This window comes from Brevundimonas sp. M1A4_2e, from assembly GCF_053345555.1.
In genome coordinates this window covers 110,033-164,677 of sequence record NZ_JBKFAI010000005.1, presented here as the reverse complement: position 1 = coordinate 164,677, position 54,645 = coordinate 110,033, and the positions used below count along the sequence as shown (strand labels likewise).

At 67.5% G+C, this 54,645-nt stretch carries 55 protein-coding genes (2 of these 55 only partly in view); 27 read left to right on the top strand and 28 right to left on the bottom strand.

The features are described from left to right. On the bottom strand, positions 1–83 hold the 5' end (the start) of the coding sequence (gene flgK, locus ACLBV5_RS12320; RefSeq protein ID WP_447605849.1) for a flagellar hook-associated protein FlgK. Its footprint begins 2,008 nt before the window's first position; only the first 83 of its 2,091 coding nucleotides appear in the window; the start codon lies at positions 81–83; the stop codon falls past the left edge of the window. Positions 84–489: 406 nt separating this feature from the next. On the opposite strand from flgK, the gene ACLBV5_RS12315 reads away from it, so the two are divergent. The 5 genes from ACLBV5_RS12315 (at position 490) to mnmA (ending at position 5,936) form a co-directional block, all read left to right on the top strand. Next, positions 490–1,917, top strand: coding sequence for a flagellar hook-length control protein FliK (locus ACLBV5_RS12315; RefSeq protein WP_447605848.1), 1,428 nt, complete (start codon positions 490–492; stop codon positions 1,915–1,917). 2 nt (positions 1,918–1,919) lie between these two features. Further along, positions 1,920–2,666, top strand: coding sequence for a flagellar hook assembly protein FlgD (locus ACLBV5_RS12310; protein WP_025978212.1), 747 nt, complete (start codon positions 1,920–1,922; stop codon positions 2,664–2,666). Between the two features lie 12 nt (positions 2,667–2,678). Further along, positions 2,679–4,121, top strand: coding sequence for a flagellar hook protein FlgE (flgE, locus tag ACLBV5_RS12305; RefSeq protein WP_447605847.1), 1,443 nt, complete (start codon positions 2,679–2,681; stop codon positions 4,119–4,121). 186 nt (positions 4,122–4,307) lie between these two features. After that, a complete protein-coding gene (gene sciP / locus ACLBV5_RS12300; protein WP_025978210.1) occupies positions 4,308–4,592 on the top strand; it encodes a CtrA inhibitor SciP in 285 nt (94 codons plus the stop codon). A gap of 111 nt (positions 4,593–4,703) precedes the next feature. Next, a complete protein-coding gene (gene mnmA / locus ACLBV5_RS12295; RefSeq protein WP_447605846.1) occupies positions 4,704–5,936 on the top strand; it encodes a tRNA 2-thiouridine(34) synthase MnmA in 1,233 nt (410 codons plus the stop codon). Between the two features lie 3 nt (positions 5,937–5,939). Here the strand turns inward: mnmA and ACLBV5_RS12290 are convergent, their stop codons facing one another. After that, positions 5,940–6,434, bottom strand: coding sequence for a winged helix-turn-helix transcriptional regulator (locus ACLBV5_RS12290; protein ID WP_025978208.1), 495 nt, complete (start codon positions 6,432–6,434; stop codon positions 5,940–5,942). A 165-nt stretch (positions 6,435–6,599) separates the two neighbouring features. Here ACLBV5_RS12290 and ACLBV5_RS12285 point away from each other — a divergent pair, with 165 nt between their 5' ends. From ACLBV5_RS12285 to ACLBV5_RS12270, 4 genes are all read left to right on the top strand, one after another. Then, positions 6,600–7,436: an acyl-CoA thioesterase gene (locus tag ACLBV5_RS12285; RefSeq protein WP_447605845.1), complete on the top strand. Its 837-nt coding sequence runs from the start codon at positions 6,600–6,602 to the stop codon at positions 7,434–7,436. Positions 7,437–7,510: 74 nt separating this feature from the next. After that, complete coding sequence (locus tag ACLBV5_RS12280; protein ID WP_447605844.1) at positions 7,511–8,701, top strand: thiolase family protein; 1,191 nt, start codon at positions 7,511–7,513, stop codon at positions 8,699–8,701. 46 nt (positions 8,702–8,747) lie between these two features. Further along, positions 8,748–9,260, top strand: coding sequence for a serine protease inhibitor ecotin (gene eco, locus ACLBV5_RS12275; protein WP_447605843.1), 513 nt, complete (start codon positions 8,748–8,750; stop codon positions 9,258–9,260). A gap of 232 nt (positions 9,261–9,492) precedes the next feature. Beyond that, a complete protein-coding gene (locus ACLBV5_RS12270; protein ID WP_278070658.1) occupies positions 9,493–9,828 on the top strand; it encodes a VOC family protein in 336 nt (111 codons plus the stop codon). A 3-nt stretch (positions 9,829–9,831) separates the two neighbouring features. On the opposite strand, the gene ACLBV5_RS12265 is transcribed toward ACLBV5_RS12270, so the two are convergent. From ACLBV5_RS12265 to thiE, 3 genes are all read right to left on the bottom strand, one after another. Then, positions 9,832–10,740 (bottom strand): hypothetical protein, encoded by a 909-nt coding sequence (locus ACLBV5_RS12265; RefSeq protein WP_447605842.1) that lies wholly within the window; start codon positions 10,738–10,740, stop codon positions 9,832–9,834. A 60-nt stretch (positions 10,741–10,800) separates the two neighbouring features. Then, complete coding sequence (locus tag ACLBV5_RS12260) at positions 10,801–12,477, bottom strand: sensor histidine kinase (protein ID WP_244093312.1); 1,677 nt, start codon at positions 12,475–12,477, stop codon at positions 10,801–10,803. 85 nt (positions 12,478–12,562) lie between these two features. Beyond that, positions 12,563–13,222: a thiamine phosphate synthase gene (gene thiE, locus ACLBV5_RS12255; protein WP_447605841.1), complete on the bottom strand. Its 660-nt coding sequence runs from the start codon at positions 13,220–13,222 to the stop codon at positions 12,563–12,565. Between the two features lie 117 nt (positions 13,223–13,339). Here thiE and ACLBV5_RS12250 point away from each other — a divergent pair, with 117 nt between their 5' ends. The 6 genes from ACLBV5_RS12250 to ACLBV5_RS12225 all read left to right on the top strand — a co-directional run bounded on the left by ACLBV5_RS12250 (position 13,340) and on the right by ACLBV5_RS12225 (position 17,674). Beyond that, the gene (locus tag ACLBV5_RS12250) at positions 13,340–13,525 is read left to right on the top strand and encodes a (2Fe-2S)-binding protein (RefSeq protein WP_025978200.1); all 186 of its coding nucleotides are present in this window, start codon (positions 13,340–13,342) and stop codon (positions 13,523–13,525) included. A gap of 160 nt (positions 13,526–13,685) precedes the next feature. Beyond that, positions 13,686–14,186 (top strand): bacterioferritin, encoded by a 501-nt coding sequence (gene bfr, locus ACLBV5_RS12245; protein WP_025978199.1) that lies wholly within the window; start codon positions 13,686–13,688, stop codon positions 14,184–14,186. Positions 14,187–14,258: 72 nt separating this feature from the next. After that, entirely contained in the window at positions 14,259–14,795 is a 537-nt protein-coding gene (locus tag ACLBV5_RS12240) for a tryptophan-rich sensory protein (protein WP_447605840.1), read from the top strand. A 128-nt stretch (positions 14,796–14,923) separates the two neighbouring features. Then, a complete protein-coding gene (efp, locus tag ACLBV5_RS12235) occupies positions 14,924–15,490 on the top strand; it encodes an elongation factor P (RefSeq protein WP_025978197.1) in 567 nt (188 codons plus the stop codon). Between the two features lie 131 nt (positions 15,491–15,621). After that, on the top strand, positions 15,622–16,428 hold the full coding sequence (locus tag ACLBV5_RS12230; RefSeq protein WP_025978196.1) for an inositol monophosphatase family protein: 807 nt from the start codon (positions 15,622–15,624) through the stop codon (positions 16,426–16,428). Between the two features lie 205 nt (positions 16,429–16,633). After that, positions 16,634–17,674, top strand: coding sequence for a glycerophosphodiester phosphodiesterase (locus tag ACLBV5_RS12225; protein WP_447605839.1), 1,041 nt, complete (start codon positions 16,634–16,636; stop codon positions 17,672–17,674). Between the two features lie 134 nt (positions 17,675–17,808). On the opposite strand, the gene ACLBV5_RS12220 is transcribed toward ACLBV5_RS12225, so the two are convergent. Continuing rightward, entirely contained in the window at positions 17,809–19,653 is a 1,845-nt protein-coding gene (locus tag ACLBV5_RS12220; protein WP_447605838.1) for an ABC transporter transmembrane domain-containing protein, read from the bottom strand. 132 nt (positions 19,654–19,785) lie between these two features. Between ACLBV5_RS12220 and rpmE the strand changes: the two genes are divergently transcribed. Both rpmE and ACLBV5_RS12210 read left to right on the top strand, forming a co-directional pair. Further along, positions 19,786–20,010, top strand: coding sequence for a 50S ribosomal protein L31 (gene rpmE, locus ACLBV5_RS12215; protein WP_025978193.1), 225 nt, complete (start codon positions 19,786–19,788; stop codon positions 20,008–20,010). A 153-nt stretch (positions 20,011–20,163) separates the two neighbouring features. Next, a complete protein-coding gene (locus ACLBV5_RS12210) occupies positions 20,164–21,720 on the top strand; it encodes a L,D-transpeptidase family protein (RefSeq protein ID WP_025978192.1) in 1,557 nt (518 codons plus the stop codon). Positions 21,721–21,732: 12 nt separating this feature from the next. On the opposite strand, the gene rcdA is transcribed toward ACLBV5_RS12210, so the two are convergent. Both rcdA and ACLBV5_RS12200 read right to left on the bottom strand, forming a co-directional pair. Beyond that, complete coding sequence (rcdA, locus tag ACLBV5_RS12205; RefSeq protein WP_051582127.1) at positions 21,733–22,266, bottom strand: protease adaptor protein RcdA; 534 nt, start codon at positions 22,264–22,266, stop codon at positions 21,733–21,735. A 78-nt stretch (positions 22,267–22,344) separates the two neighbouring features. Beyond that, the gene (locus tag ACLBV5_RS12200) at positions 22,345–22,548 is read right to left on the bottom strand and encodes a DUF1192 domain-containing protein (protein ID WP_447605837.1); all 204 of its coding nucleotides are present in this window, start codon (positions 22,546–22,548) and stop codon (positions 22,345–22,347) included. Between the two features lie 82 nt (positions 22,549–22,630). Between ACLBV5_RS12200 and ACLBV5_RS12195 the strand changes: the two genes are divergently transcribed. After that, positions 22,631–23,602: an NAD(P)H-quinone oxidoreductase gene (locus ACLBV5_RS12195; protein ID WP_447605836.1), complete on the top strand. Its 972-nt coding sequence runs from the start codon at positions 22,631–22,633 to the stop codon at positions 23,600–23,602. Between the two features lie 60 nt (positions 23,603–23,662). On the opposite strand, the gene ACLBV5_RS12190 is transcribed toward ACLBV5_RS12195, so the two are convergent. Next, on the bottom strand, positions 23,663–24,307 hold the full coding sequence (locus ACLBV5_RS12190) for a beta/gamma crystallin-related protein (protein ID WP_029972663.1): 645 nt from the start codon (positions 24,305–24,307) through the stop codon (positions 23,663–23,665). A 217-nt stretch (positions 24,308–24,524) separates the two neighbouring features. Here ACLBV5_RS12190 and ACLBV5_RS12185 point away from each other — a divergent pair, with 217 nt between their 5' ends. Further along, on the top strand, positions 24,525–25,190 hold the full coding sequence (locus tag ACLBV5_RS12185) for a DUF1013 domain-containing protein (RefSeq protein WP_025978187.1): 666 nt from the start codon (positions 24,525–24,527) through the stop codon (positions 25,188–25,190). Positions 25,191–25,274: 84 nt separating this feature from the next. On the opposite strand, the gene ACLBV5_RS12180 is transcribed toward ACLBV5_RS12185, so the two are convergent. Beyond that, positions 25,275–25,448 carry a YdcH family protein gene (locus ACLBV5_RS12180; RefSeq protein ID WP_003168889.1) on the bottom strand — a complete coding sequence of 58 codons (174 nt, stop codon included), beginning with the start codon at positions 25,446–25,448 and terminating at the stop codon, positions 25,275–25,277. Between the two features lie 126 nt (positions 25,449–25,574). Here ACLBV5_RS12180 and ACLBV5_RS12175 point away from each other — a divergent pair, with 126 nt between their 5' ends. Genes ACLBV5_RS12175 through ACLBV5_RS12165 form a run of 3 tightly spaced genes read left to right on the top strand, consistent with a single transcriptional unit; the run spans position 25,575 to position 26,911 of the window. Then, positions 25,575–26,180, top strand: coding sequence for a UbiX family flavin prenyltransferase (locus ACLBV5_RS12175; protein WP_025978186.1), 606 nt, complete (start codon positions 25,575–25,577; stop codon positions 26,178–26,180). Further along, on the top strand, positions 26,177–26,647 hold the full coding sequence (locus ACLBV5_RS12170) for a TIGR02444 family protein (RefSeq protein WP_303683964.1): 471 nt from the start codon (positions 26,177–26,179) through the stop codon (positions 26,645–26,647). Before ACLBV5_RS12175 ends, ACLBV5_RS12170 begins: the two co-directional genes overlap by 4 nt. Before the next feature lie 39 nt (positions 26,648–26,686). Continuing rightward, a complete protein-coding gene (locus ACLBV5_RS12165) occupies positions 26,687–26,911 on the top strand; it encodes a YdcH family protein (RefSeq protein ID WP_025978184.1) in 225 nt (74 codons plus the stop codon). On the opposite strand, the gene ACLBV5_RS12160 is transcribed toward ACLBV5_RS12165, so the two are convergent. The 4 genes from ACLBV5_RS12160 to ACLBV5_RS12145 form a co-directional block, all read right to left on the bottom strand. Beyond that, on the bottom strand, positions 26,908–27,381 hold the full coding sequence (locus ACLBV5_RS12160; protein WP_024353296.1) for an Lrp/AsnC ligand binding domain-containing protein: 474 nt from the start codon (positions 27,379–27,381) through the stop codon (positions 26,908–26,910). The two genes, ACLBV5_RS12165 and ACLBV5_RS12160, sit on opposite strands and share 4 nt — an antisense overlap. 142 nt (positions 27,382–27,523) lie before the next feature. Continuing rightward, on the bottom strand, positions 27,524–29,323 hold the full coding sequence (locus ACLBV5_RS12155) for a DUF885 domain-containing protein (protein WP_447605835.1): 1,800 nt from the start codon (positions 29,321–29,323) through the stop codon (positions 27,524–27,526). An 89-nt stretch (positions 29,324–29,412) separates the two neighbouring features. Further along, positions 29,413–32,358: a TonB-dependent receptor domain-containing protein gene (locus ACLBV5_RS12150; RefSeq protein ID WP_447605834.1), complete on the bottom strand. Its 2,946-nt coding sequence runs from the start codon at positions 32,356–32,358 to the stop codon at positions 29,413–29,415. 80 nt (positions 32,359–32,438) lie between these two features. Then, positions 32,439–34,109 (bottom strand): amidohydrolase family protein, encoded by a 1,671-nt coding sequence (locus ACLBV5_RS12145; protein ID WP_447605833.1) that lies wholly within the window; start codon positions 34,107–34,109, stop codon positions 32,439–32,441. A gap of 393 nt (positions 34,110–34,502) precedes the next feature. Between ACLBV5_RS12145 and ACLBV5_RS12140 the strand changes: the two genes are divergently transcribed. Further along, entirely contained in the window at positions 34,503–35,906 is a 1,404-nt protein-coding gene (locus tag ACLBV5_RS12140; RefSeq protein ID WP_447605832.1) for an amino acid permease, read from the top strand. 44 nt (positions 35,907–35,950) lie between these two features. Here the strand turns inward: ACLBV5_RS12140 and ACLBV5_RS12135 are convergent, their stop codons facing one another. Next, positions 35,951–36,553, bottom strand: a complete 603-nt coding sequence (locus ACLBV5_RS12135) for a GGDEF domain-containing protein (RefSeq protein ID WP_312445655.1) — start codon at positions 36,551–36,553, stop codon at positions 35,951–35,953. A 127-nt stretch (positions 36,554–36,680) separates the two neighbouring features. Here ACLBV5_RS12135 and purE point away from each other — a divergent pair, with 127 nt between their 5' ends. Together purE and ACLBV5_RS12125 are read left to right on the top strand one after the other, a co-directional pair. After that, complete coding sequence (gene purE / locus ACLBV5_RS12130) at positions 36,681–37,187, top strand: 5-(carboxyamino)imidazole ribonucleotide mutase (protein WP_313632053.1); 507 nt, start codon at positions 36,681–36,683, stop codon at positions 37,185–37,187. Further along, positions 37,187–38,260 (top strand): 5-(carboxyamino)imidazole ribonucleotide synthase, encoded by a 1,074-nt coding sequence (locus tag ACLBV5_RS12125; RefSeq protein WP_303705895.1) that lies wholly within the window; start codon positions 37,187–37,189, stop codon positions 38,258–38,260. Before purE ends, ACLBV5_RS12125 begins: the two co-directional genes overlap by 1 nt. Positions 38,261–38,299: 39 nt before the next feature. On the opposite strand, the gene ACLBV5_RS12120 is transcribed toward ACLBV5_RS12125, so the two are convergent. Continuing rightward, positions 38,300–38,965, bottom strand: coding sequence for a COQ9 family protein (locus tag ACLBV5_RS12120; RefSeq protein ID WP_253119425.1), 666 nt, complete (start codon positions 38,963–38,965; stop codon positions 38,300–38,302). 190 nt (positions 38,966–39,155) lie between these two features. On the opposite strand from ACLBV5_RS12120, the gene rpsU reads away from it, so the two are divergent. Further along, entirely contained in the window at positions 39,156–39,389 is a 234-nt protein-coding gene (gene rpsU, locus ACLBV5_RS12115; protein ID WP_087139870.1) for a 30S ribosomal protein S21, read from the top strand. Between the two features lie 343 nt (positions 39,390–39,732). On the opposite strand, the gene ACLBV5_RS12110 is transcribed toward rpsU, so the two are convergent. From ACLBV5_RS12110 to ACLBV5_RS12085, 6 genes are all read right to left on the bottom strand, one after another. After that, positions 39,733–41,175 (bottom strand): ABC transporter permease, encoded by a 1,443-nt coding sequence (locus ACLBV5_RS12110; protein WP_025978175.1) that lies wholly within the window; start codon positions 41,173–41,175, stop codon positions 39,733–39,735. After that, a complete protein-coding gene (locus tag ACLBV5_RS12105; protein WP_447605831.1) occupies positions 41,172–42,137 on the bottom strand; it encodes an ABC transporter ATP-binding protein in 966 nt (321 codons plus the stop codon). Before ACLBV5_RS12105 ends, ACLBV5_RS12110 begins: the two co-directional genes overlap by 4 nt. A 108-nt stretch (positions 42,138–42,245) precedes the next feature. Continuing rightward, positions 42,246–42,872 (bottom strand): M23 family metallopeptidase, encoded by a 627-nt coding sequence (locus ACLBV5_RS12100; protein ID WP_025978173.1) that lies wholly within the window; start codon positions 42,870–42,872, stop codon positions 42,246–42,248. Positions 42,873–43,066: 194 nt separating this feature from the next. Continuing rightward, positions 43,067–44,869 carry an autotransporter domain-containing protein gene (locus ACLBV5_RS12095; protein ID WP_447605830.1) on the bottom strand — a complete coding sequence of 601 codons (1,803 nt, stop codon included), beginning with the start codon at positions 44,867–44,869 and terminating at the stop codon, positions 43,067–43,069. A 99-nt stretch (positions 44,870–44,968) separates the two neighbouring features. Then, positions 44,969–46,858, bottom strand: coding sequence for a phosphoglycerate dehydrogenase (gene serA, locus ACLBV5_RS12090; protein WP_447605829.1), 1,890 nt, complete (start codon positions 46,856–46,858; stop codon positions 44,969–44,971). 112 nt (positions 46,859–46,970) lie between these two features. Beyond that, positions 46,971–47,486 (bottom strand): hypothetical protein, encoded by a 516-nt coding sequence (locus ACLBV5_RS12085; protein WP_312445639.1) that lies wholly within the window; start codon positions 47,484–47,486, stop codon positions 46,971–46,973. 199 nt (positions 47,487–47,685) lie between these two features. On the opposite strand from ACLBV5_RS12085, the gene ACLBV5_RS12080 reads away from it, so the two are divergent. Beyond that, positions 47,686–48,609, top strand: coding sequence for an Hsp33 family molecular chaperone (locus tag ACLBV5_RS12080; RefSeq protein WP_134580142.1), 924 nt, complete (start codon positions 47,686–47,688; stop codon positions 48,607–48,609). Between the two features lie 51 nt (positions 48,610–48,660). Here ACLBV5_RS12080 and phoB read toward each other — a convergent pair whose 3' ends face one another. The 6 genes from phoB to ACLBV5_RS12050 form a co-directional block, all read right to left on the bottom strand. After that, on the bottom strand, positions 48,661–49,350 hold the full coding sequence (gene phoB / locus ACLBV5_RS12075) for a phosphate regulon transcriptional regulator PhoB (RefSeq protein WP_025978168.1): 690 nt from the start codon (positions 49,348–49,350) through the stop codon (positions 48,661–48,663). A gap of 45 nt (positions 49,351–49,395) precedes the next feature. Then, complete coding sequence (gene phoU, locus ACLBV5_RS12070) at positions 49,396–50,142, bottom strand: phosphate signaling complex protein PhoU (RefSeq protein WP_025978167.1); 747 nt, start codon at positions 50,140–50,142, stop codon at positions 49,396–49,398. Positions 50,143–50,152: 10 nt separating this feature from the next. Further along, the gene (pstB, locus tag ACLBV5_RS12065; RefSeq protein WP_447605828.1) at positions 50,153–51,022 is read right to left on the bottom strand and encodes a phosphate ABC transporter ATP-binding protein PstB; all 870 of its coding nucleotides are present in this window, start codon (positions 51,020–51,022) and stop codon (positions 50,153–50,155) included. Between the two features lie 5 nt (positions 51,023–51,027). Then, positions 51,028–52,323, bottom strand: coding sequence for a phosphate ABC transporter permease PstA (pstA, locus tag ACLBV5_RS12060; RefSeq protein ID WP_447605827.1), 1,296 nt, complete (start codon positions 52,321–52,323; stop codon positions 51,028–51,030). After that, positions 52,316–53,746, bottom strand: coding sequence for a phosphate ABC transporter permease subunit PstC (gene pstC, locus ACLBV5_RS12055; RefSeq protein WP_447605826.1), 1,431 nt, complete (start codon positions 53,744–53,746; stop codon positions 52,316–52,318). Before pstC ends, pstA begins: the two co-directional genes overlap by 8 nt. Positions 53,747–53,927: 181 nt before the next feature. Further along, positions 53,928–54,645, bottom strand: the 3' portion of a protein-coding gene (locus ACLBV5_RS12050; protein ID WP_447605825.1) for a sensor histidine kinase. The gene runs 602 nt beyond the window's last position; 718 of the gene's 1,320 nt are visible here — the last part of the coding sequence; its start codon lies off the right edge, out of view; it ends in the stop codon at positions 53,928–53,930.

The window sequence follows — 54,645 nt, the reverse complement described above, 5'->3', positions numbered from 1 at the left end:
ACGTTGTCCGAAACCACCCGCAGCTGCGTCTGGGCCGCATTCATGCCCGAGGTGGCGATGTTCATGATCGAGTTGAGGGACATCAGACGGCTCCTGCGCCCAGGCTGATCGATGGGCGGATCGACGGGCGCGCGCTCGGCAAGCCTTGCAGGCAAGCGTGCAGATCTTGCCCGGCGAATTGAGCGGGCCTTCTGACCATCTCTTTGATTTTCCTCGACATCGGCATTCGGCCCCTGTGCGTTCCCAGGTGAGGGAGGCAAGGCGCGGGCCAAGTCGCGTGACGCCTTGCTCGCCCGGCAAAAAGCGACAGGCGCGGCAAGAAGCGCCCGGCGGCGGCAAGTGCGGGCAACGTGTCGTCGAGACAGAACCTACAGTTATATCAACGAGTTGGCACCTAAACCCGCATCTGGCCCGGGGCTTGCGGAGGCTTTGCCGAATGACCCAGGCGCAGCAGGCGCCGCCCTACCGACCGAAAGCGCCTGCCTCCGCATGTCCGCCCTCAGCATCCTGTCTGTTCTGACGCCCGCCGCCCCCGACGGCGCGGGCCCGGACGCCTCAATCGAGGCGGCGGCGGACAGCGCCATGTTCGCGGACCTGATGCTCAAGGAAGAGACGGGCGAGGCCCCAGCCGCCGCTCCCTCGCCCGTCAGGGCGCCCGCCGCGCAAACTGAGCCCGAGGACATGGGCGCGGCCATCGCCATGATTCCGATCTGGTTCGCTCCGGCGCCTGAGCCTCAACAGCTTGCCAGCAGCGGACCGGCGCTGGCAGGTGAAAGCGACAGCGCGCCGCTGCACACGCCCCCCGCGCCCGAACAGCCCGTGCTAGAACAAATTGCCGATGCGTCTCCCGAAGCGGAGACGCCGAACGCAGACGCGTCCCTCGTCGCCGCGCCTGTCGTTCAGGCCGCTCTCGCTCTATCCGCATTCCCCGCCCCCGCCGGTCCGACAGTCCCTGAGACGCCCGCTGCGACCGAGCCCGCAGCCCTGTCCGTTCCCGGCGTTGTTTCAGTCTCCAAGGCGTCGCCTGCCGTCGGCGCCGAGGAGTCAGACGCCCCAGCCGATGGCCCGCCTGCCGAAGGCGAGGAGCCGACCGAGGCTGTCGCGCCCGCCCGTCCCGCCTCGCCTGCGTCGTCCAGCCCGATCCCCACCCTGCCGGGCGTGACCGGATTCCGCTCGGGCGCCGGAGAGCGACTGGCCTCAGCGCGCGAAGCCATCCAAGCATCAGAGTGGGCGGAGGGCGGCTCGGAGCGGTCATCGGCCGAGCGCCTCACGTCAACCGATAATCCGGCGGCCGCCACAGCGCCCGCCGCTCGGCCCTCCCCCGCAGCATCGCCCGCCGCGCCAACCGCGCCCCCGCCCGCGCTCGCCCCGCCTTCGGCTGACGCGGACGCGCCGGTTCCGCCCCCGGCCTTCGCCGAAACGGTCGGGCCCGAGGCGTCTGCCGCGTCGCGCGACCTGGGCCTGTCGCAGCTATCGCGCGCCACGGTCGAGACCACAGCCCAGATCGCCGCCCAGATCATCAAGAAGCTGGACGGCCGCTCGACCCGCTTCGACATGGCGCTGACGCCCGAGGGTCTGGGCCGGGTCGATGTCAGCCTTGAGATCGAGTCCGATGGTCAGGTCACGGCCCGTCTGGCCTTCGACACCCCGGCGGCGGCGGCCGATCTGCGCGCCCGCGCCGATGAACTGCGTCGCCAGCTGATGGAGGCGGGGCTGCACCTGTCGAGCGACGACCTGGAGTTCGCCGAGCGCGACCCCTCGTCCGGCTTCGGCGGCGGGGCCTTCGAGCGCCAGCCCGACCGCCGCGCCTTCACCGGCGCCGCCCGCCTGGCTGCAGAGGCCGATTCTCTCGTTCCGCCGCCCAGCGCCTGGACATCCCTTTCCCTGACGCCTGACCGCGTCGATCTGAAGGTCTGACGATGGTTGACGCCGTCTCCACCAACAACGCCGCAGGCCGGGTGAACGCCGGGGGCCAGATGCTGGCCTCCAACTTCCAGACCTTTCTGTCGCTGCTGACCACCCAGCTCAGGAATCAGGACCCGCTGTCGCCGGTCGATTCCAACGAGTTCACCGCCCAGCTGACGCAGATGGCGGGCGTCGAGCAGCAACTGCTGACCAACGACCTGCTGACCGGTCTGCTGAAGGCCCAGCAGGGCGACGGCCTGACCGGCGCCGCGCCCTATATCGGCAAGGACGCCACCGCCGTCTGGTCCGCCACCCGCTTCGAGGACGGCGAAGCCAGCTGGAGCTATGAATTGGCGTCCGATGCGACCGACGCCACGCTTCAGGTGCTGGACGCCTCGGGCAAGGTGGTCTGGAGCGGCCCGGCGCCGGACAAGACCAACGGCCTGCATGACTTCAAGTGGGACGGAAAGACCACCGGCGGCGGCCAGGTGGACGATGGCGGCGTCTATACGCTGAAGGTCGTCGCCAAGGACGGCGCGGGCAAGGATGTCGGCAGCCAGGTGCTGATCCGCGGCCGCGTCACCGGGGTCGAGATGTACGACAACACCCCCTTCGTCGTCATCGGCAAGTCGATCATGCCGGTGTCCAGCCTGATTGCGCTGGAGGAGCAGAAGGCCGCCGCCAAACCCGATTCCAACGAGGACGCAGGCGCGCTCAGCGCCCTGGCTTCGAAACTCAACCCCTTCAATCTTCTCTCGTAAGGAACCCCAGCCATGAGCATCAACGGCGCCATGCTGGCCGGCGTGTCCGGCCTGACCGCGAACGCCGCGGCCCTTTCGACGATCTCGCAGAACATCGCGAATGTGAACACGGTCGGCTACAAGCGTGCGGCGACGGAGTTCTCCACCGTCGTCAACGCCCAGACCCAGGGCGTCGGCTATTCCGCCGGCGGGGTTCAGGCGACCGCCCGTCACTTCATCAGCCAGGCGGGCCAACTTCAGCGCACCACCTCGGGCACCGACCTGGCCATCGCCGGTCAGGGCTTCTTCGTCGTCACCGAAAAGTCCGAAAACCTGGCCCCGTCCGACACGCGTCTGTTCACTCGCGCGGGTGCCTTCAAGATCGACGATCTGGGCTATCTGCAGAACACCTCGGGCCTGTATCTGCAGGGCTGGCCAGTAGCCGCCGATGGCACGGTCAATGTCGACCCGTCCGACATGACGCGTCTGCGCACCATCAACGTCGGCTCGGTCGGCGGCGCCGCCGAACCGACGACCCGCGTCGGTCTGAACGCCAACCTGAAATCCAGTCAGAGACCGTCAGAGGCTGCCGAGCAGGCCGCGCTCACCCCTCCGGGTCTGCTCGCTTATGATCCAACCTCAGCCACTCGCTCCATGGCCTCTTATGACCCGGCCGCGCCCAATCAGGGAACCAGGGCGGACTTTCAGATCAGCGTGCCGGTGTCCGACTCCAAGGGCGGAGCGCGAATGATGACGATCTCCTTCCTAAAGAAGGCCGATGAGCCCAATACTTGGTTCGCGGAAATTCATGCCCCGGACGGCTCAGTCGAAAACGCGGACTTGCCGCTGAAAAGCGGTCTGGTGAAGTTCTTACCGGACGGCCGTCTGGACACCGGCTTTGCCGGCCCCAACGCGCTTTTTCCTGATACGACCAAGGCTACCATCACCCTCGCCGCCTCTGGCGCTGCGCCAGGCCCCGACGATAACGGCGTCTGGTCTGGCTCGGAAGGTCTAGCGGCCCAGACCATCACTTTCGACCTGGCCGCTTCCACTGGCGGCCTGACGCAGTACGACAGCACCTCCATCGTCCAGGCCACCTATACGAACGGCACCGCCTTCGGGAACCTGACCGAGGTGAAGATCGACGAGGCCGGCTTCGTCACCGCCATCTTCGACAATGGCGTCATGCGCAAGATCGCCCAGGTCGCCCTGGCCACCTTCCCCAGCGCCGACAGCCTGACCGAAGTCGCGGGCAACGCCTTCCGGGTCAGCCAGAACTCAGGCACCTTCAACCTGAAGGCCCCCGGCACGGGCGGCGCAGGCCTGTTGGGCGCGCAACAGCTGGAAGCCTCGACCGTCGACCTGTCGACGGAGTTCACCGGCCTGATCACCACCCAGCGCGCCTATTCGGCCTCGTCCAAGATCATCACCACCGCCGACGAGATGCTGGCGGAGCTGATCAACATCAAGCGATGATCGGCCAACAGGAATCCATGAGCAAGGTCTCGTTAGACTCGATGAATCCTTCCTTTAGGCGGCGCAGAAGGCGCCCGGCCGGACGGATGCGTCTTAGCCATTCCTTCACCACGACGCTTAAACGCCCTTTAGCGGGCGGGGGCCTAGCCTGCGCGTCTATGGTGGTGGTGAAAGAGGCTTAAGCCCATGCTGCAAGAGCGACGCCTTAACAGTAACGGCGAACAGTACGTGGTCGGGCCGACGGGCACGCCCCTGACCCTGCGCGACCTTCCGCCCTCGGACACGAACCGCTGGGTCATCCGGCGCAAGGCCGAGGTGGTGGCCGCGGTGCGCGGCGGGCTGATCAGCCTGGAAGACGCCCTGGAGAAGTATCGCCTGACGGCCGAGGAGTTCCTGGCCTGGCAGAAGGCCATCGACAAATGGGGCATGCAGGGCCTGCGCACCACGCGTATCCAGAGCTATCGCGACTAGGCTGTTTCGCCTGACCGCATGATCACGGCCGCTCCAGAAACGGGGCGGTCTTTTTCATTGGCGCGCCATCGTTTTAAGCCAGGCCTCGAAATCGCGCGCCTTAAGGCCTAAATGGCGGCGATGACTATGGACGCCCTGACCGACGACATCCTCTGCTCCGTTCCCGACATCGCCCCCATGTCGCAAGCCGACATGGACGCCGCGATCGAGAGCGTGCGATTGGCCGTGGGCCTGCCGCAGGGCGCGCGCGTGGTCGCCGCGATGTCGGGCGGCGTGGATTCCACCGTCGTCGCCGCCCTTCTGCACAAGGCGGGCTATGACGTGGTGGGCGTGACCCTTCAGCTCTACGACCACGGCGAGGCGCTGAAGAAGAAGGGCGCCTGCTGCGCCGGTCAGGACATTCACGACGCCCGTCTGGCCGCCGATCTGATCGGCATTCCACACTATGTCCTCGACTACGAGAGCCGGTTCAAGGACGCGGTGATCGACCAATTCGCCGACTCCTATCTGAAGGGCCAAACGCCGGTCCCCTGCATCCGCTGCAATCAGACGGTGAAGTTCCGCGATCTGCTGGACGTCGCGCGCGATCTGGGCGCCGAGGCCATGGCGACCGGCCACTACGTCCGCCGCGCGACCCACGGCAACCGCTCGCAGATGCGCAAGGCGGTCGATCATTCGCGCGACCAGTCCTACTTCCTGTTCGCCACGACGCAGGATCAGCTCGACTATCTGCGCTTCCCCCTGGCCGATCTGGAAAAGCCCCAGGTGCGCGGCGTCGCCGCGTCGCTGGGCCTGCGCATCGCGTCCAAGCCGGACAGCCAGGACATCTGCTTCGTGCCGACCGGCGACTACCGCACCCTGATCGACCGGCTGCGGCCGCAGGGACGCGAGGCGGGCGACATCGTCCACATGGACGGCCGGGTGCTGGGCCGCCATTCGGGCATCACCGACTACACCATCGGCCAGCGCCGGGGACTGAACGTCGCCGTGGGCGAGCCCCTGTTCGTGGTCAAGCTGGACCCTGACAACCGCCGCGTCATCGTCGGCCCGCGCGATGCCCTGCTGACCGCCAGCCTGACGCTGGAGGAAACCAACTGGCTGGGCGACCAGGCCACCATCGAGGAGGCCGCCCGCGACGGCGCCCCGGTGCTGGCCCGCGTTCGCTCGACGCGCCAGCCCTCCTCAGCCCGGCTCATGTTCGTGGAGGACGCCGTTCAGGTGGTGTTCGATCAGGGCGAGGAAGGCGTCGCCCCTGGCCAGGCCTGCGTCCTCTACGACCCGGCCGACGATGAGCGCGTGCTGGGCGGCGGATTTATCGCGTCCACCACGGCGGTTGCTGTCTGACGCCTACGCCGCCTTGTCATCGGCCGGCATGACCTCGCCTACGGTCGCGCGGTTCTCGGCGAAGACGACTTCGACGTCGCGCGGTCGGACCATCTCATTGCAGCAGCCGCAGGCGATGCGGGGCTGCAGGTCATGGCCGCAGGTCTTGTGACGCAGGATGATGCCCGAAGGCTCCTCGCCGTAGACATGCTTGGCGCCCCAGGCGTTCAGGGTGACCAGGACGCCATACAGATCCTTGCCCTTGGCTGTCAGCACGTACTCGTTGCGGGGGGGACGCTCGGAATAGGGGCGCGGCTCCAGCACGCCATGACGCACCAGCGACTTCAGTCGGGCGGCCAGGACATTGCGCGCCACGCCCAGCCGGTCCTGCCATTGCTCGAAGCGGGTGACGCCGTTGAAGGCGTCGCGGATGACCAGCATGGTCCACGGGTCGCCGATCACCTCGAGGGTGGCGGCGACCGAGCAGCTCTGGCGCGAATAATCGGCGGTGCGTCCCATTTCCCGGAAAGTGACCCCGCGTCAGCCGTTTGACAAGGGTTGCCAATCGCGACGGAGTCAGTCAGTTTCTATTTGCAACGGACATGGCCGCCCCGGGGCCATATCCTTCCTCGACTCGGGGGCGGCGCTGTCGCAGTTTCCGCCTCCGCTTTTCGATGTTGTGTGATGACCGAAGCCGACTTGATCCACGCTGCCTTCCGCCTGACGCCCGAGGATGAAGGGGTTCTGGCCGCCACCCTGTCCGGCGAGTTCTCCAACGGCCCGATCAGCGCCCCGCCCGAAGCGGGCTTTCCCTTCGGCGGCCTGCTGGCGGCCTTGTGCGCCGGGGCCATGCGTCAGGGACTGGGGATTGAGGCGCCGCTGCGCAGTTTGACGGTCCAGTATCTGGCCGCCGCCCGTTACGGCCAGTCCCTGCACTTCCGGCCCCGGATGCTGCGCGGCGGCCGCAACGTCGCCTATGCCGCGGTCGAGGGCGGGCAGGGATCAAGGCTGACCCATCACGCCAGCGCCACCTATGGCGCCGACGGGCCGACGCCCGCGCCTCTGACGCCGCTGCTGGCGACGCCGCCCTCGCTGGACAGCCTGAAGGACGCGCCGGGCATCAGCGGCCCGATGGCGCCGCGCTTCGCCCAGCACGTCGACTATCGCTTTGACGGCGGCCCCAACATCCTGGGCGGCAATGAAGCCAAGCCCGTCGTCGAGCGGGTCTGGATGCGGGTGAAGGACGGGGCGCCGCTGGACGAGCTGCGGATGTGCTACCTGCTGGACGCCCTCTATCCGCCCGCCTGGACCGCGTTCAAGGCGCCGCCGATGATGACGACGGTGGACCTGCGCTGCGACTTTCTGAACGATCCGACGCCCGACAATGCGCCGGATGGCTGGGCCTTCTTCGAATACCGCCTGCTGGACCACGGCCTGGGCTGGTCGGTGGACGAGGCCATCGCCTGGGGCGCAGACGGCCGCCCGCTGGCCCTGGCCCGCCAGCGACGCAAGCTGCTGTAAGCCGCCCCGCTTGCCAGCGGGCCTTCGCCTCCCCTAATCCCCCGCGAAACGATTCACTTACGGAAACGCCCCTCATGACCGCCGCCGCTGATCCCGTCGTCATCTGCTCCTTCGCCCGCACGCCGATGGGCGGCTTCCAGGGCGCGCTGTCGCCGGTCAAGGCCACCGATCTGGGCGCTGTCGCGGTCAAGGCCGCTGTCGAGCGCGCAGGCGTCGCGCCTGAAAAGGTCGAGCAGATCTTCATGGGCTGCGTCCTGCCCGCCGGCCTGGGTCAGGCCCCGGCGCGTCAGGCCGCCATCGGCGCAGGCCTCGGCAAGCACGTCGAGGCGACGACGGTGAACAAGATGTGCGGCTCAGGGCTCCAGGCGGCCATGATGGCGCACGACGCCCTGCTGGCCGGCACGGCCGAAGTCATCGTCGCGGGCGGCATGGAGTCGATGACCGGCGCCCCCTACCTGATGAATAAGCACCGCGGCGGCGCCCGCATCGGCCACGATGTCATCGTCGATTCCATGATGATGGACGGCCTGGAGGACGCCTATTCGCCCGGCAAGGCCATGGGCGTCTTCGCCGAGGATGCGGCGGCCCAGTATCAGTTCACCCGCGAGCAGATGGACGAATACGCCATCGAGAGCCTGACCCGCGCCAAGGCCGCCATCGCCTCGGGCGCCTTCAAGGCCGAGATCGTCCCGGTCGAGGTCGCCACCCGCAAGGGCCCGGTGACGGTCAGCGAGGACGAGCAGCCCGGCAAGGCCGACCCGGCCAAGATCCCCACCCTGCGCCCCGCCTTCACCAAGGACGGCGCCATCACCGCCGCTAACGCCTCTTCGATCTCGGACGGCGCCGCCGCCCTGGTCATGACGCGCGAGAGCACAGCCAAGGCCCTGGGCCTGCCCATCGTCGCCCGCGTCGTCAGCCACGCCGCCCACGCCCATGAGCCGGGCCTGTTCACCACCGCCCCGGTCCCCGCCATGCAGAAGGCGCTGAAGAAGGCCGGCTGGTCGGTCGAGGACGTAGATCTGTGGGAGATCAACGAGGCCTTCGCTGTCGTCGCCATGATCGCCCAACAGGAACTGGGCATCGACCGCGCCAAACTGAACGTCAACGGCGGCGCGACCGCCCTGGGTCACCCTATCGGCGCGTCCGGCGCACGCATCCTGTCCACCCTGCTGGCGGCGCTTCAGGCGCGCGGCGGCAAGAAGGGCGTGGCCTCGCTGTGCATCGGCGGCGGCGAAGCTGTGGCCATGGCCGTGGAACTGCCCTGATCCTGTGGCGTTGTCCGCGGTCAAGCTAACTGTGGAGACCTCCCCCTTGAAACTCCCTGCCCTGCTCGCCGCCGGCGTCGCCGTTCTCAGCCTCGCCGCCTGCGCCACGGCCCAGGCGGAAGGCGCCATGCCCCAGAACGACACTGTCGCCGGCCAGGCCGGTTCCGCTGACCTCAAGGCCTTCCCGGCCGCAACGGCGGGTCAGACCCGCCACGTCATCAACCTGCCGGCCCAGTCGGACGAGGACGCGCTGAAGGTCGAACTGATCCTGGGCAAGACCCAGACGGTCGACTGCAACCGTCAGTTCTTCGGCGGCCGCCTTGAAACCCGCACCGCCGAGGGCTGGGGCTACAACTACTATGTCCTGCCTGCCCTGGGGAACGCGGCCAGCACCCTGATGGGCTGCCCTCCGGGTTCTGAGCGCCAAGCCTTCGTGACGACGCAGGAACAGCCGCTGATCCGCTATAACTCGCGCCTGCCCGTGGTGGTCTACGCCCCGTCGGACGTCGAGGTGCGTTATCGCGTGTGGCGCGCAGGCGAGACCCAGATGGCGCGCTGATCGCCGCCGTTCTTTGAAATCAGACGCGGGCGTCGGTCGGGTTCGATCGGCGCCCGTTCTGTATCAGGCCCGCGTCTTCCGTTCGCATCCCGCTGCATCAGCGAGGCCAGGCAGGCGCATCCGGCGCTCAGAACGATCATGGGCCAACTCCTGCATTTGCGAACCATTTGCAGGTTTGCGCAGAGTCGGCCGTCGTGCAAGCGTCCGTCTCCATTTCTCTCGGAGAGTCGCCATGCGCGAAGACGGCAAGCTGGATTATCTCGAACTGCCCGCGACGGATCTGGCGGCGCACAAGGCGTTTTACGCCGAGGCGTTCGGCTGGCGCTTCCAGGACTATGGCCCGGACTATGCGGCGTTCAGCGAGGGGCTGGACGGCGGCTTCACCCCCGACGCCATGACGCCCAAGCCCCTGCCCATCCTCTATGCCCATGATCTGGAGGCCATGCAGGCCAAGGTCGAGGCGGCTGGCGGCGCGATCACCCACGCCATCTTCGCCTTCCCCGGCGGGCGTCGTTTCCATTTCCGCGACCCGTCCGGCAACGAACTGGCCGTCTGGTCTGAAAACTAGACCCTATTTCGGGTCCACCGTCTGGGCGATTCGCTCGGCCTCGTCGCGATCGGCGCCGTCCTGGGCCATCACCCAGACGTGAATCTCGGCGGGCTGCGCCGAGCGCTGGAAGAGGTGTTCCATCGCGATGCGACGCGGCCCTTCGGTCGTCACCACGGAGATGCGGCCGCCGGCCGTCACCTGCTCGCCGTCATAGATGGGAAACTGCGACGACGGCCCGGCGTAGACCATCAGATAGGTCTTGCCCGCCTTGCGCGCCGAATAGACGTGAGCGTTGGGGCCCGACCGGCCTTCGACCAGTTGGAAGCCCGGCGGCAGGTCGATGCGGAACGGAAGAGCCGCCCGCTCTGCGGCGCTCAGACCTTGCGGCGCGGGCGCAGAGGGTGCGGGCCTCGGCGTCGCCGGCGGGGCCGAGGCGGGCGGCGCCTGGGTCGTCGTCGATCGTCGAACCGGCGTCTCCTGGGCGGGTTGCGCCGGGCGGGGCTGAGTTTGGGGCTGGACGGCGGCCGGTGCGGGCGCAGAGGCGGGCGGACGACGGATCGGCTCGACGCGCTGGGGCGCAGGCGCCGGGGTCGGGCGCGGCGGAGAAACAGCTCCCGGCTCAGCCCTTGGCGGAGCGCCGTTCAGGCGACGGGTCAGTTCTTCGATCCGGGCGCGTTCTTCCGGGTCCTGGCGGGCGGCAGGCCCGGCCGGGGGCTGGGCCACAGATGTCTGGGTCGCAGATGTGTGGGTCGCAGGCGCCGAGGCGGGGCGTGACGGCGCCGTCGATTGCGGAGCGGGCGGGGCGCCGTTCAGGCGACGCGTCAGTTCTTCGATGCGAGCGCGCTCGTCCGGGTCCGGCTGGGCGGCGGCGGGGGTCGCAACGACCGCCAGCGGGGCGATAAGCGACAGGGCGACGAGAGCGGCTTTCATGGCTCTGACATTGGCGGCCCGGGCCGCGCCGGGTCAAGCGGCCATATCAGCGGAGCTGTTTCAGACGCCCGGGATCTCCACCCAGAACGTCGCCCCTTGCCCGACCACGGAATGCACGCCGATATCGCCGCCCTGCAGTTCGACCAGCCGCTTGGCCAGCGTCAGGCCGACGCCGTGCCCTTCGATGCTGGAGCGATCCAGGCCCAGGCGGTTGAACGGCTCGAAAAGCTGAGCCTGCTTGTCTTCCGACAGGCCCGGCCCCCGATCGATCACCTCAATGCGGATGCGGTCGCCGCTCCATGCCGCCCGCAGAACGACCACCCCGCCCGACGCGCCGTATTTCATGGCGTTGCTGGCCAGGTTGCCGACCACCTGCGTCAGTCGCTGGGAGTCGGCCATCGCCACCAGGGCGTCGCCATCGGCGATCACGTCGATCCGCAGGCCTTCCGCCTCTGGCAACAGCGCCATGGACCGGCGCACGTCTTCCAGTACGCCGCTGACCTCGGTCGGCCGCAGGTCGACCTTGACCGCCCCGGCTTCGGCGCGCGCCACATCCAGCAGATCATGCGTCAGCGCCTCGATCTGGCGCGCCGTCTTGACCAGCATCTGCGCCATTTCGACCTGGCTGTCCGTCACCTGGCCCAGATGGCCGCCCGCCCACAGTTCGCCGATGCCGATGACGCCGCCGACGGGGCTCTTGATCTCATGAGCCACATTAGCCAGCAGCCGAGACTTGGCGGCCGATGCCCGTTCGGCGCGCAATCGTCCCTCCTTGGCGCGCTGCATCAACTGGTCGCGCTCCTCGAGCAGGGCGGCGACCACGAGGATCGGCATATAGCCCAGCAGCACCAGAAGCTGCGCCAACAAGGCGCGATCCTCGGCTGCGAACTGATGATAGGGCCCGTGCCCCGCCATCGTGCCGCCGATGGCGACCACCGACACCATTAACAGAGCCCATGCGGCTCCGATGACGCGGAACCTTACCGCTGCGAGCAGGATCAAGGGCAGCAGCAAGAAGCCGAACGGCAGGCTAAGATGGGAAAAGAGCGCATAGCAGGCTCCCCCGAGCAGGGCGCCGAGGCCGAGACCTTCGGCCAGTCGCGCCGGTTGCTTCAACACTTGCCAATGCGCCTTGCGCAGGCTCAGCCCGACGACGCCGATCACGGCGAATCCAAGGGCGTGGCCGCTCCACCAAATGCGGAAGGCGTCGAGGGAATCCTGTCCGCCGACGTTCGCCACAGCCACACAGGCCAGCAACGCCGCCGGAAGAGGGGCGATGGCGCATATGGTCCAAAACCGGGCTAGCCCCTGGACGCTATCGACGTGCAGGCCCGTCACCATTCGGCGCGTCAGCACGACCGCAAGCACGATTTCCAGCACATTGCTCAGGGTGAACAGGGCCGAAAGCCACAAAGGGTTTCCGGCCAGTATCTCGCCCGCGAACACCCCCGCCGCCACAACGGCGCCGAAACCCAAATCGTATTGAAGACCGCGGCCGCTGCGCAGCCAGGCGGCCATCGCCAGCCCGCCTGCGCCCCACAAGCCGGCGATCAGTCCGTTGGTGCGAGCGAAGCTGATCGCCAACACCACCAGGATCGCGACGCCCAGGGCCGTCAGGATGGGCGCCAGCGGCTGGCGGAAGAAATCAGCGTTGGGCGGGACCTGGGTTTCAACCCCGATCGCCCCCTTCGCTGTCGCTTCCAGTGCGACCTCACTCCTGTGGAGCGCGCGGCTCATGCTCATCAATCCGGCCCAGAATTAGAGTCTCGGGACCTGATCTTGATCGATGTTCCTAAACATCCCCTGAAATCGACGCGGGACTTCAGGACGCGGCGCTCAGCACCTCGTTGAAGGCGCGCACGGCCGCTGCGGCGCCATCGGGATGGCGCCACACGCCAGCGCTGACCGCCACGAAGTCCGCGCCCGCCGCCGCCAGCCCGCCGGCGTTCTCGACCGTCACCCCGCCGATGGCGACGCAGGGCGTCTCCATGGTTTCCTGCCAGATAGTCAGGATACCCGGCTCGGCGTGGTGCACGACGTCCTTGGTCTGCGTGGGGTAGAAGGCGCCGAAGGCGACGTAGTCGGCGCCCCCCTCGGCCGCCTCCATCGCCAGGTGGCGGCTGTCATGGCAGGTGACGCCGATCATGGCGTCCTCGCCCATAATCCGGCGCGCGTCGGCAAGCGACGCGTCGTCCTGGCCGACGTGAACGCCGTCGCAGCCCGTGGCGCGGGCCAGATCGGGGCGGTCGTTCAGGATCAGAGCCACGTCGTGCGCCTGGCAGATCGGCCTCAGCCGGGCGACGGCGGCGCGGATCTCATCGTCGGAGGCCTCCCTCAGCCGCAGTTGCACGGCGGCGCAGTCGCCGGCGGACAGGGCGGCCTCCAGCTGGACGGCGAAGGCTTCCAGGTCCGGCAGGGCCGAGGGCGTGATCAGATACAGCCGGCAGGGCGGACGGGCGGGAATTTGCGGTTGACGAGCCATGACACCGCCCTGCCCTCCGACGCCGACGGCGTCAATGTCGCAGAGCGCATGAGAATGATTTGCACCCGCCTTAATAGATGCTATAGCGAGCCATTCTCAAGTTCCGGGTGCCTCGCCTTGTACGTTTGCAACTGTAACGGTCTCCGCCAGCGTGACGTCGCCCTCGCCATCGAGGCGGGCGCTAGCCGCCCGAAGGACATCTTCGCCAGCCACCAGTGCGCGCCGCAATGCGCCAAATGCGTGTGCGAGATGCGCCAGATGATCCAGGAGCAGCAGTCCGCCTTCGCCATGGCGGCGGAATAATCCGTTTTGAAAGCGGATTTCACTCGCATTATCAATGCAGTGATAAAAACTCGCAAATAAGCTGCGACGGCAAAGCCGTGGTATGTAGTCGTCACGGGCGGTCCCGAGGCTCGGTCTTGCGTCAAGACCGACTCGCCGCTGCTTTTAAAGGACGACGACCATGAAGGGCGATCCCGCGATCATCCGCACCCTCAATGCGGTGCTGACCAACGAACTGACGGCGGTGAACCAGTACTTCCTGCACGCCCGCATGTTCGAAAGCTGGGGCCTCAGCCACCTCGGCAACGTCATCTACGAAGAATCGATCGGCGAGATGAAGCACGCCGACATGCTGATCAAACGCATCCTCTTCCTGGACGGCCTGCCGAACCTGCAGGACCTGCACAAGCTGAAGGTCGGCGAAGATCCGATCGAGTGCCTGGGCGCCGACCTGCAACTGGAGATCGACAGCCGCGCGACGACGCGCGACGCCGTCACCCAGTGCGAGCAAGCCCGCGACTACGTCAGCCGCGACCTGCTGATGAAGATCCTGGCCGACACCGAAGAGCACGTGGACTTCCTGGAGAACCAGCACAGCCTGATCCAGCTGATGGGCGCGCAGAACTATCTGCAGTCCGCCATGAAGGAAATCGTCACCGACGGCGCCGCCACCGGCAATTGATCCAAAGGCCGGGCGCGGCTTCAGCGAGCGGGAACGTCCGCCGCGCCCGGTTGTTTTGGCTGCATGAGCAGCATGGATGACGCCCTCGACGCCGCCCGCGATCACGCAGCGGATTTCCTCAATGCTGAAGGCCGCGACTGGCGGCACGTCGCCCTGGGCGCGGCGGTGACCGTCGGCTTCGCCCTGGCGGCTACCGTGGTCGCCACCCGCGCCGTGCCCCCGCAAACTCGTAGCCTGTCCGGCGCCCGAAAGCGCGAAGGCCCGATCACCGAGCGCCCGCGCGGGCCGTTCAGCCTGATCCTGCCCGCCGTCTTTTCGGCCACCACCCTGTCGGCTCTGCGCGTGTGGAACGCGCCGGCGCGGCCCGGCCGCAACGCCGCCATGGGCCTGTGGGCCGTCGCCCAGGCGGTCAACGCCGTCTGGCTGGCCGCCCGCCCGACCGGGCGCTGGACCCAAATTCTGGCCGCCATGTCCTCAGCCGGCCTGGCCGCCGCCTTCGCCCATGAGGCGCGCAAGCTCGACCCCGGCGCAGCCAAGCTGGCGGCGCCGACCGGCATCGGCGTGCGTCTGGCCAATCGGGCTGAGGGCAGCCTGGACGGCCCGACCTGAAACAACGCGCGGCGGCGCCCGCGCCATTGCCCTTTTTCGCCTTATCCTCTAGGGCTCGCGGCGATTTGGCGCGCCACGCTCTGGCGGTCGGCGCCAGCCGCCCCCCAGCAACGAGCCCTACGGTTCTCATGAAAATCAACGCCAACACCATCAAGCCCGGCATGGTCCTGCAACACAACGGCGGCCTGTGGGTCGTCACCAAGGCCAGCCACGTCAAGCCCGGCAAGGGCGGCGCCTTCGCCAACGTCGAGGCCAAGAACCTCGAGACCGGCAACAAGCTCAACGAACGCTTCCGCTCGGAAGACAAGGTCGAGCGCGTCACGCTGGAACAGCGCGACTACTCCTACCTGTTCGACAACGGCGAAACGCTCGTCTTCATGGACGACGAATCCTACGAGCAAATCGAACTGCAAAAGGGCTGGGTCGGCGAAGACCGCATCCCCTACCTGCAGGAAGGCATGAAGGTCGTCATCGAGTCGCACGAAGAGCGTCCGATCGGTCTGGAACTGCCGGAACAGGTCGTTCTGGAAGTCGTCGAGACCGAGCCCACCGTGAAGGGCCAGACCGCCTCGTCGTCCTATAAGCCCGCCAAGGCTTCGAACGGCATCCGCGTCATGATCCCGCCCTTCATGTCGACCGGCGAGAAGATCGTCGTCGACACCTCGACCGGCGAATACGTCCGCCGCGCGGACTAAAAAACACCGCCTTTCCCGGCCAAGGTCGGGCAAGTTAAGACTACAGGGGCGCGGATGGTCCGCGCCCCTTTTGCTTCTCCGTCCATCCGGGCTGCGGCCTTTTGAGGATCGACGGATCAGGAGAACCGCCTATGGCCCTCGCTTCCGCCCTACTCCAGGTCATGATGGACGCCGTCCGCAAGACCGCCCGCCCGATGCTTAGGGATTTTGGCGAGGTGTCCCAGCTGCAGGTGTCCCGCAAGGGCCCCGGCGACTTCGTCACCGCCGCCGACATCAAGGCGGAACAGACCCTGTTCGAACTGCTGCTGAAGGCCCGCCCGGGCTACGGCTTCCTGGGCGAAGAGCGCGGCATGATCGAGGGAACCGACAAGACCCACACCTGGATCGTCGACCCGATCGACGGGACCACCAACTTCATGCACGCCATGCCCCACTTCGCCATCACGGTGGGCCTGGAGCGCAAGCACCCCGACGGCACGGCCGAGATCGTCGCCTGCGTCACCTACAACCCGGTCATGAACGAGATGTTCTGGGCCGAAAAGGGCAAGGGCTGCTACCTGAACGACACGCGCATCCGCACCGCCGGGCGCGCCGACATGGCCGAGTGCCTGATCGCCACCGGCCTGCCGTTCATCGGCAAGACTGGCCACGGCCAGGCCATCAAGGACATCCACGCCGTGGGCCAGCGCGTCGCGGGCATCCGCCGTCTGGGCGCCGCATCGCTGGACTTCGCCTGGGTCGCTGCGGGCCGCTACGACGCCTATTTCGAGCGCAACCTGCAGCCGTGGGACGTGGCGGCGGGCATCTTGCTGGTCACAGAGGCCGGCGGCGTCGTCACCACCATCGACCAGGACGGCGATCCGATGAAGGGCAAGCAGATCGTCGCCGGCAACCCCGACATCCAGGCCAAGCTGCGCAAGATCCTGCGCGAGGCGTAAGGCAAAATTCTCCCTCCCCTTCATGGGGAGGGTGGCTGAGCCCGAAGGGCGAGGCCGGGTGGGGGCGGCGCCGCTAACGTGGCGCCGCCTTTGTCATGCCTGGCTCCGCCCTCCCCACCCGCTCGTCGCTCCGCGACGACCACCCTCCCCATGAAGGGGAGGGAGAGATCACGCGCCTGTCACGTGCTGCCCCTACCCTTCGCGCATGATCGCCGCCATCCTGACCGCCGTCCTCCTGTCGTCGAGCCAACCGGCCATGTCCGCTCCCTCCGCCAAGCCTACCGTCATCGCCCACCGCGGCGCCTCGGGCGAACGGCCGGAGCACACCCGCGCCGCCTATGAGTTGGCGATCGAACAGGGCGCGGACTTCATCGAGCCGGACCTGGTCATGACCCGCGACGGCCACCTGGTCGTCCGCCACGAGAACGAGATCGGCGAGACCACCAACGTCGCCGATCACGAGGAATTCGCCGCTCGCCGCACGACCCGCGACATCGACGGCCGCCCCGTGCCCGGCTGGTTCACCGAAGACTTCACCCTGGCCGAGTTGAAGACCCTGCGCGCGCGCGAGCGTCTGCCCGCCCTGCGCCCTGCCTCGGCCGCCTTCGACGGCCAGGAGCCGATCCTAACCTTCGAGGAAGTGGTCGCCATCGCCCGCGACGCCAGCGCCCGCACCGGCCGCGTCATCGGCGTCGCGCCGGAGCTGAAGCACCCCAGCCATTTCGCCGCCATGTACCTGCCGATGGAGGACGCCTTCGTCGCGGCGCTGGAGCGCCACGGTCTGACCGGCGCTGACGCCCCCATCCTGATCCAGTGCTTTGAGGTCGGGACTCTGGAGCGGCTGGCGGCGCGCATCGACGCGCCGCTGCTGCAATTGATGCAATCGAGCGGCGGCCCCGCCGACCGGCCCGGCGCGACCTATGTTGAAATGGCGACGCCGCAGGGGCTGGCCGAGATCGCCCGCTACGCTGACGCCATCGGGGTGCAGGATCTGATGGTTGTCCCGCGCGACGACAAAGGGCGCGCGCTAGGGTCGTCGTCGCTGACGGCTGACGCCCATGCGGCGGGCTTGAAGGTCGTAGTCTGGACCTTCCGAACCGAGAATCTGTTCCTGCCCGCGCAGTATCGCAGGGGCGCAGCGCCCGCCGACCATGGCGACCTGACGGGCTGGCTGAAGGCGATCTACGCGCTGGGCGTCGACGCTGTATTCAGCGATTTTCCTGCGATTGCCGTAAACGCGCGCTGACGCCTTTCCTCCCCATGCGATGGGGAGGGGGACCGCGAAGCGGTGGAGGGGCCGGGACCGCGGAACCAAGGGGCCCCTCCGTCACGTCGCCTACGGCTCCGCGCCACCTCCCCATTGCATGGGGAGGAGAAGGTTTACGTCCCCTGGAACTGCAGCTTGGCCAGACGCGCATACAGCCCGCCCTTGGCCGCCAGTTCGGCGTGCGTGCCTTGCTCGACCACCTGGCCGCCGTCCATCACCACGATGCGGTCGGCCCGCAGCACGGTCGCCAGGCGGTGGGCGATGACCAGGGTGGTGCGCTCGGACATGGCCTGATCCAGCGCGGCCTGCACCAGACGTTCGTTTTCGGCGTCGAGCGCGCTGGTCGCCTCGTCCAGCAGCAGGATCGGCGCCTCGCGCACCAGGGCGCGCGCGATGGCCAGACGCTGGCGCTGACCGCCCGACAGGCTCTTGCCGCGCTCGCCCAGCGGCGTGTCGAAGCCTTCCGGCAGGGCGTCGATGAAGCCCAGCGCCTGGGCCTCGGCGGCGACGGCGCGGGCCTCCTCCAGCGTAGCGGCCTCGCGGCCGAAGCGAATGTTCTCCAAGGCCGAGCCCGAGAACAGCGGCGCTTCCTGCGACACCCAGGCGAAGCGGTCGCGCACCGCGACCGGATCGGCCGCGCGCACGTCCACCCCGTCGACCGACACGAGACCGGACTGCGGATCATAGAAGCGCAGCAGCAGACGGAAGACCGTGGACTTGCCCGCCCCCGACGGCCCGACCAGGGCCACCGTCTCGCCGGGTCGCACGGTCAGGCTGAAGCCCTTCAGCGCCGGCAGGTCGGGGCGGCCCGGATAGGCGAAGTCCACGGCTGACATCGACACCTCGCCGCGCGGCGGCTGAGGCAGGGCCACAGGGCTGGCGGGCGGTGCAATGGCGGGGGTCGCCCGCATCAGTTCGTCGATCCGCTCCATGGCCCCGGCGGCCTTCTGCACGTCGCCCCAGCTCTCGCCCAAGGCGCCGACAGCGCCCGCCGCGAACACCGACAGCAGCACGAACTGCAGCAAGGCGCCCGGCGTCATGGTCCCGGCGATGACGTCCTGCGCGCCCAGCCACAGCACCAGGGTGACGCCGCCGAACATGACGACGATGATCATGGCGGTCATCACCGCCCGCGCCCGCATCCGCTTCAGGGAGACGCCGAACGCCTCCTCCACCGCTGCGCCGAAGCGGCCGATGGCGCTCTTTTCGCGGCCGAAGGCCTGCACCGTCTCGATGGCGTCGACGCTTTCGCCGGCGAAGCCCACGGCTCCGGCGAAGGTGTCCTGCGACTTCACCGTCAGCTTGCGCACGATCCGCCCGAAGACGAACAGCGGCGCGATCAGCACGGGCACGATCAACAGCACGAACGCCGTCAGTTTGGGGCTGACGAAGAACAACAGGATCACCCCGCCGATCAGGGTCAGGAAGTTGCGCAGCGCATAGCTGATGGAGGTGGTCAGCAGGGTGTCGACCAGCTGGATGTCCGTGGTCAGGCGCGACAGCACCTCGCCCGTGCGCATATGGGCGAAGAAGACCGGGTCCAGCGTCAGGATGCGCTGGAACAACGCCGTGCGCAGGTCGGCGATGATCCGCTCGCCGGTCTTGGTCACGTAGAAATAGCGAAGCGCCGTCGCCAGCCCCAGGATCACGGCGTTGAGGCCCAGGATCAGGAACCACTTGTCGATGTCGGCGCCGCCGTTCTCAAACCCCTGATCGATGGCGCCGCGCGCCGTCGCCGTCAGGGCCAGGGAGGCGATGGTCGAGCCGATCAGCCAGAGCGCGGAAATGCCCGCATCCAGCTTGTGCCGTCCCAGAAAAGGCAGCAGTCGTCCCAGCGGACGGATGTTGCGGCTCTTGGCGCGTTTGCCCCCCGCCTCATCCATCTGTTCGGCCAGAACGGCCCCGGCGCCGGGACGGCCTGTCGGTTGGGCGTGACGTTGCGGTTCTGCGTGGGTCATGGCAGCGCTCTTGCCCCGGATCGCCCCCCGGTGTAAACGCCGCCCCTCGCTCCCGTCGCGCTCCGTGGCGGGATTCTCTAATTACGCGCAGTGACGGTCGGCATCGTCGTCGCGCAGAGACGGACAAGATCGATGAAAGCGGACACGCACCCCGACTACCACTTCATCACTGTTGTGATGACCGACGGCACCTCCTACCAGACCCGTTCGACCTACGGGAAAGAAGGCGCCACGCTGAACCTGGACATCGACCCGACGTCTCACCCGGCCTGGACCGGCGGCAACCAGCACCTGATGGACCGCGGCGGCCGCGTCTCGCGCTTCAACAACAAGTTCGGCGGCTTCATCAAGAAGTAAGCCACGCTTGCTGCGACAAGTTCGCCACAAAAGCGTCGGTCCTCGGGCCGGCGCTTTTTTGTTGCCTGGAACGCCGTTAACATGGGCGCGTTCGATCCCTCGGGGCGTGGGCGTTGGGTCCGGGCCGATATCGGACCACAAGAGTTGCAGACGATGAATCGACGGGAACTGGGCCTTGGCGTCGCTACGACAAGCCTGACGCTGGCGGCCGCAAGCGGCGCGCTGGCCCAGACGCGCACGACCGACCCGCAGGTTTTCATCGCCGGTTTCGACGCCCAGGCCGGACGCCTGCCCGCCGCCCAGCAGGCCGACGTCCGCGCTGTCTACGAGCTGACCCAGGGCAAGCCGATCTGGACCGCCGACCGCCTGCGCGTGCTGCAGGAAGTCGCCGCCGGGGCCGAGCGCCACGGCCTGCCGGCCGGCGACTTCTTCGACTTTGTCGGCCTGGCCGCCGACCGCGAGACCGCCGAAATCCGCACCACCGCCGCCGCCCTGGCCTACGCCCGCGTCCTGGCCGAGGGTCGGGTCCGCCCCGAGACGGTCGAAGAGCTGTGGGAGATGCAGAAGAACAGCGTCGACCTGCCGCGCGGCCTGGTCGACGCCGTCGCCGCCAACAAGCTGAGCCAGTGGTTCGACGCCCTGCCGCCGACGGATTTGGGCTACACCAATCTGTCGGCCGGCTACGCCCGCTATCGCCGCATCGCCCGCCAGGGCGGCTGGCCCGCCTTCCGTATGGGCGGCACGATCGAGCCGGGGACCAGCGACCCGCGCATCCCCGCCCTGGTCGCCCGACTGGCGGCTGAGGGCGACCTGAGCGCCGCCAACGCTGAACGCCTGAAAGGCAATCTGGCCTACGGCCCTGAGTTGCAACAGGCGGTGCGCAGTTTCCAGACCCGCCACGGTCTGGGCGCCGACGGCCGCATCGGCGGCGCCACCCAACGCTCGCTGACCGCGACGGCCGAGGATCGCGCCCGCCAGATCGCCTTGAACCTGGAGCGCCGCCGCTGGCTGAAGCGCGACCTGAATCCTGAGCGGATCGAGGTCAACACCGCCGCCGCCATCATGGTCTACTGGAAGGACGGCAAGCCCGTTCACTCCAACCGCGTCGTCGTCGGCACGGCGGCCAATCAGACCCCCAGCCTTGAAAAGCCCTTCGCCTCGGTCGTGGCCAACCCGCCGTGGACGGTGCCGATGGGCATCGCCCGGCGCGAAATCCTGCCCAAGGGGCCGGGCTACCTCGCCGCCAACGACATGTACGTGAACGCCGACGGCTGGGTGGTGCAGCGCGCCGGTCCGAAGTCGTCGCTGGGCAATGTGAAGTTCGAGCTGCAGGACAGCTACGCCATCTTCCTGCACGACACCCCAGCGCGAGGCGCCTTCAACCTGTCGGTGCGCCAGCGCAGCCACGGCTGCGTGCGGGTGCAGGACGCCATCGGCTTCGCCCGCCTGCTGCTGTCGCCCGATCCCGAGCGTCTGGCCCTGTTCGATGCGGCCCAGGCCAGCGGCGAGACCAAACGGGTGACCACCGGCCGGAACATCGGCGTGCGCCTGCTCTACTGGACCGCCTTCGTCGACGGCCAGGGCCGCGTCGCCTTCCGCGAGGATGTCTACAAGCGCGACGCCAAGCTGGCCGACGCCCTGGGCATCTCTGTGAACCTGCCGCAAGTCGTGGCCGACGCCCCGATCGACCCGGACGAAGTCACGCCTTAAGGCGCCGCCGCCTTATCCAAAGGCGGCGCGCAGCATATCCATCTGGCTCTGCACCGGATTGGCGGAGGTCGTCGCCGGCTCGACATACATCTGTCGATCCAGGTGCAGCACGCGGTCATAGAGCTTCTCGGCCCGCACGGCGTATTCGATCAGGGCGATCGGCAGGTCGCCGCGGCGCGGTTCCGTCTCGATGCGGCGATCCGCCAGCCGGTAGCGGGGATCGCCGGCCGCCTCGGCGCTCATATCCTGTTCGCGCACGGCGCGCTGGACCAGCAGCCATGAGGCGATCTGCATCAGCCGCGTGGTCAGCTTCATGCTCTCGCCCGCATAGGACAGGGCCGCCGCGCGCGACAGCAGGCGCGAATCCTGACGCCCGTCCCCGTCCAGATAGGCGGCGGTCTCCTCGACCAGTTCCATGCCTTCGCGGAAGGTGCGCTCAAACAGTTCGGAGCGCGCGAAATCCAGCACCTCGGCGCCCGACAGGCCTGCCCGGCTCAGATTGGCTTCAATGGCGGTCACAGGCGTCCATCCAAGAATTTCATCCATCCGCTGGCTGCAATCGTCATGCCACGGAAGTCGCCTCTTCGGGAGAGCGCCGTCGAAACCATCCCCAACCGCTGTCGTTCAGCGGAAGTTGAACAGCGCATCGGCGGCGCTGCGTTGCGACGACTTGCCGTCGATGGCGGCCCTGGAGCGCGCGATCTCGGCCTCAAGGGCGGCGATCCGCTCCTGCAGTTCGTCCACGGCGTAGAGGTCCAGGTCTTCGCGGGACAGGGCGGCGATAGCCTCGCCGCGCTGTCGGCGGGGCTCCAGATCTTCGAAACTCAACCTCGCCTCCTTGGCCATTGCGGGCGCCAACCCCTATGTGAACGCCGCATTGAACAGGAATGCAAGCAAGGGAGCCTCCGCCATGCAGGCCATAGAGATCGAGAACGGACGCGGCCCGGCCGACGCCCTGCGCCTGACGACGCGCCCCCTGCCCGTTCCGGCGCCCGGCGAGATCCGCATCCGTGTGCGGGCGGCGGGGGTCAACCGCCCGGACATCGTCCAGCGCGAGGGCCGCTATCCGCCTCCGCCAGGCGCTTCGGACATTCTGGGACTGGAGGTTGCGGGCGAAGTCGAGGCCGTCGGCGAAGGCGTGACCCGCTGGGCGATCGGCGACCGGGTCTGCGCCCTGCTGGGCGGCGGCGGATATGCGCAATACGCCGTGGTCGACGCCCGCCACGCCCTTCCGATTCCCGACGGCCTCGACTTCGTGCAGGCCGCCGCCCTGCCCGAGACCGCCTTCACCGTCTTCGCCAACATCTTCGAGGGCGGCGGGCTGAAGGCGGGCGAGACCCTGCTGCTCCACGGCGCGACCAGCGGCATCGGCGTCATGGCCATCCAGATGGCCAAGGCGGCCGGCGGCCGCGTCATCGCCACCTCGCGGGGCGCGGCCAAGGCCGAGGCCGCCCGCGCCCTGGGCGCCGACGTCAGTCTGGACGCGACGGCGCAGGATCTGGCGGCCGCCATTCAGGACGCGGGCGGCGCTGACGTGGTGCTGGACATGGTCGGGGCCGCCTATGCCGAGCTGAACCTGAACGCCCTGAAGCCCGGCGGGCGCTGGGTGGTGATCGCCGCCCTCACCGGCGCCAAGGCCGAGGTCGATCTGATGCGGATCATGCTGAAGCGGATCGTACTGACCGGCTCGACCCTGCGCAGCCGCCCCGCCGATGAAAAGGCCCGACTGGCCGCCGCCGTCGAGGCGACTGTCTGGCCGTGGGTCGCATCCGGCGCCGTCAAGGCGCAGGTCGAGGCGACCTTCCCCCTGGCCGAGGCCGCCGCCGCCCACGCTCACCTGGAAGCGGGCGCCCACGTCGGCAAGGTCGTGCTGCTGCCCTGATCAACGAAAAGGGCGGGAAGCCGAAGCCTCCCGCCCTAATCGTCAAACCGTCGCCACGGCTTACCAGCGGCCGCCGCTGCGGGCCGGACGCAGGGACGAGATCTTGTCGTTCAGGCCCGTATTGCGCAGGTCGCGGAGATCGCCGCGCACGACCTCGCAGCGCCCGCGATAATTGGCGTCTTCACAGACTTCCCAGCTTCCACGCGACAGGCGGATCGAGCTGATCGCGTCGTTCATGCCCAGGTTGCGCAGGTTCGGAACTTCGTCGCGGAAGCTCATCGACTGGCCGCGATAATTGGCGTCGCGATAGACGGTGATCGAGGATTGGTTCCAGCCGCCGCCCTGACCGGGGCGATTGTCATCCCAGCCGCCGCCGGGACGGTTCGGCCGATTGGGACGGCCGGGGCGGTTGTCTTCATAGTCGCCGCGATGGTTGTAGCAAACCAGCAGGCCGTTATCGTTGCCGATGTCGCTGCTGGAGCACCGCGCCAACTCGATCGAGGTCTCGCGCACATTGCCGTTGCGGTCGCGACAGTCCGCGTACAGCCGGCCCTGATTCACATAGGAGCCGGTGCAGCTCTGCGCATAGGAGCCGCGCGGCGCGCCACGGGCCTGAACCTGCGCTTCAGCCGTCCCGACGTTGACGACGGAGAAGCCGCCCGCCGCCATGACTAAACCTGCCGCTGCAACCACGAACTTCTTCATGACACGGTCTCCTTAGAGGTTCTCTTCCGGCGCATAACGCGCCCTGGGTCCGAATGTTCATCATCACAGATGAACCTTTGCTGTATGGCGACGACAGACGACGTTTTCATTTGCCGCGAAATCCCCTATATGTGGGCTATCGCGCCCGGCCGAAAAGGTCGGGCGCCGTCGATTCAAACGCCCGTTTTTCGGGCCGCAACCGCCGGGATCCATGCCCATGACCGACATCCTGATGCCTAAGGCCACCGCGGTCTGGCTGGTGGACAACACCTCGCTCTCGTTCGAGCAGATCGCCGACTTCTGCGGCCTGCACCCGCTTGAGGTGCGCGGCATCGCCGACGGCGACGTGGCGCGCGACATTCGCGGCGCCGATCCCATCGTCAACGGCCAGCTGACCCGCGAAGAGCTGGACAAGGCCCAGAACGACGAAAACTACCGCATGAAGGCCGTGGTCAGCCGCCACGCCGAACTGCTGAAGCCGGCCAAGTCGGGTCCGAAATACACGCCGGTCTCGCGTCGTCAGGATCGCCCGGACGCCATCATGTGGTTCGTCCGCAACCACCCCGAAGTGACCGACGCCCAGATCGCCAAGCTGCTGGGCACGACCAAGGCCACGATCGAGAGCGTGCGCAACCGCACCCACTGGAACTCGGCCAATATCAAGCCGGTCGACCCGGTGACCCTGGGCCTGACCGGCCAGCTGCAACTGGACGAAGTGGTCCGCAAGGCCGCTGACAAGAAGGCCAAGGACGACGCCAAGAACGGCGTCCTGCAACCCATCGAGGCCGAGCCCGAACCGGAAGCCGCCGTCGAAGACGCCGAAGAAGAATACGGCATGGGCGCCGAGCCTACCGCCGAATCGGTGTTCGGCTCGCGCGACTGATCCCTTCGATCCGCCGAACGATACAAAACGGCCCCGGAAGAGCGATCTTCCGGGGCCGTCGTCATTTTCAGATGGGAAGCGGCGTCAGCAGGCGCGGGCTTCCAGGCTGTTGATCTCTTCCTTAAGTCGCAGCTTTCGCTGCTTCATCTCCCTGAGGTGTATCGGGTCCGCGGAGGGGCGGCGCATCTCCTGCTGGATGGTCTCATCCAGCGACCGATGCCGATTACCCAGTTCGCGAATACGAGCCTCGATGGTCATGGCTTGCGCCTCCATGTGTAAGGGACCACTACACTGAGCGCCCGGTTTGGCGGGGTGTGGAATCACATTGCGGTGACCCTCGCCGCTCCGGACACGGACAGGTTGGAGGCGAATTTGGCCGATGTTGTGAACTCGGCCGTTGGGGCGGCGGCGCCCTCTCGGCTAGTCGTTGGAATCTCTGGCGCTTCCGGCGTCGTCTATGGCGCGCGCGTGCTGGACGCCCTGCGCGAACTGGGCGTCGAGAGCCATCTGGTCGTCACCCGCGCCGCCCTGCTCACTTTGTCGCAGGAGACCGATCTCACTCCAGACGAGCTGACCGGCAAGGCCGATGTGGTCCATCGGCTGAACGACGTGGGCGCGACCATCTCCTCCGGGTCCTTCCGAACCCTGGGCATGATCGTCGCGCCCTGCTCGGTGCGGACGATGAGCGAGATCGCCACGGGCGTGACCTCCACCCTTTTAACCCGCGCCGCCGATGTCGTGCTGAAAGAGCGCCGCCCTCTGGTGCTGATGGTGCGCGAGACGCCGCTGCACCTGGGCCACCTGCGCACCATGACGGCGCTGGCCGAGATGGGCGCCGTCATCGCCCCGCCCCTGCCCGCCTTCTACGCCCGGCCCGAAAGCCTGGAGCAGATGGTCGACCAGTCGGTCGGCCGGGCGCTGGACGTCTTCGGCCTGGACTGGGCGCCGGTGCGGCGCTGGGAAGGGCTGAAGGGCGGGGCCGGGGCATGAGCGACGACCTGTGGACCTGGGCCTGCGCCGCCTATGCCGCGCCGGGCGTGAGCGAGGCTTGCCTGTCGCTGCAGGACTATCACGAGCAGAACGTGCCCCTGCTGCTGTGGGCGGCGTGGACGGCCGTCACCGGCCGCCGCCCGGACGAGGAGACGATCGAGGCCGCCTGTGACACGGCGCGCGCCTGGCACACGACCACTATTGCGCCTCTGCGCGCGGTGCGACGCACCTTGAAAGGACCGGTGCCGGACCTTGAAACCGACGCTCGTCTGGCGGTACGCGCACAGGTTAAGGCTGCCGAACTGGCCGCCGAGCGCCATCTGCTGGAAGGCCTGCAGGGCTTGTCCCCCGCCCCTTCCGGCCCTGCGCGTCCGGCCGTGGACGCCATGGCCGACGCGGCGCGCCTGTGGGACCGCGTGGTGCCGCGACCAGGGTTGAGAACCCTGGCCGACCTGCTTCCGAGCTGACCCCGGCTCAGCTATAACCACCTGGTCCGGGGCCCGATGATGAACGACGACGAACCTTACCTGTCCGAAGAAGACGAGGCGCTGCGCGCCGAGCTGGCCCGCCTGCTGCAGGAGCACGCCGACCTGGACGCTTCGATCGAGGCGCTGGGCCATATGCCTGCGCCCGATCAGCTGATGATCGCCCGGCTCAAGCGCAAGAAGCTGGCCCTGCGGGACGACATCGTGAAGCTGCAGGATCAGATCCTGCCCGACATCATCGCCTAGAGCGGCAGGACCGAAGTGTCCTTGACCTCTTCCATGACGGCGTAGGTCCGCGTTTCGCGCACGCCTGGCATGGTGATCAGGGTGTCGGCCAGGAAGACGCGATAGGCCGCCATGTCCTTCATCCGCACCTTGACCAGATAATCGAAGCCGCCGGCGACCATGTGGCACTCCAGCACCTCGGGCGAGCGCCGGATGCGGTCTGCGAACTGATCGAAAATGTCCGAGGTGGTGCGGTCCAGCAGCACCTCGATGAAGATCAGCAGTTCCCGCTCGGCGAACTTCGGATCGATCAGCGCCGTATAGCCGACGATCACGCCCCGCTCTCGCAGGCGGCGCACCCGTTCAAAGCACGACGACGCCGACATGTTGCAGGCGGACGCCAGGTCCTGATTGGTGATGCGGCCATCCTGCTGCAACACCCTCAGGATTCGGCGATCCGCGTCATCCAACTTGTAATCCGCTGTGTTCATGCGCGGCTCCCCCTTACGCATCTACCCTACTCCGACTTTGTCAAACCGCCTGCTGATCCGCAATGGATCAGCAGGCGGTGGAGACCAACGACCTGGGAGAAAATCGTCGGCCAGAACGATCGCCCGTCAGAAAAACGGCCGTCTACTCGGCGCGGCGAGCCCCGGCCGCCTGTTTGCTCTGGGCGATGAATGCCTCCATTTCGGCGGTCATGGCCGGAATGGTGGCGACGCCCAGCGCCAGCAGATGATCGTGGAAGGCCCTGATGTCGAAATCGGCGCCCAGCTCGGCCTCGGCGTTGCGACGCAGGCGAACGATTTCAATCTCGCCCAGCTTGTAGGCCAGGGCCTGCCCGGGCCAGGTGATGTAACGGTCGATTTCGGTGCCGACCTCATGGTCCGACAGGGCCGTGTTGCCGCTCAGGAAGGCGATGGCCTGGTCGCGGGTCCAGCCCTTGGAATGCAGGCCGGTGTCGATCACCAGGCGCGCCGCGCGCCACATCTCGTAGTTCAGGCGTCCGAAATCCTCATAGGCGTCTTCATAGATGCCCATCTCGACGGCCAGTTTTTCCGTGTAGAGCGCCCAGCCCTCCCCGAAGGCGGAGATCCCCGCCTGCGAACGCCATTCCGGCAGTTCGGCGTGCTCGCGGCGCAGGACGCCGTGCCAGGCGTGGCCAGGGTTGCACTCATGGACTGTCAGGGCCGGGATATTGTAGCGCGGCCGCGAGGGCAGGTCATAGGTGTTCAGCAAGCACGCGCCATTGCCGCCGCGGCCCGCCGTATAGAAGGGCGCGATGGCCGGAGGGACCGGGATCAGGCTGAAGGTGTCGCGCGGCTTCAGGTTGAAATACTGCCCCATCTTGCCGTCGACCTTCTTGATCACCCAGGCGCCATGCCACAGCAGATGCTCGGGCTTGTCGTACTGGAACTGGCGATCGGTCTTCAGAAAGGTGAGGAACTCGGCGAAGCTGCCGGTCCAGCCGGTGCTGCGCATCACCGCTTCCATCTCGGCGCGGATTCGAGCCACCTCGGCGCGGCCGATCTGATGGATCTGGTCCGGCGTCAGGTTGACGCTGGTGTATTGGCGGATCTGCGTCTGATAGAAGTCGTCGCCGTTCGGCAGACGGTTAGCGCCAAGCGTGTCGCGCGCGCCCGGCACATATTCGTCACGGATAAAGCTGAGCAGGGTGCGGTGCGCGGGCACGACCTGCTGCTGGATCACCTGGACAGCCTCGGCGCGCAGGCGCTGCTTGTCTGCCTCCGAAATCGTCGACGGCATGTCGATGAAGGGCTTGTAGATCGGGTTGGCTTGCGGGTCCGTCGGCTCTGTCACGGCCAGGATGGAGACGTCCCGTCCGACCAGCGAGGCCTTGGGCTGGGTGAAGCCGCGCGCCAGTCCGGCGCGCATATTGGCGATCTGCTGGTCAAAATAGCGCGGCGTGTCGCGCAGCTGCGACAGGTAGCGGTCATAGTCCTCCACCGAAGTGAAGGTCTGGTTCGCCATGCCCGAGATCGAGGACCAGAACGAGCTGTCCGAGTTAAAGGGCATCTCGTACAGGCGATGGCGGCCGTCATCGACGAAGTTGTCGATCTGATGCTTGTAGACGGCGTAGTTGGTGCGCTCGGACGGCGACAGCTGGTCCGGCGAAATGGCGTTCAAGCGACGCTGGATTTCGGTCCAATAGGCCAGGCGGCGCTGCTGGGTGGCGGCGCTGACGTCCGGCAGATTGGTCGGTTTGGCGGCGCGAGACGGAATCTCATTCCGGCGCCAGGCGTATTCCTCGTCGGCGATAGCGCGGAATTGGGCGTCAAGGGCGCTGGCGGTCGTCGCCGTGGCCGTGGCGGGCGCCGAGGCCGATGCCGCCGACGCCGTCGTCGGCAGGGCGGCGAGCGCCAGAACGCCCGCCGCGGCGGCGATGGCACTATATGCGGTCAGGGTCTTCATCGGTTTCTCCCCTTGGTCCTGAGGACGCCCCCTCGAGGCCCCCAGCGTGAAAAGCCGCCCGTCGCCGGGCGGCTTTCCCTAGTTGCGGATCAGAAGCGTGCGTTGACGCCGATGTAGGCGTAACGGCCCAGGTTGTTGTAGATGCTGGCGTTGAAACCGGTGTTCAGCGACGTGCCGGTCCAGGTGAACGGCGTCTGCGGCGGCTCCTCATTGGTGAAGTTGTTCACCCCTGCGAAGACCGAGAACTTGTCGAAACGGTATTCCGCCCGCAGGTCGTGGGTCAGCCAGGACGGCGCCTTGTAAGGCTCATAGGCCCCTGCCGGATCCTGATTGCTGCGCACCATGCTGCTCAGATACTGGTTGGCGTAGGACAGCGAGACCCGGTCGTAATCCCAGGTGACGCGGAAGTTCATCCGGCGCTTGGGATTGGGCAGTTCGCCCGCCTGCTCGTCGCGCACGCTGGGGTCGCCCGGGACCGGATCATAGGTCAGGTCTTCCAGGAAGCCCGCCGCAGCACTGAAGGACAGCGAGCCGTAGTCCGGCAGTCCCAGCTTGGCCAGGTCCGTGCGGTAGGAGGCCGTCACGTCCCAGCCCGAGTTGGTGTACTCGGCCACGTTCAGCACCTGGTTCAGCACGCGGGTGATGTTGCCGTCCGCGCCGCGCGCCACGCTGGCGCAGAACGGGTTGTTCAGGTCCGGACTGTCGACGCAGTTGTTGATGATGTTGCGGAAGCCCAGCGAGGCGATCACGTCGCTGATCTTGATGTCGTAGTGGTCGATCGTCAGGGCGAAGCCCGGCAGGATCGACGGCGTCAGCACCACGCCCAGGGTCAGGGTCTCGCCCTCTTCAGGGTTCAGGGCGGAATTGCCCTGGCTGACCACCGGCCGCGTCGCGGTTGACTGCACGAAGTTCGGGCTCAGGCCCAGGGCCGCGCAGTTCGCCTTGCGGTTAGCCGGGGCGTTGCCCAGGTTCAGGCGCGTCGCGTCGCAGGGATCGTCGATCAGGCTGTAGCCTTCGCTGCCGCCGCCGAACAGTTCGTTGATGTTCGGCGAACGCACTGCCTTGGCGTAGTTGCCGCGGAAGCGGATGTCGCGGTTGACCGTCCACTCCAGGCCCAGGCCGTAGCTGCTGTCGCCGCCCGTGGTGGTGTAGTCCTGGTAGCGATAGGCCGCCGTCAGATCCAGGTATTGGACGAAGGGGACATCCGCCAGCAGCGGCAGGTTGATCTCGCCGAAGACTTCCTTGGACTCATAGCGTCCCTCGGTGATCTGCTGGGCGTTCTGGAAGATCAGGCCCTTTTGCGAGGTGATGTCCGGCACCGAGCGCGCATATTCCTTGCGCCACTCCACGCCCGCCGCGAAGGCGACCGGCAGGCTCGTTCCGCTGAACAGCGAGGGGTAGGAGAACAGCTCCCCGTTGACGCTGGCCACCGCGTTCCACTGGCGGGTCAGGTCGTTCCGAACGGTGTAGATGTAGGAGTAGTCGATCGCTTCCTGCGAAGCGACGCCGGCGCCGAACAGGTTTAGAGGCTGACAGCCGCGGGCGCGGGCGTCAGCGCTGCGGCAGACGATCTGGCCATTCAGATTGATGGCGTCGATCGACTCGTAGAACTCCTTCTGCAGCCGGTCGAAGTTGGTGAACTCCGACTTGGTCTGGCCGTAGTTGGCGTAAACTTCGAACCGCCAGCCATTGCTGAAGGCGCCGTCGAACCCGGTCACGAAGCGGGTGGTGTCGTACACGCTCTCATAGGTGCGGATGCCGAAGTCGCGGTCGTTGCGGGTGATGTCGAAGCGCGCCACCCCGGCGGCGGCCAGCATGGCCTTCAGGTCAGCGGGCAGGAAGGCGTTGTCGGCCTGGATGCGGTAGGCGTTGCCCGTCGCCGTGCCGGGCACGTCGCCGGCGAAGGTGCCGTTCTCGCGCTGGCTGGTCGCTTCGGTGTGGAAATACTTGCCCTCGGCGAACAGGTTCAGTTCGGTGATGTAGTCGTTCGACGGCTGGAACTGGTGACGCAGCTGCAATTCGCCGCCGTAACGCTCGACCGGGGTGCGCAGGGCGTCTTCGCGGAACTTGAAGCCGTCGCCGCCGATCGAGACCTTCTGCGGACGCCCGGCGCCGTCGACCACGATCTGTCCGCGGTCGAAGGGAACCAGCTTGCCGTCCGGCGTGAAGGTCAGGCTGTAGGCCGCATTGCCGCCGATCGGCGTGACGATCACCGGGGTGAAGCTGTCGTTGGTGATGTTCGTATAGACGTCCCGCGCCATGATGAAGGACGGCAGGCCGTCGTTCGGGCTCTTCTTGTTCGGGTTCGGGATGTAGGCCAGGCCGCTCATCGCGTAGTCGCGCTCGTGCCGGTACAGGCCCTCGGTCTTGTCATAGGTGCCGGCGGCCATGACGTTGGTGCGGCCGTCGTTGAAGTTCCGACCCACGGCGACCGAGCCGTAGTAGGTGTTCGGACCTTCGGCCGAACCGTACTGGGCCTGGGCGGCGATGCCGTCGAAGTCCTGCTTGGTGATGAAGTTGACCACGCCGGCCACGGCGTCCGCGCCGTACACCGCCGAAGACCCGCCCGTCACCGTGTCGACACGGGCGATGGTGGTCTTGGAGATGGTGTTGACGTCCACGGCGCTGGTGCCGCTGGACCCCGCCACATGGCGGCGACCGTTGACCAGGACCAGGGTCCGGCTGGCTCCGAGGTTGCGCAGGTTCAGCGTCGCCAGGCCCTGGCCGGCCACCGTATTGGTGGTGCTGGAGGCCGAACTGCCCAGGCCGACCTGCGGCTGGCGCGCCATGGCGTCGATCAGGTTGGTGACGCCGATGTTCTCGATTTCCTGGGCGTCGACCACGTTGACCGGGGTCGAGGCTTCGACGTTCGGGCGGCGGATACGCGAGCCGGTCACCACAATGTCGGCGACGGCGCTGGCTTCCGGGTCGCTCGCCGGAGTTTCAGATTGCGCCCAGGCGGGCTGGGCGGCGGCGGCCGTGAAGGCCAGACCGGCGATCATGGTGCCGGTCTTCAGGTACGCAGACAGTCTCATTGAATCACCCCTCGTTTTTTTGATGTGAAGCACGGGCGCGCCCTCCCCATTAGGCGCCGCCCGGCTCGTCCGTTGTTGGTTCAGCGCCCTCCTTGCGCCTCGCCTCGCTCGGCTTTTTGCCGGTCGACCATGGCCCGCACGTCGGCCAACAGGGCCGGCGCGTCGTAGGCGACGCCGCGCGCCACCGTCCAACGCACCCCGCCGACCGTCTCGATGCGGTTCTCAGGGCTCAGGCGCTCATGCCCGGTGCCGTAAAGCGTCTTGAAGTTGGCCAGCGGGTTCTCGGTCGTGATGACCAGATCCGCGCTCATGCCCGGTCGCACGATGCCGAAGGTCGGCGCCTTGCCGGTCGGCTCGGCCAGGGTCATGGCCCCGTCCATCGTCGCGGCGCGTACGATCTCCAGCGGATGGAAGCCCGCTTCCTGCAGCAGTTCCAGCTCTTCGACGTAGCCAAAGCCGTACAGCTTCCAGATGAAGCCCGAGTCCGACCCCACCGTCACCCGGCCGCCGACCTTCTTGTAGTCGTTCAGCAGCCGCATGAACCGCTCATAGAAGCGGCGCCACGCCACCTCGTTCGAGGTCGTCCAGTCGAAGAAGTAGCTGCCGTGGTTGTCGCGCGTCGACTGGAAGTAGTCGGCCAGCGTCGGCAGGGTGTAGGTCTGGTGCCAGGGCGCGTTGCGGGCCTTCATCAGGTCGCGCGACGCCGCATAGATGGTCATCGTCGGATCGAAGACGACGCCCGCCTCCTTCTGGGCCTCCAGATAGGCGTACCACTGCGGCGAGCCGGGCTCGACCTCGTCCCAGATTTCGGCCGCCTCGCCGAACCGCTTCTGCTCGTCGTAGAAGTTGTAGTCGGTCGGATAGTCCTGGATCGTCCGTCCGCCCAGCAGGGATTCGAAGTGGCCGTAGAAGTGGGTGATGGTCCCCAGGCCCGCCGCCGCCAGCTGTTCGGCGTTCAGCTGCGCCACGCCCGGCTGGGCGATGTGGGCCACGGTGCCCATGCCGACCTTCTTGGCCTCGTCGAGCGCGGCCAGGACCACCTCGGGCGTCTCGTCGCCGCGCAGGAAGAACTTGATCCCGTCCACGCCGTTGGCCGCGCCCCAACGCACCCATTCACGCGCCATCTCCGGATTGCGGATGCGGCCGCGCGACCAGCCCGAGCCGATGGTCTGATAGTTGTAGATGCGCGGCGCGACGATCTCGCCCCGGGCCGAGCGGGCCTTTTCCGACACGGCGATGTCATGCGGCGCCAGGCTGACGCCGCGCACCGTCGTCACGCCGTGGGCCAGCCACAGCTTGTAGACATACTCCAGGTCCGGCGCCTTCTGAGGGCTGCCGCCGTGGGCGTGGGCGTCGACGAAGCCCGGCATGACATACATGCCGCGCGCGTCGATCTCGTGCGCGGCGTTCAGCGGCGGACGGCCCTCGCGTTCCGGCAGGCCCGGCCAGCCGGCCTGAATGATGTCGGTGATCTTGTCGTTCTCGATGACGATGTCGACCGGCCCCATCGGCGGCGCGCCCGTGCCGTCGATCAGCATGGCCCCGCGGACCACCATCAGCGGATAAGGGCCGTATCCCTCCCCCGCCCGGCGCGCCGGCGCCGGGTTCAGGCTGGCGCGCGCCGGAGCCGCCTGGGTTTGAGCCTGAGCTTGGGCCGAAGCCACGCTCGGCGCCGTCGCCAGCATCAGGGCGGCCGCACAGGCCGCGCCGGCGCCGCTGAAGATAGACCTAGTCTCTAAACGAGTCCGCAAGCTCCAATCCCTCCCAAGATCGACGGTCTTTCAGACCCGTGCCAGCGCAAGTCGGGCCCCTCAGCCCGACGCCAATTCGCTACCACCCCAAGGCAGACAAGAGTTTCGGATATTCTCCACCCTGCGGAATAAAATTCACGAAGAAGCGGCCAGACGTATACGTTCTTCGAAACCCAATATTTCTGACCAACAAAGCGAAAGAGGCGTTGTTTATCCGGCAATTCTGATTTTATGATCCCCTGAAGGCGACAAAACGCGGCATATTGGGGTCGTTTTTTTTAGCCACGTTCGGCCGACGATCGCGCTGCGCGCCAAGAATGCTGCGCCACATCGACGGTATCCCGAATATTTTCTGTTCTACCGAATAACATTCGCAACGTCTGGGGAAGACGCATGAGTTTCTTGACACGCCGCAAGGCCCTGCCTGCGCTGGGGGGCGCAGCACGCAAGGTCGATGGGCTGAAGCCCACCCTGTCCTGGCCGCACCTGGTCGCCCTGGGCGTCGGCGCCATTGTCGGCACCGGTATCTACACTCTCATCGGCGTGGGAGCGGAACGGGCAGGCCCGGCGGTCATGCTCGCCTTCGTCATCGCAGGGATCGTCTGCGTCTGCGCCGCCCTGGCCTATGCCGAACTGGCGACGATGATCCCCGAGTCGGGCTCAGCCTACACCTATTCCTACACCACGCTGGGCGAGGGCGCGGCCTGGATGGTGGGTTGGAGCCTGATCCTGGAATACACCGTGGTCTGTTCGGCGGTGGCCGTCGGCTGGGCGGGGTATTTTTCAGGGATGATGGAGGGCATCGGCATGGGCCTGCCCGCCGTGCTGACCTCGGCGCCGTCGCAGGGCGGCATCGTCAACCTGCCGGCCGTCGTCATCGTCGCCGCCGTGGCGGGTCTACTGGTCGCCGGCACCAAGGAAAGCGCCTCGATCAACGCCGCCCTGGTGGTAGTCAAGATCGCCGCCCTGATCGCCTTCGTGGCCATCGCCCTGCCCCACTTCAACGCCGACAACCTCAAACCCTTCATGCCCTACGGCTTCTCGCACGGGGTCGGGGCTCAGACCGGCGTGATGGCGGCGGCGGCCATCATCTTCTTCGCCTTCTACGGCTTCGACGCCGTAGCCACGGCGGCCGAGGAAACCCGCAACCCCGCCCGCGACCTGACCATCGGCATCATCGGCTCCATGGTCGCGTGCGTCGCCATCTATATGGCCGTGGCCATCGCCGCCCTGGGCGCCATGCCCTTCACCGAGTTCATGAAGTCGCCCGAGCCGCTGTCGCACATCATCCGCACCGTCGGTTCGGACCTGTGGGCCACCCTGATCGCGGGCGCGGCGGTCGTCGCCCTGCCGACCGTCATCCTGGCCTTCATGTTCGGCCAGAGCCGCATCTTCTTCGTCATGGCGCGCGACGGCCTGTTGCCGCGCAGCCTGGCCCATGTGTCCAAGCGGTCCGGCGGCCCAGTCCGTGTGACGGCGGGAACGGCCGTCCTGATGGCGATCATCGCGGGCTTCATCCCCCTGGGCGACCTGGCGGCCCTGGCCAACGCCGGGACGCTGGCGGCTTTCGCCTCGGTCGGCCTGTGCCTGATCGTGCTGCGTCGCCGCGAGCCGAGCCGCCCGCGCGTCTTCCGCGCCCCGGTCTGGTGGCTGGTGGGGCCGATCGCCATCACCGGCTGCATCTATCTTTTCTTCAGCCTGCCGGCCTCGACCCAGATCAACTTCGTCATCTGGAATGTGATCGGGGTGGCGGTCTATCTGCTCTACAGCCGGCGCAACAGCCTGCTGAACGGCTAAGAATCAAGGGCGCCGGGGCTGACCTCGGCGCCCTTTTCAATTCGTCAGCGCGTCCCTTCCGGCCGTGCTTTCTTGCGCAGCCACATGGCCGCGTCCGCCTCGGCCAGCCAGACGTCGGCATCCGCCTGTCCGGCGAATGCGCGCACGCCGAACGAGCCGCCCAGGGGCAGACGCTCGCCTTGCCAGACGAAGCCTTCGCTGTTCAGCGCCTCGCTCAGCCGCCGCGCCTTCTCGCGCCCTTCCTCGGCGCCTGCGTTCATCAGCACCACGGTGAACTCATCCCCGCCCATGCGGCCCACGGCGTCGGACTCGCGGACATTCGCCATCAGCAGCTCGGCCACAGCGATCAGGGCCGCGTCGCCCGCAGCATGGCCCAGGCGGTCGTTGATTCCCTTGAACCCGTCCAGATCGAGATACAGCAGCGCCGCCTCGACCCCGTGGCGGCGGCAATAGGCCAGATTGCGCGCCAGCACCGTCATGAAGCCGCGCCGGTTCAGCGCCGGCGTCAGCACGTCGTGATCGGCCAAGGCCTCGGCCCGTTCAGCCCGCTCGGTCAGGGCCGCTATCTCGGCGTGCAGACGCGTGATCTCGGCCTGCAAGTCCGTCTTCGCGTCCGCAGCGGTCGTCTGTTCGGCCAGGTGGTTCAAGGCAGGCTCCGACGCCGCATTTCCGGCCGACTCACGGCCCCGCGACGCAGCTGAGTCTAGCGTCCTCGGTTGCGGGCGCAACGCGGGTGCTGTAACGGGCCGCTTTCCGCATGGGGAGCCTTTGCGCATGACCGCCTCCACGCCGCCGGCCACGACGCCTCCTGTCGCCATCATCATGGGCAGCCGCTCCGACTGGCCCACGATGAAGCTGGCCGCCGACCGCCTGGACCAGCTGGGCGTCGCCTGGGAGGCCAAGGTCGTCAGCGCCCATCGCACGCCCCAGCGCCTCTATGACTTCGCCACGACTGCCAAGGACAAGGGCTTCAAGGTCGTGATCGCGGGCGCTGGGGGCGCGGCCCACCTGCCGGGCATGGCCGCCTCGATGACCGACCTGCCGGTGCTGGGCGTGCCGGTCCAGTCCAAGGCGCTGAAGGGCCTCGATTCCCTGCTCTCCATCGTCCAGATGCCCGGCGGCGTGCCCGTCGCGACCCTGGCTATCGGCGAGGCGGGCGCCGCCAACGCCGGCATTCTGGCGGCGCAGATCCTGGCCCTGTCCGATTCCGCTATCGCCGAGCGTCTATCCGCCTTCCGCGCCGCCCAGACCGAATCCGTCGCCGAAAGCGTCGAAGACTGATGCCCGATCTTCCCCTGCCTCCCGGTTCGACCCTCGGCATTCTCGGCGGGGGTCAGTTGGGCCGGATGTTGGCGCAGGCCGCCGAACGTCTGGGCTTCGACGTGGTGATCCTCGATCCCCAGCCGGACTGCCCGGCCGCCCGCGTCTCGCGCGCCCAGATCACCGCCCCCTATGACGACCCCGACGCCCTCCAGGCCTTGGGCCGTCTGTGCGACGTCGTCACCTTCGAGTTCGAGAACGTCCCCGCCGCCTCGGTCGAGACCCTGGCCGAGGCCGGCGCCCTGGTCGCACCGGGACCGACGGCTCTGGCCGTGGCTCAGGACCGGGTGGATGAGAAGACCTATCTGAACGCCGTCGGCGCCCCGACTGTCGATTTCGCCGCCGTGACGACGCTGGACGACCTGACCGCCGCCATCGACCGCCTAGGCCTGCCCGCCCTGCTGAAGACCCGCCGCGAGGGCTATGACGGCAAGGGCCAGGTCTGGATCCGCGACGCCGCCGAGGCCGAGGCCGCCTTCGACGCCATCGGCCGCCGCCCCGCCGTGCTGGAGGCCGCCGCCGTCTTTAATCGCGAGCTGTCCGTGATCGCCGCGCGCGGCCGCGACGGCGCCGTCGCCGTCTATCCCTTGGGCGAGAATGTCCACCAGAACGGGGTGCTGAAGACCACCACCGCCCCCGCCGCCGTCGACCCGGCCACGCAAGGACGCGCCGAAGCCATCGCCGCTGCGGTGCTGGACGGCCTGGACTACATCGGCGTCATGGGCATCGAACTGTTCGACATGGGCAGCGGAGAGTTGCTGGTGAACGAGGTCGCCCCGCGCGTCCACAACACCGGCCACTGGACCCAGGACGGCTGCGTCTGCGACCAGTTCGAGCAGCACGTCCGCGCGGTCGTCGGCTGGCCGCTGGGCCCGAGCAACGCCCACGCCCGCATCGAGATGACCAATCTGCTGGGCGACGAGGTCGATCAATGGCGCACGCTGGCCGCCGAGCCGAACGCCCGGCTGCACCTCTACGGCAAGCACGACGCCCGGCCGGGGCGGAAGATGGCGCACGTCAACCGCATCCTCTGAACCCTTTCACAGCCTTCCCTCTCCCGATGGGAGAGGGCGTTACGCCTTGGCGCCGTAGCGCAGCCGCCCCAGCGCCTCGGTGATCGAGCGCACGGGCGCGTCGAAATCCTTGCCCGCCTTCCACTTCTCGAAGGCCATGACGTTTTCGATGCGGCGGGCGACAAAGGCTTCCGCCGCCTCGCGCCCGTCGAACCAGCGCATGGTCAGGGCGGGAATCAAGATTCCGCCCAGGATCGCCCGCTTGGAATAGTGATTCTGGTCCGTCGCGGTATCGCCCGCCCAGCGCCAGAGATGATCCGCTGTCTCCCACGCCAGCTTGAAGCCAAGGTCGACGTTGGTCGGCAGGCTGAGGAAGCCCGCGCAACGCTTGGCCGCTTCGATGTCCTGCGCCCCCGCCTCCATCCGCGCCGAGACGGCGGCGGCGATTCGTTCGCGAATCTTCATCGTCGATGCGGGCGTGGCTTCCAGCGCCTTCAAGGCGCGCGCGTCGTGGCGGCGCGACAACAGGACCGCCAGATCGCGCGCCCCGTTAGGCAGCAGCAGCTCCTGGTCGCCTAGCGACAGGCCGCACGCCTCGCACGCGGCGCGCGTCAAGCGCGCGTTCCAGCCCAGCGCGGGCGCGCGTTCTATGGCCGCGTCCAGAACGGCCTGTTCGGTGCGGTCGGCCCAATCGCCTTTCGGAGCGGTCTCGGCTGTCTCGGTCATGGGCGCCACGATACGCCCATACGGCGGGCGTTTCGACCCATCACGATTAGGCGCGACGATCTGGACACGCCCCCCCCGATCATGTATCAGCGCGCCTTCACTCGAGAGGGCTTCCTCTTGAGCGTGGTTTTGTTTTGTCTGCCCGTCTCCCTTGGAAAGGACGCGGCGGGCGGCCAAAGGAGAGAGACCCCTGGTTCAGATTTTTGTCCGCGACAACAATGTCGATCAGGCGCTGAAAGCCCTGAAGAAGAAGATGCAGCGCGAAGGCAGCTTCCGTGAAATGAAGCGTCACGTGCACTTCGAAAAGCCGTCGGAAAAGCGCGCTCGCCAAAAGGCCGAAGCCGTCCGTCGCGCCCGCAAGCTGGCTCGCAAGCGCGCCCAGCGCGAAGGCCTGCTGCCGGCCCCCAAGGGTCGCGGTCGCTAAGACCGACTGACGCCTGAAAGATCAAAGGCCGCCCCGGTTCGCCGGGGCGGCCTTTTTCTTTGCCTGGTTCCAAGCCGTCTCCCCGGCGCTCTCTCCCATCTCCCCTCTCCGTCATCTTCGGACTTGATCCGAGGATTCAGTTATTCGTTGCCTCGCTCTTTCCGATTCAGCGCCGCGTTCGGGGCCTCGCCCGATCCTCGGATCAAGTCCGAGGATGACAGAGCTAAGGGGCGACGACACAGGCAAAGAAAAAGCGGGAAGACGCCGCCGCCTTCCCGCTTCCAATCAGGGCGTCCCCTGCCCTTCCCCCATCAAGGGGGGAAGGGAGAGGCATTGCCTCGCCTCACCGCCCCGTCACGGCGCCCATGAAGCTCTTCCAGCTCAGCTTCACGTCGGACAGGGCGCCGGCGCGGAAGGCGCGGCCCGCCGCCCAGACCATCAAGGCGGCGAACAGGAACATGCCGACCAGGCCGCCGATCATCTCGATCAGAGGCGGCCCGCTGGGCGCGCGGGCGGCCATGACGAAGGGGGTGAAGGGCGGGATCAGGCTGATCACCTTCACCACCATGGCGTCCGGCGTGCGGATGGCCATTTGCATGACTAGGATCGGCACGATCAGCACCATCATGATCGGCCCCATCAGGGTCTGGGCGTCTCGCGGCGTGTCGCAGAAGGCGCCGATGGCGGCGAAAAGCACCGCATACATCAGATAGCCGCCGACCAGCAGCAGCAGGAACCAGACGAACAGGCCGTCGGTCAGCAGCACCGAGCCGATGTCGCGCGCCACGTCAGGCATGCTCGCCATCAGGCCGATGGCGCCGATGCCGCCCCAGGCGCCCAGCACGGCCAAGGTCAGCAGGGCCACGCCCAGCACCTTGCCCGTCAGGATCTCGGTCGCCGAAGCCGAGGACAGCAGGACCTCCAGGATCTTGTTCGACTTCTCCTCCATCACGCTGTTCAGCAGGATCGAGGCGCCGGTCATGACGAGGGACCACAGGATGAAGCCCACCGCCAGGCCGACGAGGACCGGCAGCTTGTCGCGGAACGACACCTCTCCGCCCGACGCGGCGCGCGGCGAGAAGACCGACACTTCAGGCCGGAACCGCTCGGTCTGCGCCACCACCGAAGGATCGATGCCGCTGGACACGAAGACGCGGCTGCGGTTGGCGGACTTTAGGGCGTCGCGCACGGCGTCTTCCACCACATCGTCGGTGGCGCGGCCGGTCCAGACGCGCGCGCCGGGCTGGCCGTCCTTTTCAGTCAAAAAGACGACGGCGTTCAAACGCTCGCCCTCAGGCGCGTCCTTATCGACGTAGCGGCGGGCCAGGGCGTCGCGCGCCTCGCCCGGCGCAGCGGCCAACAGGTCAGCCGGCGCCTCGACCAGCTCAAACGAACGCTTTGGCGTCTTGAAGCCTGCGGCGGCGCGCGGCGCCTCCTTCTTCAACGCCTCCAGCCCGGCGTCGAAACCGCCCTTCTCAGCGGCCTCGCGCACGCGGTCCCCGCCCGCCGTTCCCGCCTCGGGCACGGCCGCAAGGCGCAGGGCGGCGATATCGGCGCGCCCGCGTTCCGTCTCCAGGGCCTGGCGCACGGCGGCGGCCAGACCCGACCCGGCCGGGGTTTCGTCTATGATGACGGCTTCGCGCTGAGGCTCTGCATGTTTCATCAACACCGGGATGGCGCCGCCCAGCACGGCGAACAGCGGAAAGGCCAGCAGGGACAGCCAGAAGCCGACCGTCTTGGCATAGGCCAGAAACTCGCGGCGCGCGATCAGAAGAATGCGGCTCATCGCGCGGCCTCCATCTTGTCGGTCTTGGCGACGGACTGATCCTCGTCCGGGTGGTCGCCGGTCAGGGCGATGAAGGCGTCGTGCAGGGTCGGCTCCTTCATCTGGAAGCGCCGCACGTCCAGCCCGCCCAGGAAGGCGGCGCGCAGGGCGGATTGCGCCTCCGCCCCCGGCGCCAGGCCGACGCGCAGGGTGCTGACAGCGCCGTCCTCCGTCAGGATCTCGATGCCGCTGACGCCCGGCAGGGCGACGACCGCGTTGCGGTCCAGCGCCCCTTCCAGCTCCAGAAAGCGCGGCGAGGTTGCGCGCGCCTGATCCACCGTGCCCTCAAACGCCTTACGCCCGCGCGCCAGCAGCACGACCTTGTCGCACAGACGCTCGGCGTGCTGCATCACGTGGGTCGAGAACAGCACCGTCGCCCCATCGGCGGCCAGGGCGCGGATCATGGCTTCCAGCCCCTGCTGGTTCATCGGGTCTAGCCCGGAGAAAGGTTCGTCCAGGATCACGAACTCGGGCTGATGCACCACCGATGCGATCAACTGGACCTTCTGGGCCATCCCCTTGGACAGCTCCTTCATCTTCTTCTTGCTGGCCTCGCCCAGGCCCATCTGCTCCAGCATCTCGCGGCCGCGACGGCGACCCTCGGGCAGGGGCAGGCCCTTCAGGCCGCCGAAGAAGGCGATGGCGTCCACCGGCGTCATCTTCTTATAGAGGCCGCGCTCCTCGGGCAGGAAGCCGATCCGGTGGCGCACCTTGCGGCCGTCGTCGGCGCCCAGAATGTCGATGCGTCCGCTGGTGGCGGGCTGCAGTCCCAGGATCATCCGCAGGGTCGAGGTCTTGCCCGCCCCGTTGGGCCCCAGGAAGCCGCAGATCGAGCCTTTCTCGACCTGGAAGCTCAGGTCGGAGACCGCCTGGAAGCCTCCGTATCTCTTGCTGATTCCGTCCAGCGTCAGCGCCGCGACCATTCGGTTCCCCTGCGATAATTCAAGGGTCGAAGGTAAGGGCGCGAGCCGCTTCGAGTAAAGCAACTTTTACATTACGGTTTGGTCATGATGCCGCGCCGCCGGATGCGGTCAGACCGGCGCCTTCACCCGGATATCGAAGCTCTGTCCAACGATCTTGGCGGGGTCGACCTGACCGCCGTTGCGGCGGACCTCGAAATGCAGGTGCGGGCCGGTCGAATAGCCGGTCGAACCGACCAGGCCGATGCGCTCGCCCGCCTCCACAGTCTTGCCCGAGTGGACGTCGATGCGGCTGAGGTGGCCGTACAGGCTGGTCATGCCGTTGGGATGCTGCACCTCGATGAAGTTGCCGTAGCCGCCCGCCTGATAGCCGGCGCGCAGCACCTTGCCCTCGGTCGTGGCGAAGACTCCTGTGCCGGTGGGGGCGGCGATATCCACGCCCTTGTGCGCCCGGGCCTTGGCTTCGATCGCCAGCTTGCGCAGGCCGAACGACGAGTTGATGCGATATCCCTTCACCGGGGCTTCGAAGACGATCTTGCGCGTCACCGGTCCGGCGGGCTCCGCCACCGCCTTTACGGGCGGGGCGATGGGGGCCGACACTTCGACGACCTTCTCAGGCGCGGCGGCGATCATGCCGACGGGCGCAGCAGCCATCGCCAGGACCGACAGGGCGACCAGGGCGCCGGTTTGACCAAAACGGATGACATGCGGCCGAACGGCCGGGGGGACTAGACGCATACTCAAACGACTCATTCTGAGCGCTTCGTCAGCGCGGGGGGAGCCGTCAGGAAGGCGCGAACACGCACGCAAAGCGAACAACCAAGGCTCGCCGACGGCCGGATTTGACCGCCTTTTGCAATTTCACCGGGACATGAATGGGGCGCCCCGAGGGCGACACGGCGTCGCACCTCGGGAACCTTCGTTTTCCAACTCTACAGCGGCAGGCTGAACTTCACCGCCGCCATATGGCTGTCGGCATGGTCGCCGAAACGGCCCTTGTAGCCGATCGAGACCTTCAGCCGCTCCATGACCGTGCCCTCGATCCCGGCGGCGGCCAACACCTGCCCGCCGAACGGCAGGTCCACGTCGCGGGCCAACACCTTGGCCGGATTGCCCAGGATGCCGGTGCGCACCGCGTCGCTGTCGTCGCTCAGGCTGTCGCGATAGCCGCCCTCGGCGTAGAAGCGGACGCGCTCGGTCCCGCCCTCGGCGCGCAGGGCGATCTCGGCCGTCGTCGCCTGCACCGAACGGTCGGCATAGGCGTATTGCGCCGCCGGCCCCTGCTCGCTGAAGCCGTCCACATCGGCGTTGATCCAGGCCACCGCCGCGCGCGGCGACAGGGCGAACCCGCCCATGTCGAACCACATCCCGCCCTGCAGCCGCGCCCCGGTCGAGACGCCGCGCGTCGAGCCGCTGTGGACGATCGGCGCCAGGCTGGTCAGCCGGTTGATGTCGTTGAAGTCGTCCTGAGCTACGCCCGCCGCGGCGTTGACGAACAGGTCGCCCGCGCGCCAGCCGCCGTAGACGTCCAGTCCGAAACTGTCGATGTCCGCGCGCAGGGCGCCCGCGTCGACATCGGCGTTGCGATAGGAACCGGACAGGCCGAAACGCCAGGTCTCGCTGCCCGACTCCAGGGCGATGCGCACGCCGTAGCCGTCGGACGTGGTCTTGCCGATGACGCCGCGCGCGTCCGTCTCGGTCTTGTCGGCAAGGGCGCCGACCGAGATGGAGGTCCCGCCCATCCACGCCTCGCGCCCCGACAGGGCCGCCGTCGAACCGTCCAGCGCGTCCTCTCGGTGACGCCACGCCGTCTCGCCCAGCACGGCCGTCTGGCTGCCCAGGTCGCCGTAGTAGAGGTAGTCGTTCGCCAGCCGCGCGATCACCTCATGCCCCTTGGCCGTCGGATGCACCCCGTCGAAATAGAAGTAGGAGTCAGGGTTAGAGCACACGGTCACGCCGTTGAAGCAGGGCTGCGTCACGTTCGACACGCCAAAGGCGCTGGGGTTGCCGGAAATCACATCGCCGACCTTGAACAGGTCCATCAGGATGATGTTGGTCCCCGGCCTCGCCGCCGCCGTCGCGTTCAGCCCGGTCAGCAGGGCGCCGTTGAAGGTCGTGACGGCGAAATCCGCCAGCGGCGCGGCCGGCGTGGCCCGGAACTGCGGCGTCAGACTGAGCTTGGGCAGGTTGGTGACCAGCACCGTCCCCGCTCCCGCCTGGGCGATGCTATTGACGATGAAGTTCATGTCCGACGCGGCGCCCAGGGCCACGGGCGTAATGGCGCCGGTCGGATTGGTCGAGGCCCCGGCAGCGGGCAGACCCTGGAAGATGTTGTTCGCCCCGCCCAGGACGCTGACCAGATCGTTCGCGCCGAACGTCCCGCCGCGCTGCTGATACTGGGCCAGTTGCAGCCGCATCCCCAGGGGTTGAGCCTGGCTGTCCGTGCGCGCGCCGCCAAAGGCGTAGTTGATGCTCCCCGTCACAGGGCCCATGAAGTTGGCGGCGTTGAAGCCCAGCCGTTCGGTAAAGACCGGACCGTTGGAGAATCGCCCTGCGCCATAGGGCGGCGAGGCCGGCGTCGATCCGCCGGTCGCCAGATAAAGGTTGCCGTTGTCCGAAAGGCTGTCGCCGAACACCACCAGACGGCTGTAGCTCTGGGCCGAGGCGGCCCCGGCGACAGACACGGCGGCCAGGCTCAGGGCGGCCAGCGCCGCTCCGCGAAGAAGACGAGTCATCGCAATCCCTCCCATCGACCGTCAGTATGCGGCCGTTGAACCGCACTCTGCGCCGCTTTTCTCAGGACGCAAGATGCCCCTGGGGAAGGTGATCGATGATCAGTGCAATCGGCGGAAGCGGATCGTGCCCGGAAGCTGCTTCAGCGCCGTCAACGCCTCGCGGTCATAGTCGCGGTCCACGTCGGTGATGACATAGCCGGTGCGCTCGTCCGTCTTCAGGTGCTGGCCCAGAATGTTCAGGCCCGCATCCGACAGCGCCCGGTTCAGTTCGGCCAGCACGCCCGGCTGGTTCCTGTGGATGTGCAGCAGACGGTGCGCGCGGCTCACCTCGGCCAGTTGCACGTTCGGCAGGTTGACGCAGAAGGTCGTGTCGCCCCGGTTCAAATAGCCCAACAGGCGCTCTGCCGCGAACTCGGCGATGGCTTCCTGCGCCTCTTCGGTCGAGCCGCCGATGTGCGGGGTCAGGATGGTCTTGTCCAGACCGACCAGCGGGCTGTCGAACGGGTCGGCGTTGGTGCGCGGCTCCTCGGGGAAGACATCGACCGCCGCCCCGCCCAGACGGCCGGACTTCAGCGCCGCCGCCATAGCGTCCACATCCACCACATGGCCGCGCGACAGGTTCAGGAACAGGGCGCCCGGCTTCATCCTGGCGAACTGATCGGCGCCGATGATGGCGGTGTTTTCCTTGCGGCCGTCGACGTGGAGCGTCACCACGTCCGCCTCGGCCAGCAAAGCGTCCAGCGAGCGCATCCGCCGGGCGTTGCCCAGCGCCAGCCGCTCGGACAGGTCGTAGAACAGCACCCGCATGCCCAGGTTCTCGGCCAGCACCGACAACTGGCTGCCGATGGCGCCGTAGCCGACGATGCCCAGCGTCTTGCCGCGCACTTCGCGCGAACCGGTCGCGGACTTGTTCCACTTGCCCTTGTGCATCTCGCGCGACTTGTCCGTCACGTCGCGCATCAGGACGATCATCATGCCGATGGCCAGTTCGACCACCGAGCGGGTGTTGGAATAGGGGGCGTTGAACACGGCCACGCCCTTGTCCGCCGCCGCATCCAGGTCGACCTGATTGGTGCCGATGCAGAAGGCCGCCACGGCCATCAGGCGGTCAGCCGCGTCCAGCACCTTGCGGCTGACGTTGGTCTTGGACCGGATCCCCAGGACGTGCACGCCCTTGATCGCCTCGATCAGGTCGTCCTCGTCCAGCGCGCCCTTCATCGTCTCGACGGTATAGCCCGCCTCCTCCAGCCGCTCGACGGCGGCGGGGTGGACGTTCTCCAACAGCAGCATGCGGATGCGGTTGCGCGGGTAAGACCAGCGCCCGGCCACGCCCTCGGCGTAGAGCACCTCGTCCAGCGAGGAGGCGACGGCGTCGGCGGCCTCGACCACCTTGGAGCGGCTGACGATCTCGGTGAAGGCGTAGAAGCGGTCGGCCGCGCCCTGAATCTTGACTTCGGCGTCGGTCCAGCCGTCGCCGACCATGACAACCGGACCTTCCAGCTGCAGCGCGCGGATGACCTCGGGCTTGCCGTTCTCGCGCGACAGGGGGTTGGCCATATCCACGCCCGTCACCCGGTCTTCGTCGTCATAGATCAGGTCGTTGGCCAGCACATGGTCGGCGGCCACGCCCAGGCGCTCGGCCAGGGGCGCGATCACCTCGCGGAAACCGCCGGACAGGATGTAGATGCGCTCGGCGTTGCGCTGGAAGAAGTCGACGTTGCGGCGGATGGAGACCGTCGCCTCGTCCAGAATCCGATCGGTCAGGGCCTCGACGTGTTCACGACGCAGGGCCAGCAGATCCAGTCGCTGCTTCAGCGCCTCGCCAAAGCCGATGCGGCCGTTCATGGCGTCGTCGGTCAAGGCGGCGATCCGGGCCTTGCGCTCGGCGGCGTCCGGGGCGTCCTTGAGCGCCAGGTCGGCCAGAGCCTCCAGCGTCTCGATGCGAACCAGGGTGGAATCGAAGTCGAAGATGAAGACAGGCGAGATCATGCGCGGGCTCTAGCCCCTCTTCGCATCCGCAGCAATAAAAAGGGGCGCCGCAGCGCCCCTTTCCGCATGATTTTTCCACCTGACGGTGAAAGCCGGCTCAACCGCTCTCGCGTCACCCCTTGCGGCGGCTTTCCAGCGCCGCCGCGCCGATCACGGCGGCGATAGTGGCGACGGCCAGAAGGGCGCCCCCTTCCTTGGCGTGGTCGCGGGCGAAGTCGCCGGCGTCTTCGGCGTAGCGACGCGCCTGCTTGGTGTAGCGGCGCATCGGGCGGCGCGACTTCTTCTTGGCCTGGCGATACCATTGGTCGGCCCGGTCGCGAGCCTCAGCGCCGAAGCGGCCGGCCCGTTCATGGGCGTGGCCGCCCATGTCGGCGGCGCGATGGTTCAAATCATCAGCCCCGTGGCGTACGCCGCGCGCGATGTCGTCGAAGCGATGGCGCAGGGCCTCGGCGTCGAACCAGCCGCGCGGGTCGATGCGGGTCTTGATCCGCTCATAGCGCGTCGGGCCGTTGCGCTGATTCAGCAAGATCGTCGCCAGACCCACGCCCGCCAGCACAGCCACTACGCCCGCCACGATCCCAGGGTGTTTGCGGACCTCGTCCACGACGTTGAACTCATGATCCATCATGTCAGACCTCATGTAGGCGGATGGGAAGGGAAGGGCTTTTTCAGCTAAGGGAGCGAGCTTCAGCACAAAGAGTTCCATGGTCCCGGTCAAGCCTGACGAACCGCGCCTGCGCGTGGCGTGAGCGACACGCCCTCCCCTTACCAAGCGGCCTTCGCCTCCCTATGTTGCGCCGCTTCCGACAGTTTGCAGGATTTTCGCCGTGACCGATCACGCGCCCGACGCCCCCATCGCCGCCCCCACGGACGACTTCGCCGCCGCCTTCCAGATCGAAGGCTGGCCGGTGCGCGGCCGCCTGGTCCGCCTGGGCGAGGCGATCGACAAGGTGCTGTCGGCCCACGCCTATCCGGAACCGGTCGCCGCCCTGCTGGGCGAGGCCTGCGTGCTGGCGGCCATCGTCGGCTCGGCGCTGAAGTTCGACGGCCGCCTGATCGTTCAGGCCCAGGGCGACGGCCCGGTGCGCTATGTCGTCGCCGACTACGGCACCGACGGGCATCTGCGCGGCTTCTGCCGCTTCGATCCGGAAGAAGTGGCCAAGGCCGCCGAAGGCTTCGCACGTCCCGGCGCCAAGACCCTGTTGGGCGGCGGCGTCTTCATCATGACGGTGGATCGCGGCGCCGACTTCGAACGCACGCAGGGCGTGACGCCAATCGAGGGCGAAAGCCTGTCGCTGTGCGCCGAACACTACTTCTCCCAGTCCGAGCAGGTGCCGACCAAGGTGCGCCTGGCCGTCGGCGAGGTCGAGACGGATCAGGGCCGGTCCTGGCGCGCCGGCGGGGCCATGATCCAGGTCATCGCCGGCGACGAATCGCGCGGCTCGACCGAGGAGGTGTGGGAGCGCACCCGCGCCCTGTTCGCCACCCTGGGCGACGACGAGTTGATCGACCCGACCATCAGCGCCGAGACCCTGCTGTATCGCTTGTTCCACGAGGACGGCGTGCGGCTGGAAGGCGCCAAGGCGCTGGCCGCGGTCTGCCGCTGCTCGAAGGACCGTATCGCCACCGTGCTGCAATCCTTCCCGACGGAAGAACGCGCCGAGATGGTCGAGGACGACGGCAAGATCCGCGTGACGTGCGAATATTGCTCGGCCGTTTATGACATCGACCCGGAAGAGATCATCGGCTGACGGAAGCGCCACGTCTTTCCCTCCCCGTCCCGGGGAGGAAGAGGGCTCGGGTCAGTTATTCAGATCCAGCGAATAGCCCGCCGAGCGCACGGTGCGGATCGGGTTGACCGTGCCTTCGACGTTCAGCGCCTTGCGCAGGCGGCCGACGTGGACGTCCACCGTGCGGGCCTCGACATAGACGTCCGAGCCCCAGACCGCATCCAGAAGCTGCTCACGGCTGAACACCCGGCCCGGATGTTTCAGGAAGTGATCCAAGAGGCGGAACTCCGTCGGCCCCAGGTGCACCTCGCGACCCGCCCGGCTGACGCGGTGGGCGACGCGGTCCATGATGATGTCGGCGTGGTTGACCCGGTCGTCTGCCAGACCCGGGCGGATGCGACGCAGCACGGCGCGGATACGCGCGGTCAGCTCCGTCATCGAGAAGGGCTTGGTCATGTAGTCGTCGGCGCCGGTGTCCAGGCCGCGCACGCGGTCCGTCTCCTCGCCGCGCGCGGTCAGCATGATGATCGGCAGGTTGCGCGTCTCGGCCCGGCCGCGGATGCGGCGGCAGACCTCGATGCCCGACAGTTTGGGCAGCATCCAATCCAGCAGGATCAGGTCGGGGGTACGCTCCTCGACCTGCAGCATCCCCTCCTCGCCGTCCGAGGCGACGGCCACGTCATAGCCTTCCTTCTCCAGATTATACTGAAGCAGGGTGGCCAAGGCGTCCTCGTCTTCCATCACCAGGATATAGGGTTGCACGTCAGCCTCTCCGGTTCGTCGAAGTCGTCAGCGATGTAGGGGGGATCAGTCGTCCGCCGCGTCGGGAGACGCAGACAGATGCGGGGTCGGCGTCGGTTCTTCGCCGGGACCGGGCACGGCCTTGGGCCGTTCGCCCAGCATTTCCTCGCCGGTGATCTCATAGTGGACCGTCTCGGCGATATTGGTCGCGTGGTCGCCGATCCGCTCCAGGTTCTTGGCCATGAACAGCAGGTGGGTGCAGGCCGTGATCGTGCGCGGGTCGCCCATCATGTAGGTGAGCAGTTCGCGGAACAGGGCGTTGTAGTGCTCGTCCACCTCGTCGTCGGTCTGCCAGACCGACAGGGCGCGCTCGATCTCCGAGGCCGTATAGGCGTCCAGCACGTCGCGCAGGCGGTTCGACACCAGCCGCCCCATGCGCTCGATGGAGCGGGTCAGCGGCTGCATCGGCTCGGCCTCGGCCAGGATCAGCGCCCGCTTGGCGATGTTCTTGGCCAGATCGCCGGTCCGCTCCAGGTCCGAGGCCAGCTTCATGGCCCCCAGCGTGCGGCGCAGGTCGCTGGCGACCGGCTGGCGCAGGGCGATCAGGCGGATCGCCTTCTTCTCGATGTCGCGATGCAGGGCGTCCAGGCGGCTGTCGCGCTCGACCACCGCCCTGGCCAACGCCACGTCGCGGCGGGCGACGGATTCGATGGCGTCCGCCACCTGGGCCTCGGCCAGGCCGCCCATGCGGACCACCTCGGCCGTTAGCTGGTTCAGTTCGTCGCCGTAAGCCTTGACCGTATGCTGGTTCATCGTGGCGTCCTCAGCCGAAGCGGCCGGTGATGTAGTCGAGCGTGCGGCGCTCGCGCGGATTGGTGAATATCTCTTCGGTGTCGCCGGTCTCGACCAGCTTGCCCATGTGGAAGAAGGCCGTGCGCTGCGACACGCGGGCGGCCTGGGCCATCGAGTGGGTGACGATGACGATGCAGTAGCGCTCGCGCAGTTCGTCGACCAGCTCCTCGATCTTGGCCGTGGCGATCGGGTCCAGCGCCGAGCAGGGCTCGTCCATCAGGATGACTTCGGGCTCGACGGCGATGGCGCGGGCGATGACCAGACGCTGCTGCTGGCCGCCCGACAGGCCGGTGCCCGGCGAGTGCAGCCGGTCGGCGACCTCGTCCCACAGGCCGGCGCGCTTCAGCGCCTTCTGCACGATCTCGTCCATCTCGGCCTTGGACGAGGCCAGACCGTGAATCTTGGGCCCGTAGGCGACGTTTTCATAGATGGTCTTGGGGAAGGGGTTCGGCTTCTGGAACACCATGCCGACCTGGGCGCGCAGCAGCACCGGATCGATCTTGCGGTCATTGATATCGCCGCCGTCCATCTCGATGCGGCCGGTCACGCGGGCGCCAGGGATGGTGTCGTTCATGCGGTTCATCGTCCGCAGGAAGGTCGACTTGCCGCAACCCGACGGTCCGATAAGCGCCGTCACCGTCTTGTCCGGGATGTCCAGCGAGACGTCGAACAGAGCCTGCTTATCGCCGTAGAAGACGCTGACGTCGCGCGCGGCGATCTTGATGGGCCCCAGGGGCGCCGAGGCATGGGCGCCGACCGTCGGCGCGGTCGTCAGGGTGGCGGGCTCGGAGACGCCGCCGTTCGAGGCGCCTTCGGGAGCGCGGAGGATGGGGGACTTCATAGGATTTACCACCGGCGTTCGAAGCGACGGCGCAGCAGGACTGCGGCGGCGTTCATGACGATCATGAAGGCGAGAAGGACAAGGATGGCGGCCGCCGTCCGTTCATGGAAGGCGCGCTCGGAGGCGTTCTCCCAGATGTAGATCAGCGACGGCAGGGCGCCGACGGGCTCGTCGATGGCGTGCGGCACGCCCGGCACGAAACTGATCATGCCGATCAGCAACAGCGGCGCCGTCTCGCCCAGCGCGTGGGCCATGGAGATGATCGCGCCGGTCATCACGCCGGGCATGGCCAGCGGCAGGACGTGGCCGAACACCGTCTGGGTGCGGCTGGCGCCCATGGCCAGGGCCGCTTCGCGGATCGACGGCGGCACCGCCTTCAGCGACGAACGGGTGGCGATGATGATGGTCGGCAGAGCCATCAGCGCCAGCACCAGACCCCCGACCAGCGGACTGGCCCTGGGCAGGTGCAGGAAGTTGATGAACAGCGCCAGACCCAGCAGGCCGTAGACGATGGACGGCACGGCGGCCAGGTTGTTGATGTTGACCTCGATGATCGCCGTGATGCGGTTGCGGGGCGAATACTCCTCCAGCCACACGGCGGCGCCGACGCCGACCGGAATGGCGATCAGGGCCGTCACCATCAGCATCAGGGCCGAACCGACCACGGCGCCCAGCAGGCCCGCCAGTTCCGGCTGGGTGGAGTCGCCCTTGGTGAACAGGGCCGCGTTGAAGTGTGCGCGGATGGCGCCCGAGGCCTTCATCTTGTCCAGCCAGTCCATCTGCGCATCGGAGACGCGGCGCTGGTCCTCGGGCTGATCGCGGGTGATCTTGCCCTTCAGATACATCTCGGCGTCGTCGGACAGCGGGGCGGCGACCGGCACGGTCTGGCCCAGCAGGCTGGGCTGGCGCGCGATCATCTTGGCGGCCTGGAACTTCAGTTCTGAGGACAGCAGGGCCTTCATGGCCGAGGCTCTGGTCCCCTGATCGTCGTCCTGAACGCCCAGGCGGCGGATCTGCTGCTCGGCGACGATCTGCTCGAAATTGGCGCCTTGAGGATAGGAACGGTCGATGCGCGCCGGATCCATATAGACCGGCAGGGTCACGGTGTGGGCGTAGAAGGCGGTGTAGCCCTGGGTGACGATGCTGCCGAGCAGGATCACCAGGAAGGCCAGGGCCACGCCGATGGCCGCACGGCCGTACCAGCGGAAGCGCGTCTCGCGCGCATAGCGGGCGCGCAGGCGGGCCTTCAGGCGCTGGGTGCGCGGGCTGACGCCGGTCATGGGGGAAGCCGCGTCAGTCATACTGTTCCCGGTAGGCTTGCACGATACGCATGGCGACGACGTTCAGCAGCAGGGTGACGACGAACAGCGTCAGGCCCAGACCGAAGGCGGCCAGCGTCTTGGGACTGTTGAACTCCTGGTCGCCGGTCAGCAGGGTGACGATCTGGACGGTGACGGTGGTGACCGTCTCCAGCGGGTTCAGGGTCAGATTGGCGGCCAGGCCCGCCGCCATCGTCACGATCATGGTCTCGCCGATGGCGCGCGACACGGCCAGCAGCAGGGCGCCGGCGATGCCCGGCAGGGCGGCGGGCAGAAGCACCTTCTTGACCGTCTCGGACTTGGTGGCGCCCATGGCGTAGGACCCGTCGCGCAGGGACTGCGGCACGGCGTTCAGGATGTCGTCGGACAGGGAGCTAACGAAGGGGATCAGCATGATCCCCATGACCGCCCCCGCCACCAGAGCCATCTGGTTCTGCACCAGCGACAGGTAGACGCCGAGGCCGTTCAACGGCCCTCCGATCAGCAGGTCGCCAATGCCGTTGAAGAAAACGCGCAGGGCCGGTCCCACAGTCAGGGCGGCGAAAAAGCCGTAGACCACGGTCGGCACGCCCGCCAGAACCTCAAGCGCAGGCTTGACCAGGGCGCGGGTCTTACGCCCCGAATACTCCGACAGATAGACGGCCGAGAACAGGCCGATCGGCGCCGCCACCGCCATCGCGATCAGCATGATCAGGAAGGTGCCTGCGAACAGGGGCACGGCCCCGAAGGCGCCCGACGATCCGACCTGATCGGCGCGAATGGCGATCTGCGGGCTCCACTTGGTCCCGAACAGGAACTCGGTGATCGGCACCATGCTAAAGAAACGCAGCGAATCGATCACCAGCGAGAAGATGATGCCCAGCGTCGTCAGCACCGCCACCGCCGAACAGGCGAACAGCAGGCCCGTGATCCAGCCCTCGACCTTGTTGCGCGCACGCAGGTCCGGACGGATGCGAGTGAAGACGAACAGGCCGCCCAGCACCGCGGCGATCAGGGCGGCGACGCCCCCGCCCCAGCTCAGGGTCGCGGCGATGCGGTGGGCGCGACGGCCCTCGGCCGGCAGTTCCTCGGCGTAGGGCGCGGGCCAGATCTGGCGCGCCTCCTGCCCCGCCCCGACCAGGCGGGCGTCGGCGAAGAACGCCTCGCGGCGGAAGGGCTCAAGCTGAGCGACGCTGTCCGGCGCGCCCGCCCGCATCATCTGCTGCTCGATCGAGGTCGAGAAGACGGAGGCGGCGATCAGCATGGCCAGCGTCGGCGCCCCGACCCAGATCAGGGCGTAAAGTCCATGTTGGCCGGGCCGCGAATGCGACTTCGCGCCTCGGCTCCGACGCACGGCCAGCGCCCGCCCGGCCACATAGGCCATGACGACGAAGGCGATCAGCAGCAGCAGGAAAATCCAGATCATCCGGTCCGATCAGCGCAGGAATCGACAAACGCGCCGGGCGCGGTGCGTTTCGGCCGGGAAACTGCCTGCGATACGTCAGCGGATTAAGACGGCTGGATGACAGTTATGTTACGGCGCAGGTCCGTCATGTCGCAGTCCTGTGACGGTGAATCCGCAAACGCCCGGATTTCCTTCGCTTCCGTCAGCTTTCAGAGGTCGGAGCCAGCGGGAAACAGGCCGCAAAGATAGCCCCCTGTCCCGGCGCGCTGTCCACAGACAGGCCGCCTCGGTGGCGAATGATGATGTGCCGAACAATGGCCAGGCCCAGACCCGTGCCCTGACGATCGCCGCTCTTCTGTCCCTCGACACGATAGAAGCGCTCGGTCAGGCGCGGCAGATGCTCGCGCGCCATCCCCGGCCCGTGATCGCGCACCGTAACCACAGCGTAGCGCTGACCCGCCTCGCGGTCCGGCGTGGCCAGCGACAGGCGGTTGCCCTCGGCCATCCGGCTCGACATGGCCTCGTCCAGCGTGCGGTCGATCTCGATGCCGACCTCTATGGTTCCGCCCGCGCTGGAGTACTTAAGGGCGTTGTCGATCAGGTTCTGCACCACCTGGGCGATCTCGTCCCGGTCGCCGGTCACGGCGGAGCCGCCGTGCGGCAGTTCCGCCTTGATCGTCACTTGGCGCTCGCGCGAGATGACGCTGACCGCATCGACCACGTCAGCCGTCGCCCGCGCCAGATTGACCCGGCCCAGCGGCGCGATGTGTTCGTTCAGCTCGATCCGGCTCAGCGACAGCAGGTCGGCCACCAGACGCCGCATCCGGTCGGCCTGCACCGCCATGATGTCGAGGAATTTGTCGCGCGCCTTGGGGTCGTCCTTGGCGTGGCCCTTCAGCGTCTCGATGAAGCCTGACAGC

What these genes read in the sequence shown, in the direction of transcription:
- ACLBV5_RS12230 (WP_025978196.1), top strand. Translation starts at nt 15,622, where the DNA reads ATGGCCCTCGCTTCCGCCCTACTCCAGGTCATGATGGACGCCGTCCGC.
- ACLBV5_RS12310 (WP_025978212.1), top strand. Translation starts at nt 1,920, where the DNA reads ATGGTTGACGCCGTCTCCACCAACAACGCCGCAGGCCGGGTGAACGCC.
- ACLBV5_RS12180 (WP_003168889.1), bottom strand. Translation starts at nt 25,448, where the DNA reads ATGACCATCGAGGCTCGTATTCGCGAACTGGGTAATCGGCATCGGTCG.
- serA (WP_447605829.1), bottom strand. Translation starts at nt 46,858, where the DNA reads ATGATCTCGCCTGTCTTCATCTTCGACTTCGATTCCACCCTGGTTCGC.
- efp (WP_025978197.1), top strand. Translation starts at nt 14,924, where the DNA reads ATGAAAATCAACGCCAACACCATCAAGCCCGGCATGGTCCTGCAACAC.
- ACLBV5_RS12155 (WP_447605835.1), bottom strand. Translation starts at nt 29,323, where the DNA reads ATGAAGACCCTGACCGCATATAGTGCCATCGCCGCCGCGGCGGGCGTT.
- ACLBV5_RS12165 (WP_025978184.1), top strand. Translation starts at nt 26,687, where the DNA reads ATGAACGACGACGAACCTTACCTGTCCGAAGAAGACGAGGCGCTGCGC.
- ACLBV5_RS12225 (WP_447605839.1), top strand. Translation starts at nt 16,634, where the DNA reads ATGATCGCCGCCATCCTGACCGCCGTCCTCCTGTCGTCGAGCCAACCG.
- bfr (WP_025978199.1), top strand. Translation starts at nt 13,686, where the DNA reads ATGAAGGGCGATCCCGCGATCATCCGCACCCTCAATGCGGTGCTGACC.
- pstC (WP_447605826.1), bottom strand. Translation starts at nt 53,746, where the DNA reads ATGATCTGGATTTTCCTGCTGCTGCTGATCGCCTTCGTCGTCATGGCC.
- ACLBV5_RS12150 (WP_447605834.1), bottom strand. Translation starts at nt 32,358, where the DNA reads ATGAGACTGTCTGCGTACCTGAAGACCGGCACCATGATCGCCGGTCTG.
- ACLBV5_RS12100 (WP_025978173.1), bottom strand. Translation starts at nt 42,872, where the DNA reads ATGCGTCTAGTCCCCCCGGCCGTTCGGCCGCATGTCATCCGTTTTGGT.
- thiE (WP_447605841.1), bottom strand. Translation starts at nt 13,222, where the DNA reads ATGGCTCGTCAACCGCAAATTCCCGCCCGTCCGCCCTGCCGGCTGTAT.
- mnmA (WP_447605846.1), top strand. Translation starts at nt 4,704, where the DNA reads ATGGCGGCGATGACTATGGACGCCCTGACCGACGACATCCTCTGCTCC.
- purE (WP_313632053.1), top strand. Translation starts at nt 36,681, where the DNA reads ATGACCGCCTCCACGCCGCCGGCCACGACGCCTCCTGTCGCCATCATC.
- ACLBV5_RS12105 (WP_447605831.1), bottom strand. Translation starts at nt 42,137, where the DNA reads ATGGTCGCGGCGCTGACGCTGGACGGAATCAGCAAGAGATACGGAGGC.
- phoU (WP_025978167.1), bottom strand. Translation starts at nt 50,142, where the DNA reads ATGAACCAGCATACGGTCAAGGCTTACGGCGACGAACTGAACCAGCTA.
- pstA (WP_447605827.1), bottom strand. Translation starts at nt 52,323, where the DNA reads ATGACTGACGCGGCTTCCCCCATGACCGGCGTCAGCCCGCGCACCCAG.
- ACLBV5_RS12265 (WP_447605842.1), bottom strand. Translation starts at nt 10,740, where the DNA reads ATGAAAGCCGCTCTCGTCGCCCTGTCGCTTATCGCCCCGCTGGCGGTC.
- ACLBV5_RS12185 (WP_025978187.1), top strand. Translation starts at nt 24,525, where the DNA reads ATGACCGACATCCTGATGCCTAAGGCCACCGCGGTCTGGCTGGTGGAC.
- ACLBV5_RS12085 (WP_312445639.1), bottom strand. Translation starts at nt 47,486, where the DNA reads ATGATGGATCATGAGTTCAACGTCGTGGACGAGGTCCGCAAACACCCT.
- ACLBV5_RS12120 (WP_253119425.1), bottom strand. Translation starts at nt 38,965, where the DNA reads ATGACCGAGACAGCCGAGACCGCTCCGAAAGGCGATTGGGCCGACCGC.
- flgE (WP_447605847.1), top strand. Translation starts at nt 2,679, where the DNA reads ATGAGCATCAACGGCGCCATGCTGGCCGGCGTGTCCGGCCTGACCGCG.
- ACLBV5_RS12285 (WP_447605845.1), top strand. Translation starts at nt 6,600, where the DNA reads ATGACCGAAGCCGACTTGATCCACGCTGCCTTCCGCCTGACGCCCGAG.
- ACLBV5_RS12270 (WP_278070658.1), top strand. Translation starts at nt 9,493, where the DNA reads ATGCGCGAAGACGGCAAGCTGGATTATCTCGAACTGCCCGCGACGGAT.
- ACLBV5_RS12220 (WP_447605838.1), bottom strand. Translation starts at nt 19,653, where the DNA reads ATGACCCACGCAGAACCGCAACGTCACGCCCAACCGACAGGCCGTCCC.
- ACLBV5_RS12110 (WP_025978175.1), bottom strand. Translation starts at nt 41,175, where the DNA reads ATGAGCCGCATTCTTCTGATCGCGCGCCGCGAGTTTCTGGCCTATGCC.
- rcdA (WP_051582127.1), bottom strand. Translation starts at nt 22,266, where the DNA reads ATGGATGAAATTCTTGGATGGACGCCTGTGACCGCCATTGAAGCCAAT.
- pstB (WP_447605828.1), bottom strand. Translation starts at nt 51,022, where the DNA reads ATGAAGTCCCCCATCCTCCGCGCTCCCGAAGGCGCCTCGAACGGCGGC.
- ACLBV5_RS12290 (WP_025978208.1), bottom strand. Translation starts at nt 6,434, where the DNA reads ATGGGACGCACCGCCGATTATTCGCGCCAGAGCTGCTCGGTCGCCGCC.
- ACLBV5_RS12210 (WP_025978192.1), top strand. Translation starts at nt 20,164, where the DNA reads ATGAATCGACGGGAACTGGGCCTTGGCGTCGCTACGACAAGCCTGACG.
- ACLBV5_RS12125 (WP_303705895.1), top strand. Translation starts at nt 37,187, where the DNA reads ATGCCCGATCTTCCCCTGCCTCCCGGTTCGACCCTCGGCATTCTCGGC.
- ACLBV5_RS12240 (WP_447605840.1), top strand. Translation starts at nt 14,259, where the DNA reads ATGGATGACGCCCTCGACGCCGCCCGCGATCACGCAGCGGATTTCCTC.
- ACLBV5_RS12170 (WP_303683964.1), top strand. Translation starts at nt 26,177, where the DNA reads ATGAGCGACGACCTGTGGACCTGGGCCTGCGCCGCCTATGCCGCGCCG.
- ACLBV5_RS12160 (WP_024353296.1), bottom strand. Translation starts at nt 27,381, where the DNA reads ATGAACACAGCGGATTACAAGTTGGATGACGCGGATCGCCGAATCCTG.
- ACLBV5_RS12315 (WP_447605848.1), top strand. Translation starts at nt 490, where the DNA reads ATGTCCGCCCTCAGCATCCTGTCTGTTCTGACGCCCGCCGCCCCCGAC.
- ACLBV5_RS12190 (WP_029972663.1), bottom strand. Translation starts at nt 24,307, where the DNA reads ATGAAGAAGTTCGTGGTTGCAGCGGCAGGTTTAGTCATGGCGGCGGGC.
- ACLBV5_RS12195 (WP_447605836.1), top strand. Translation starts at nt 22,631, where the DNA reads ATGCAGGCCATAGAGATCGAGAACGGACGCGGCCCGGCCGACGCCCTG.
- ACLBV5_RS12140 (WP_447605832.1), top strand. Translation starts at nt 34,503, where the DNA reads ATGAGTTTCTTGACACGCCGCAAGGCCCTGCCTGCGCTGGGGGGCGCA.
- ACLBV5_RS12095 (WP_447605830.1), bottom strand. Translation starts at nt 44,869, where the DNA reads ATGACTCGTCTTCTTCGCGGAGCGGCGCTGGCCGCCCTGAGCCTGGCC.
- sciP (WP_025978210.1), top strand. Translation starts at nt 4,308, where the DNA reads ATGCTGCAAGAGCGACGCCTTAACAGTAACGGCGAACAGTACGTGGTC.
- ACLBV5_RS12280 (WP_447605844.1), top strand. Translation starts at nt 7,511, where the DNA reads ATGACCGCCGCCGCTGATCCCGTCGTCATCTGCTCCTTCGCCCGCACG.
- ACLBV5_RS12260 (WP_244093312.1), bottom strand. Translation starts at nt 12,477, where the DNA reads ATGAGCCGCGCGCTCCACAGGAGTGAGGTCGCACTGGAAGCGACAGCG.
- rpmE (WP_025978193.1), top strand. Translation starts at nt 19,786, where the DNA reads ATGAAAGCGGACACGCACCCCGACTACCACTTCATCACTGTTGTGATG.